General features: G+C 61.1%; 56 protein-coding genes and 1 pseudogene (2 of these 57 running past the window's edge). 44 read left to right on the forward strand and 13 right to left on the reverse strand.

All coding sequences use genetic code 11. From position 1 onward, the window contains the following. Positions 1-507 carry the end of a trimethylamine methyltransferase family protein gene (locus tag ROG8370_RS00825; RefSeq protein ID WP_085825188.1) on the forward strand. It extends 1,047 nt beyond the left edge of the window, so only the last 507 of its 1,554 coding nucleotides appear in the window; the start codon falls outside the window, past its left edge; its stop codon occupies positions 505-507. On the opposite strand, the gene ROG8370_RS00830 is transcribed toward ROG8370_RS00825, so the two are convergent. After that, positions 504-803, reverse strand: coding sequence for a DUF6477 family protein (locus tag ROG8370_RS00830; RefSeq protein WP_085825189.1), 300 nt, complete (start codon positions 801-803; stop codon positions 504-506). The genes ROG8370_RS00825 and ROG8370_RS00830 overlap by 4 nt on opposite strands. A 241-nt stretch (positions 804-1,044) precedes the next feature. Here ROG8370_RS00830 and ROG8370_RS00835 point away from each other — a divergent pair, with 241 nt between their 5' ends. Continuing rightward, positions 1,045-2,160, forward strand: coding sequence for a DUF6456 domain-containing protein (locus ROG8370_RS00835; RefSeq protein WP_085825190.1), 1,116 nt, complete (start codon positions 1,045-1,047; stop codon positions 2,158-2,160). Here ROG8370_RS00835 and ROG8370_RS00840 read toward each other — a convergent pair. After that, positions 2,157-2,882, reverse strand: coding sequence for a VIT1/CCC1 transporter family protein (locus tag ROG8370_RS00840; protein WP_085825270.1), 726 nt, complete (start codon positions 2,880-2,882; stop codon positions 2,157-2,159). The genes ROG8370_RS00835 and ROG8370_RS00840 overlap by 4 nt on opposite strands. 152 nt (positions 2,883-3,034) lie before the next feature. On the opposite strand from ROG8370_RS00840, the gene ROG8370_RS00845 reads away from it, so the two are divergent. Both ROG8370_RS00845 and lipA read left to right on the forward strand, forming a co-directional pair. After that, a complete protein-coding gene (locus ROG8370_RS00845; RefSeq protein WP_085825191.1) occupies positions 3,035-3,961 on the forward strand; it encodes a hydrogen peroxide-inducible genes activator in 927 nt (308 codons plus the stop codon). Between the two features lie 199 nt (positions 3,962-4,160). Next, positions 4,161-5,108, forward strand: coding sequence for a lipoyl synthase (lipA, locus tag ROG8370_RS00850; RefSeq protein WP_085825192.1), 948 nt, complete (start codon positions 4,161-4,163; stop codon positions 5,106-5,108). A gap of 86 nt (positions 5,109-5,194) precedes the next feature. Here the strand turns inward: lipA and mepK are convergent, their stop codons facing one another. Next, on the reverse strand, positions 5,195-5,767 hold the full coding sequence (mepK, locus tag ROG8370_RS00855) for a peptidoglycan L,D-endopeptidase MepK (RefSeq protein ID WP_085825193.1): 573 nt from the start codon (positions 5,765-5,767) through the stop codon (positions 5,195-5,197). A 329-nt stretch (positions 5,768-6,096) separates the two neighbouring features. Here mepK and ROG8370_RS00860 point away from each other — a divergent pair, with 329 nt between their 5' ends. Genes ROG8370_RS00860 through ROG8370_RS00880 form a run of 5 tightly spaced genes read left to right on the forward strand, consistent with a single transcriptional unit; the run spans position 6,097 to position 10,725 of the window. Then, the gene (locus tag ROG8370_RS00860) at positions 6,097-7,710 is read left to right on the forward strand and encodes a L,D-transpeptidase family protein (RefSeq protein ID WP_085825194.1); all 1,614 of its coding nucleotides are present in this window, start codon (positions 6,097-6,099) and stop codon (positions 7,708-7,710) included. A gap of 27 nt (positions 7,711-7,737) precedes the next feature. After that, positions 7,738-8,829 carry a UDP-3-O-(3-hydroxymyristoyl)glucosamine N-acyltransferase gene (lpxD, locus tag ROG8370_RS00865; RefSeq protein ID WP_085825195.1) on the forward strand — a complete coding sequence of 364 codons (1,092 nt, stop codon included), beginning with the start codon at positions 7,738-7,740 and terminating at the stop codon, positions 8,827-8,829. Positions 8,830-8,871: 42 nt separating this feature from the next. Then, positions 8,872-9,129 (forward strand): acyl carrier protein, encoded by a 258-nt coding sequence (locus ROG8370_RS00870; protein ID WP_085825196.1) that lies wholly within the window; start codon positions 8,872-8,874, stop codon positions 9,127-9,129. After that, positions 9,126-10,337: a beta-ketoacyl-[acyl-carrier-protein] synthase family protein gene (locus ROG8370_RS00875; protein ID WP_085825197.1), complete on the forward strand. Its 1,212-nt coding sequence runs from the start codon at positions 9,126-9,128 to the stop codon at positions 10,335-10,337. The genes ROG8370_RS00870 and ROG8370_RS00875 overlap by 4 nt, the downstream gene beginning before the upstream one ends. A gap of 16 nt (positions 10,338-10,353) precedes the next feature. Then, positions 10,354-10,725, forward strand: coding sequence for a cupin domain-containing protein (locus ROG8370_RS00880; protein ID WP_085825198.1), 372 nt, complete (start codon positions 10,354-10,356; stop codon positions 10,723-10,725). Here ROG8370_RS00880 and ROG8370_RS00885 read toward each other — a convergent pair. Together ROG8370_RS00885 and ROG8370_RS00890 are read right to left on the reverse strand one after the other, a co-directional pair. Then, positions 10,722-11,426, reverse strand: coding sequence for a DUF3047 domain-containing protein (locus ROG8370_RS00885; RefSeq protein WP_085825199.1), 705 nt, complete (start codon positions 11,424-11,426; stop codon positions 10,722-10,724). The genes ROG8370_RS00880 and ROG8370_RS00885 overlap by 4 nt on opposite strands. A 200-nt stretch (positions 11,427-11,626) precedes the next feature. Then, complete coding sequence (locus ROG8370_RS00890; RefSeq protein ID WP_370738318.1) at positions 11,627-12,304, reverse strand: invasion associated locus B family protein; 678 nt, start codon at positions 12,302-12,304, stop codon at positions 11,627-11,629. A gap of 461 nt (positions 12,305-12,765) precedes the next feature. On the opposite strand from ROG8370_RS00890, the gene ROG8370_RS00895 reads away from it, so the two are divergent. Next, positions 12,766-14,334 carry a helicase HerA-like domain-containing protein gene (locus ROG8370_RS00895; RefSeq protein ID WP_139838006.1) on the forward strand — a complete coding sequence of 523 codons (1,569 nt, stop codon included), beginning with the start codon at positions 12,766-12,768 and terminating at the stop codon, positions 14,332-14,334. A 1-nt stretch (position 14,335) separates the two neighbouring features. On the opposite strand, the gene ROG8370_RS00900 is transcribed toward ROG8370_RS00895, so the two are convergent. Continuing rightward, positions 14,336-15,307 (reverse strand): phosphotransferase family protein, encoded by a 972-nt coding sequence (locus ROG8370_RS00900; RefSeq protein WP_085825201.1) that lies wholly within the window; start codon positions 15,305-15,307, stop codon positions 14,336-14,338. Positions 15,308-15,409: 102 nt separating this feature from the next. Between ROG8370_RS00900 and ROG8370_RS00905 the strand changes: the two genes are divergently transcribed. The 4 genes and pseudogenes from ROG8370_RS00905 (at position 15,410) to ROG8370_RS00920 (ending at position 19,627) form a co-directional block, all read left to right on the forward strand. Continuing rightward, complete coding sequence (locus ROG8370_RS00905; RefSeq protein ID WP_085825202.1) at positions 15,410-15,652, forward strand: exodeoxyribonuclease VII small subunit; 243 nt, start codon at positions 15,410-15,412, stop codon at positions 15,650-15,652. Between the two features lie 5 nt (positions 15,653-15,657). Next, a complete protein-coding gene (locus ROG8370_RS00910; protein WP_085825203.1) occupies positions 15,658-16,524 on the forward strand; it encodes a polyprenyl synthetase family protein in 867 nt (288 codons plus the stop codon). A 26-nt stretch (positions 16,525-16,550) separates the two neighbouring features. After that, on the forward strand, positions 16,551-18,479 hold the full coding sequence (dxs, locus tag ROG8370_RS00915; RefSeq protein ID WP_085825204.1) for a 1-deoxy-D-xylulose-5-phosphate synthase: 1,929 nt from the start codon (positions 16,551-16,553) through the stop codon (positions 18,477-18,479). Between the two features lie 56 nt (positions 18,480-18,535). Beyond that, positions 18,536-19,627, forward strand: a pseudogene (locus tag ROG8370_RS00920) (PQQ-dependent sugar dehydrogenase). A 78-nt stretch (positions 19,628-19,705) separates the two neighbouring features. Here ROG8370_RS00920 and ROG8370_RS00925 read toward each other — a convergent pair. Further along, on the reverse strand, positions 19,706-20,725 hold the full coding sequence (locus ROG8370_RS00925; RefSeq protein ID WP_085825205.1) for a GlxA family transcriptional regulator: 1,020 nt from the start codon (positions 20,723-20,725) through the stop codon (positions 19,706-19,708). 171 nt (positions 20,726-20,896) lie between these two features. Between ROG8370_RS00925 and ROG8370_RS00930 the strand changes: the two genes are divergently transcribed. After that, positions 20,897-22,267: a class II 3-deoxy-7-phosphoheptulonate synthase gene (locus tag ROG8370_RS00930; RefSeq protein WP_085825206.1), complete on the forward strand. Its 1,371-nt coding sequence runs from the start codon at positions 20,897-20,899 to the stop codon at positions 22,265-22,267. Positions 22,268-22,368: 101 nt separating this feature from the next. Here ROG8370_RS00930 and ROG8370_RS00935 read toward each other — a convergent pair whose 3' ends face one another. Further along, positions 22,369-23,028: a PAS domain-containing protein gene (locus ROG8370_RS00935; RefSeq protein ID WP_085825207.1), complete on the reverse strand. Its 660-nt coding sequence runs from the start codon at positions 23,026-23,028 to the stop codon at positions 22,369-22,371. A gap of 237 nt (positions 23,029-23,265) precedes the next feature. Between ROG8370_RS00935 and ROG8370_RS00940 the strand changes: the two genes are divergently transcribed. The 10 genes from ROG8370_RS00940 (at position 23,266) to phoB (ending at position 32,653) form a co-directional block, all read left to right on the forward strand. Next, positions 23,266-24,156 (forward strand): YicC/YloC family endoribonuclease, encoded by an 891-nt coding sequence (locus ROG8370_RS00940; RefSeq protein WP_170925148.1) that lies wholly within the window; start codon positions 23,266-23,268, stop codon positions 24,154-24,156. A 102-nt stretch (positions 24,157-24,258) separates the two neighbouring features. Then, entirely contained in the window at positions 24,259-24,900 is a 642-nt protein-coding gene (gene gmk / locus ROG8370_RS00945) for a guanylate kinase (protein ID WP_085825209.1), read from the forward strand. Beyond that, positions 24,897-25,424, forward strand: a complete 528-nt coding sequence (locus tag ROG8370_RS00950; RefSeq protein WP_085825210.1) for a gamma carbonic anhydrase family protein — start codon at positions 24,897-24,899, stop codon at positions 25,422-25,424. Before gmk ends, ROG8370_RS00950 begins: the two co-directional genes overlap by 4 nt. Before the next feature lie 5 nt (positions 25,425-25,429). Continuing rightward, positions 25,430-26,479 (forward strand): sensor histidine kinase, encoded by a 1,050-nt coding sequence (locus tag ROG8370_RS00955; protein WP_085825211.1) that lies wholly within the window; start codon positions 25,430-25,432, stop codon positions 26,477-26,479. A 156-nt stretch (positions 26,480-26,635) separates the two neighbouring features. Next, positions 26,636-27,688: a substrate-binding domain-containing protein gene (locus tag ROG8370_RS00960; RefSeq protein WP_085825212.1), complete on the forward strand. Its 1,053-nt coding sequence runs from the start codon at positions 26,636-26,638 to the stop codon at positions 27,686-27,688. A gap of 69 nt (positions 27,689-27,757) precedes the next feature. Continuing rightward, the gene (pstC, locus tag ROG8370_RS00965) at positions 27,758-29,131 is read left to right on the forward strand and encodes a phosphate ABC transporter permease subunit PstC (RefSeq protein WP_085825213.1); all 1,374 of its coding nucleotides are present in this window, start codon (positions 27,758-27,760) and stop codon (positions 29,129-29,131) included. A 10-nt stretch (positions 29,132-29,141) separates the two neighbouring features. Beyond that, the gene (gene pstA, locus ROG8370_RS00970) at positions 29,142-30,404 is read left to right on the forward strand and encodes a phosphate ABC transporter permease PstA (RefSeq protein WP_085825214.1); all 1,263 of its coding nucleotides are present in this window, start codon (positions 29,142-29,144) and stop codon (positions 30,402-30,404) included. 14 nt (positions 30,405-30,418) lie between these two features. Further along, the gene (gene pstB, locus ROG8370_RS00975; protein WP_085825272.1) at positions 30,419-31,216 is read left to right on the forward strand and encodes a phosphate ABC transporter ATP-binding protein PstB; all 798 of its coding nucleotides are present in this window, start codon (positions 30,419-30,421) and stop codon (positions 31,214-31,216) included. Positions 31,217-31,227: 11 nt separating this feature from the next. Continuing rightward, positions 31,228-31,947: a phosphate signaling complex protein PhoU gene (gene phoU, locus ROG8370_RS00980; RefSeq protein WP_085825215.1), complete on the forward strand. Its 720-nt coding sequence runs from the start codon at positions 31,228-31,230 to the stop codon at positions 31,945-31,947. A gap of 16 nt (positions 31,948-31,963) precedes the next feature. Then, positions 31,964-32,653 carry a phosphate regulon transcriptional regulator PhoB gene (phoB, locus tag ROG8370_RS00985; RefSeq protein ID WP_085825216.1) on the forward strand — a complete coding sequence of 230 codons (690 nt, stop codon included), beginning with the start codon at positions 31,964-31,966 and terminating at the stop codon, positions 32,651-32,653. Positions 32,654-32,662: 9 nt separating this feature from the next. Here phoB and ROG8370_RS00990 read toward each other — a convergent pair whose 3' ends face one another. After that, positions 32,663-33,574, reverse strand: coding sequence for a LysR substrate-binding domain-containing protein (locus ROG8370_RS00990; protein WP_085825217.1), 912 nt, complete (start codon positions 33,572-33,574; stop codon positions 32,663-32,665). Between the two features lie 106 nt (positions 33,575-33,680). Here ROG8370_RS00990 and ROG8370_RS00995 point away from each other — a divergent pair, with 106 nt between their 5' ends. The 6 genes from ROG8370_RS00995 (at position 33,681) to ROG8370_RS01020 (ending at position 41,368) form a co-directional block, all read left to right on the forward strand. Continuing rightward, complete coding sequence (locus ROG8370_RS00995; RefSeq protein WP_085825218.1) at positions 33,681-34,904, forward strand: acyl-CoA dehydrogenase; 1,224 nt, start codon at positions 33,681-33,683, stop codon at positions 34,902-34,904. 39 nt (positions 34,905-34,943) lie between these two features. After that, positions 34,944-37,130, forward strand: a complete 2,187-nt coding sequence (locus tag ROG8370_RS01000) for a dehydrogenase E1 component subunit alpha/beta (protein WP_085825219.1) — start codon at positions 34,944-34,946, stop codon at positions 37,128-37,130. Then, a complete protein-coding gene (locus tag ROG8370_RS01005) occupies positions 37,127-38,386 on the forward strand; it encodes an NAD(P)/FAD-dependent oxidoreductase (protein WP_085825220.1) in 1,260 nt (419 codons plus the stop codon). Before ROG8370_RS01000 ends, ROG8370_RS01005 begins: the two co-directional genes overlap by 4 nt. Before the next feature lie 97 nt (positions 38,387-38,483). Continuing rightward, positions 38,484-39,887: an MATE family efflux transporter gene (locus tag ROG8370_RS01010; protein ID WP_085825221.1), complete on the forward strand. Its 1,404-nt coding sequence runs from the start codon at positions 38,484-38,486 to the stop codon at positions 39,885-39,887. Between the two features lie 285 nt (positions 39,888-40,172). Beyond that, positions 40,173-40,616 carry a type II 3-dehydroquinate dehydratase gene (gene aroQ / locus ROG8370_RS01015; protein ID WP_085825222.1) on the forward strand — a complete coding sequence of 148 codons (444 nt, stop codon included), beginning with the start codon at positions 40,173-40,175 and terminating at the stop codon, positions 40,614-40,616. Further along, entirely contained in the window at positions 40,613-41,368 is a 756-nt protein-coding gene (locus tag ROG8370_RS01020) for a LuxR family transcriptional regulator (RefSeq protein WP_085825223.1), read from the forward strand. Before aroQ ends, ROG8370_RS01020 begins: the two co-directional genes overlap by 4 nt. A 366-nt stretch (positions 41,369-41,734) precedes the next feature. Here ROG8370_RS01020 and tsf read toward each other — a convergent pair whose 3' ends face one another. Both tsf and rpsB read right to left on the reverse strand, forming a co-directional pair. Next, the gene (tsf, locus tag ROG8370_RS01025; RefSeq protein ID WP_085825224.1) at positions 41,735-42,607 is read right to left on the reverse strand and encodes a translation elongation factor Ts; all 873 of its coding nucleotides are present in this window, start codon (positions 42,605-42,607) and stop codon (positions 41,735-41,737) included. Positions 42,608-42,682: 75 nt separating this feature from the next. Next, positions 42,683-43,471, reverse strand: coding sequence for a 30S ribosomal protein S2 (gene rpsB / locus ROG8370_RS01030; protein WP_085825225.1), 789 nt, complete (start codon positions 43,469-43,471; stop codon positions 42,683-42,685). 259 nt (positions 43,472-43,730) lie between these two features. Here rpsB and ROG8370_RS01035 point away from each other — a divergent pair, with 259 nt between their 5' ends. Then, positions 43,731-44,429 (forward strand): DUF502 domain-containing protein, encoded by a 699-nt coding sequence (locus tag ROG8370_RS01035; protein ID WP_085825226.1) that lies wholly within the window; start codon positions 43,731-43,733, stop codon positions 44,427-44,429. 68 nt (positions 44,430-44,497) lie between these two features. Here the strand turns inward: ROG8370_RS01035 and ROG8370_RS01040 are convergent, their stop codons facing one another. Beyond that, a complete protein-coding gene (locus ROG8370_RS01040) occupies positions 44,498-45,271 on the reverse strand; it encodes a 3-hydroxybutyrate dehydrogenase (protein WP_085825273.1) in 774 nt (257 codons plus the stop codon). 300 nt (positions 45,272-45,571) lie between these two features. Here ROG8370_RS01040 and ROG8370_RS01045 point away from each other — a divergent pair, with 300 nt between their 5' ends. The 12 genes from ROG8370_RS01045 to ROG8370_RS01100 all read left to right on the forward strand — a co-directional run bounded on the left by ROG8370_RS01045 (position 45,572) and on the right by ROG8370_RS01100 (position 55,631). After that, positions 45,572-47,398, forward strand: a complete 1,827-nt coding sequence (locus ROG8370_RS01045) for an extracellular solute-binding protein (protein ID WP_085825227.1) — start codon at positions 45,572-45,574, stop codon at positions 47,396-47,398. Between the two features lie 33 nt (positions 47,399-47,431). After that, positions 47,432-47,545, forward strand: coding sequence for an entericidin EcnA/B family protein (locus tag ROG8370_RS01050; protein ID WP_139838007.1), 114 nt, complete (start codon positions 47,432-47,434; stop codon positions 47,543-47,545). Between the two features lie 148 nt (positions 47,546-47,693). Continuing rightward, entirely contained in the window at positions 47,694-48,731 is a 1,038-nt protein-coding gene (gene alr, locus ROG8370_RS01055; RefSeq protein WP_085825228.1) for an alanine racemase, read from the forward strand. An 8-nt stretch (positions 48,732-48,739) separates the two neighbouring features. Then, positions 48,740-49,513, forward strand: coding sequence for an MlaE family ABC transporter permease (locus ROG8370_RS01060; protein WP_085825275.1), 774 nt, complete (start codon positions 48,740-48,742; stop codon positions 49,511-49,513). Beyond that, complete coding sequence (locus tag ROG8370_RS01065; protein ID WP_085825229.1) at positions 49,510-50,256, forward strand: ABC transporter ATP-binding protein; 747 nt, start codon at positions 49,510-49,512, stop codon at positions 50,254-50,256. Before ROG8370_RS01060 ends, ROG8370_RS01065 begins: the two co-directional genes overlap by 4 nt. Further along, positions 50,253-50,753: a paraquat-inducible protein A gene (locus ROG8370_RS01070; RefSeq protein ID WP_085825230.1), complete on the forward strand. Its 501-nt coding sequence runs from the start codon at positions 50,253-50,255 to the stop codon at positions 50,751-50,753. Before ROG8370_RS01065 ends, ROG8370_RS01070 begins: the two co-directional genes overlap by 4 nt. 195 nt (positions 50,754-50,948) lie before the next feature. Then, a complete protein-coding gene (locus ROG8370_RS20730; protein WP_212580033.1) occupies positions 50,949-51,140 on the forward strand; it encodes a hypothetical protein in 192 nt (63 codons plus the stop codon). Positions 51,141-51,224: 84 nt separating this feature from the next. Beyond that, positions 51,225-52,589 (forward strand): DNA repair protein RadA, encoded by a 1,365-nt coding sequence (gene radA / locus ROG8370_RS01080; RefSeq protein ID WP_085825231.1) that lies wholly within the window; start codon positions 51,225-51,227, stop codon positions 52,587-52,589. 26 nt (positions 52,590-52,615) lie between these two features. Further along, a complete protein-coding gene (locus tag ROG8370_RS01085; RefSeq protein WP_085825232.1) occupies positions 52,616-53,176 on the forward strand; it encodes a CvpA family protein in 561 nt (186 codons plus the stop codon). 8 nt (positions 53,177-53,184) lie between these two features. Next, a complete protein-coding gene (locus ROG8370_RS01090; RefSeq protein WP_085825233.1) occupies positions 53,185-53,631 on the forward strand; it encodes a DMT family transporter in 447 nt (148 codons plus the stop codon). Between the two features lie 126 nt (positions 53,632-53,757). Next, positions 53,758-55,212 carry an amidophosphoribosyltransferase gene (purF, locus tag ROG8370_RS01095; RefSeq protein ID WP_139838012.1) on the forward strand — a complete coding sequence of 485 codons (1,455 nt, stop codon included), beginning with the start codon at positions 53,758-53,760 and terminating at the stop codon, positions 55,210-55,212. A gap of 155 nt (positions 55,213-55,367) precedes the next feature. Beyond that, positions 55,368-55,631: a type II secretion system protein N gene (locus tag ROG8370_RS01100; RefSeq protein WP_085825276.1), complete on the forward strand. Its 264-nt coding sequence runs from the start codon at positions 55,368-55,370 to the stop codon at positions 55,629-55,631. Here the strand turns inward: ROG8370_RS01100 and ROG8370_RS01105 are convergent. Then, a protein-coding gene (locus ROG8370_RS01105) for a GNAT family N-acetyltransferase (protein WP_085825235.1) crosses the window boundary here: on the reverse strand, positions 55,612-55,702 show its 3' portion. Its footprint extends 440 nt past the window's final position; 91 of the gene's 531 nt are visible here — the last part of the coding sequence; its start codon lies off the right edge, out of view — the gene reads right to left on this strand; it ends in the stop codon at positions 55,612-55,614. The two genes, ROG8370_RS01100 and ROG8370_RS01105, sit on opposite strands and share 20 nt — an antisense overlap.

Here is a 55,702-nt window from a genome sequence, read left to right on the forward strand (position 1 = left end):
GGCTCGTTCAACGGCTCGAAAATGCCGGATGCACAGGCTGCCTATGAAACCTCCAACAGCCTGAATGTCGGGCTGCTGGCGGGCGTCAACTTCATGTTGCATGCCTGTGGCTGGCTTGAGGGCGGGCTTGTGTCCAGCTTTGAAAAATTCGTCATGGATGCCGATCAGCTTGGCACGCTGCACCACATCGCGCGCGGCATCGAGATTGATGAAAACGCCCAGGCGATGGATGCAATCCGCGAAGTTGGCCCCGGTGGTCACTACCTTGGGTGCGCCCATACCCAGGCGAACTTCAAGAACGCCTTCTGGCGCAGTGACCTGTTTGACTACAAACCCTTCGAGACATGGTCCGAAGAGGGCGAACGCGACACGATGGTTCTGGCCAATGCGCGGGTCAAGAAACTGCTCGGGGATTATCAGCAACCGCCGCTCGATCCGGCGATTACCGAAGCTCTGGAGGCCTTTGTGGCCACCAGAAAAGAATCAATGCCCGACGCGTTTAGCTAACTCACGCTTTCAAGGCGGGTGGCGCGCAACAGGCGCGCTTCGCCCATCATCGCGATCAGAACATCCACATGGCGCGCGGCAGAATATCCTGCCGCGCGCTGTTTTCTGTCACGCTCAAGCTCTGCTTCGACCTCGACAAGCTGAACAAGCGCCTGACCACTGCGCGGCAGGGCGCCATAGCCAAGATGACGGCGCAGATGCGGCGCGCGGCGATACTCACTAGCCCCGATTCTTGCGGCCCGGATCAAAAGGGGCGGGCGGCGCAGGCGGTCAAGCGTGGTCAGAATATCGTTCATGTGGCAGACTCCCTAAGGTTGAATTCACCCTTAGTGACACGACATGACCTACTGTTGCGTCTTGCCCCAAGACTCCGCGCGGAGGACTTTGAGATTGTTTACGATTTATAAACAATGGTTGAATTTCTGGAAACAATTAACGAACCGGTAATCTTTTGCACGTTTAAGTTGTGGATAAATCTGTGGATAAATCCCGGGCGGTTACCCGGGCAGGTCGTGACTGACGAATAGGGGTAAGAACATGCGCGAGGGATGTGCACCAAAACCAAGATTGCAACAGGTCCCGACCTGGGTGCCTGAGGCGGCATTGCACTATCTTGCGCATACAGAAACAGGCACCCCGATCTCGGCTCTTGCGCGGCGGGCGGGGCGTCATGCCTCGACCGTATTGCGCCAGATACGGATGTTCGAAACCCGTCGCGACGATTTATTGGTCGATGAGGCGCTGCGCCGACTCGGCCAACAGGTTCTGCACTTAAAGGCTGCCGGTTCTCCTGCCAAGGAGGCCAAAATGACAAGCCATATCAGGGATTTGCCCGAAGACGACACCGCGCTGAGCGAGGCCCGCCTCAAATCCGAAGCGCGCCGTGTTCTGCGCCGACTCTGCGAGGCCGGAGCGGTTCTGGCGGTCTCGGTGGGGATGGATAAGGCCGTGGTGGTGCGCGACACCGGCACCGGTCAACCCTCGCGCACGGCGGTGGTTGATCGCGAGGTCGCCGAGGCGATGGCGCTCAAGCATTGGATCACCTGCGAGAGCCCCGGGCGAATCGCGCGCTATCATGTCACCGCCGCCGGGCGCACGGCGCTTGGCACGATGCTGGCCGAGGCGGAAAATCAGGCCTCCGGCTTTGGTGAGGCAAAGGGTGACCCCGAAATCGACGAGGCGCATGACGGCGCCGGACAGGCCAGCAAGCGGATGCGCTATGGGCTGAGTGAAACGCCGCTTATTGCCTTGGCGCGGCGGCGCGACAAGGACGGAAGCCCGTTCCTGAGCGATGATCTTGTGCGCGCAGGAGAGCGGCTGCGCGAGGATTTCGAGCTATCGCATATGGCGCCGCGCACGACTCAGAATTGGGACCGTTTCCTGACCTTCGTCGATGATCAGGGCGGCGGCCCGACCCCCTCGGGCTATGGCGCGGATGCGGCGCGCGCGCGCGTCGCCAGTGCGCTGCGCGACCTTGGGCCGGGGCTTGGCGATGTGGTGTTGCGCTGTTGTTGCTACCTGGAGGGGCTGGAACGGGCCGAAAAGAGGATGGGGTGGTCGGCGCGCTCGGGTAAAATCGTTCTGCGGATCGCCTTGCAGCGGCTCAAACGCCATTACGCCAGCCTTGGCGATGCCGGCGGGATGATCGGTTAACCGCCGACCAGGGCACCGACCACAAACGCCACAAGGGCGCAGACCGTGCCCACAAGCACGGTCTCGCCGAGGGTGCGCAACAGGCGCTCGCCGGTCGCGCTCCACCGCAACAGCCCCAGCAGGACAAGCGCCACCAGTGTCGCCGCAACCGACCATCGCGTGGTTTGTGCGGTGGCGTCGGCCAAAAGATAGGGCACCAGCGGCACAACCCCAAAGGTGACAAAGGCCGAGAACGTGAAAAGCCCGTTCAAGATGGGGCTTTCCACCTCGGGATCGCGCAGGCCCATCTTGTAGTTCAAAATGAGCTCGCTCATCGCTCCGGGGTGGCGCGACAGGATCGTGGCCGTGGTCTCTGCCTCGCTCTGCGACAGGCCCCGCGCCCTTAGAATTTCGGTAATCACGGTGGTCTGGCCATCGGGATTTTGCACCATGGCGCGCAAGCTCGCGGCGTGGCGCGAGCGGTAAAGATCATGCTGCGCGCGCAGCGACAGGAATTCGCCCAAGCCCATGCTCACCGCATCGGCAAAAAGATTGGCCAGCCCGAACACCAGAACCGCCAGCCCGCCGATCTGGGCCACGCCCTCGGCCTGCGCCCCGGCAAAGCCCGCCACGATCGCGAATGTGGTGACAATGCCGTCGGTGCCGCCAAAAACGATCTGCTTGAGATATTCCTGCGTGCGCCCAAGGGTCTGGCCGTCGCGCCCCTCTGCCTGCCTGTCCATGATCACGTCTTAGCCTGTGTTAACCGGAATCGGCCAAGCATAGGCCGCCGCTCGCGGCCCGCAAGCGGCAAGACTGCGACATCGGCGCGGGCAGGGGGCGGAGTGCGATAATCCAGACTTGCAGATTCGCGTGAGTTGCATAACTTCAGCATATGAATATCACCCTGCGCCAACTCAGCTATTTCAAAGCCCTCTCCGAGCAGCGCAATTTCGGCCGCGCCGCCGAGGTAGTGAGCATTTCGCAACCCGCCCTTTCCGTGCAAATCCGCGAGATGGAGGCGGCGCTTGGGGAAAAGCTTGTCGAGCGGCGCGCGCGCGATGTGGTGCTGACGCCCTTTGGCCGCCTGATTCTCACCCATGCCACGCGGGTTATGGGCGAAATGCAGGCCCTGACCGAAGCCGCCCGCTGGCAAGGCGGGCTGACGGGGCGGCTGTCGCTCGGGATCATCCCGACGATTGCGCCCTACATCCTGCCCGCCGCGCTTGAGGCGCTGCGCAGTCGCGACATCTCGCTTGATGTGCAGGTGCGCGAGGCCAAGACAGATCAGCTTATCCAGGAGGTGCAGACCGGCCAGCTTGACGCCGGGATCGTCGCCCTTCCGGTGGCGGCCGAGGGGCTCACCGAATGGCCCTTGTTCGAGGATCGGTTTTTGCTGGCGGGCACCGAGGCGCGGCTTGCAGCCCTTGGTCCCGCCGCCGAAACCCTGCGCCCTGCAGCGCTTGATCAGAGCCCGCTTCTGCTGTTGGAGGATGGCCATTGCCTGACCGACCAGGCGCTGGAGGTCTGCGGGCGCGGACGTGGACATGCCCAGATTGACATGGGGGCCTCATCATTGGCCACGCTGTCGCGGCTGGTCGAGGCCGGGTTCGGCCTTACCTTGATGCCGGAAATAGCGGCCAGTATCGAACAAAGGGCGGCCCCCGGCATGCATCTGCGGCGGTTTTGCGCCCCCGAACCGGCCCGCCAGATTGCCCTTGTGCGGCGGCAAAGCTCGCAGAATGAGGCGTGGTTTGCCAAGCTTGCCGAGGTCTTGCAATCGGTGGGTCAATCGCTGATCGACACGGCGCGCGCGGTCTGAAAACCTTGGCCGGTCCCTGGCAAAACGCGGCCCGCACCCAATCGGGCACGGGCCGGTAACACTTGAAACACTCGGTAAGTGCGATGGACACTCTTTACGCATATGCGACCACCGGGTAACGGCTTTGCATTACTGGCACTTCCCATCGCTATGTTTTATAGTAGGTGAGTGTTACCAAACCATTCGCGGGGAAAATTTCGTGCGTGATCTCAAGATACCCGGACAACGCCACCCCGAAAAGGCGCATCGTCCGGACAATGTTCAGCCCAAAAAGCCGGATTGGATTCGCGTCAAGGCGCCAACCAGCAAGGGCTATTTCGAAACCCACAGGATCATGCGCGAGCACAAGCTCGTCACGGTCTGCGAAGAGGCCGGATGTCCCAATGCGGGCGAATGCTGGAGTCAGGGCCACGCCACCATGATGATCATGGGCGAGGTCTGTACCCGCGCCTGTAGTTTTTGCAACATAGCCACCGGCAAGCCGCCCGAAGATCTTGATGCCTTCGAGCCGGGCCGCGTCGCCGATGCGGTGCAGAAACTTGGCCTCAAGCATGTGGTCGTGACCAGCGTCGATCGCGACGACATCAAGGATGGCGGGGCCGAGCATTTTGCCCAGACCATCCGCGCCATCCGCCATCGCAGCCCCGGCACCACGATCGAAATACTGACGCCGGATTTCCTGCATTGCGACCCCGAGGTTCTAGAGGTCGTGGTCAAGGCCAAGCCGGATGTGTTCAACCACAACCTTGAAACCGTGCCCGGCCTTTACCCCGAGGTGCGCGCCGGTGCGCGCTATTTCCATAGTCTGCGCCTGTTGCAGCGGGTCAAGGATATCGACCCGAGCATGTTCACCAAATCCGGAATCATGGTCGGCCTTGGCGAAGATCGCCAGGCGGTGCATCAGGTGATGGATGACATGCGCGCGGCGGGAATCGATTTTCTGACCATCGGGCAATACCTGCAACCGACGCCGAAACACCATGCGGTGGATCGTTTCGTGCACCCGGACGAATTTGCCGCCTATGAGCGCGCGGCTTATGGCAAGGGGTTCCTGATGGTGTCGGCCTCGCCGCTGACCCGTTCAAGCTATCATGCGGGCGATGATTTTGCCCGGCTTCAGGCGGCGCGCAACGCCAAGTTCGCCTGACTTCGACAGCACATCCAGAAACAACAAAGGCCGGTCTGATGTGACCGGCCTTTTGCTTATTGTCGATGCGTGAGGGCGCGAGGGGCCTACCGGCCCCAGCTGCGCACCGGGCCGCAATCCATATGGACGAAATTGCTGCTGGAATAGCGCCCGACGCCACCGCCGCCACAGGCAAGGCCCGCGCGATAAATCTGGCTGACAGAGCGGCTTCCAAGGCGCAGATCAGCGGCCTGGCCGATCATGTGGCGCGAATTCTTGGCCACCCCGCGCGAGCGGCTGCGCAGCATGGCGTTGGTCTTGGGGCTGCGATATCCGCTGAGCAGGGTATAGGGCTCGCTTGCGTCCAGAAGATTGTGACTTGCGGCGAGGATATCAATCGTGCGGGTGTCGATATCCTTGACGCCATCGGTGCGCCAGTCGCGCATGAACATCGAGATTTCACGGACCGCTTCGGGGATATATTCGCCCTCGATCCAATAGATCGTATCCATCTTTTCCCCGGTGCGCGGCGATGTCATGCGGATGCGGCGTACATCGCCAGCACCTCGCAGAAAGCCTGCTGCATTGGAAAAGGTCGGTGCGGCCACAAGGGCGGTTGCTGCGAATGCGCCCAATACCCCGCGCCGCGTCATGCTCTGAGAGCTCATAAGCTTCGTCATTGTGTTAAACGCCTGTCCCGTCGCCTACCTAAAGTGCCACTGTTCCGTGGCTTTGCCGTATCATCCCCAGATGTGCAGACTTTATTGCACATGAAGAATCATCCACCAAGTCCTGATTTGGCGACCGGCGCCGGCATCAAGGGTTTTCGGCAAGTTTTCGCGCAAATTTTCGGCGCTGTGTCCGAATTGCGCAAGCCAAGCTGTATTTTGGCCGCAGTCACGACCCTGCGCATAAAGTTGACAGCAAAGTGTTAGGAAAAAATTGAGAGGCCCTTAAGTGGAGGGTTATAATATCAAGATTGTGTAACGCGCGACTTAAGGGGAATTCTATGACGTTGGCGAAGACGCGCCGTGATTTTGGCCTGCTGATGGCAGCAGCCGCTGTAACCTTGACCACTGTATTTACCAGCCATCCCGCCGTGGCACAGGTCATCGCCTTCCGCCAAGCTCTGGCGGAAACCGTGGCAAGCGACCGGGATCTTGCGGCATTTTACCGCGAGACCGGCTTTGCTCCGATCTGGACCGGCGATGGCGCCGAGGATCGCGCCCGGCGCAAGGCGCTTGTGCGCACGTTGAGCGAGGTTGACCTGCATGGCTTGCCGGTTGCGCGCTATGATCTGTCCGGCCTAATGGAGCAGATGGGCGCCGCGCGCTCAAGCCGCGATCTGGGTCTGATCGAAGGCGAGCTGAGCCGCACCTTCCTGCGGCTTGCGCGCGACATGCAAAGCGGTGTTCTGGTGCCCTCAAAGGTAGATGATGGCATCAAGCGCGAGGTGCTTTATGTCGATCCGATCACCAATCTGACCGGTCTTACAACCACAGAGCCGCGCGCGTTCTTCCGCACGCTTGCGCCGCAGGGCAATGAATACGCCCGCCTGATGAAGGAAAAGCTGCGGCTTGAGCATCTGATGGCGCAGGGCGGATGGGGCGCGACCGTGCCCGCGAGCGCCCTCAAGCCCGGCGAGGCGGGGGCGGCGGTTGTGGCGCTGCGCAATCGGTTGATCACTATGGGATATTTGCCGCGCAGCGCGAGCCAGACCTATAACGCCGCCCTTCAATCCGCCGTGCAGGCCTTTCAGGGCGATCACGGGCTCGAACAGGACGGTGTGGCCGGGGCAAGCACGATTGCCGCGCTCAATGTGCCGGTGGAACAGCGCCTGAAATCCGTGATCGTCGCGATGGAGCGGGAACGCTGGCTGACACCCGAGCGGGGCAAGCGGCATATTCTGGTCAATCTCACCGATTTCAGCGCCCGCATCATGGACAATGACCACCTCACCTTCGAGACACGCGCGGTGGTCGGCAAGAACGAAAGCGACCGGCGCAGCCCCGAGTTTTCTGACATGATGGAGCATATGGTGATCAACCCCACCTGGCATGTGCCACGCTCGATCGCCGTCAACGAATACCTGCCGCAGATGAAGCGCAATCCCAACGCCGCCTCGCATTTGCGCCTCTATGACAGCCGGGGGCGTGAGGTCAGCCGTGGCGCGGTAAATTTTGGCGCCTATAACGCGCGCAACTTCCCGTTTGCGATCAAACAGCCGCCCTCGACACGCAATGCGCTTGGGCTGGTCAAGTTCATTTTCCCCAATAAATACAACATCTACCTGCATGATACGCCGCAAAAGGCGCTATTTGGCCGGGAAAGACGCGACTTCAGCCATGGCTGCATTCGCCTTCAGCAGCCGTTTGACTTTGCCTATACGCTTTTGGCCAGGCAGGAAGATGATCCCAAGGCCTATTTTCACTCGGTCCTGAACACCGGGCGCGAGTCAATTGTGCCGCTCAAGACCCAGGTGCCGGTGCATATCATCTATCGCACCGCCTTTACCAAGGCACAGGGCCGCACCCAGTATCGCGGTGATGTCTATGGGCGGGACGCCAGAATTTGGGACGCGCTGGAAAAGGCAGGGGTTTCACTGGGCGCGGTTCAGGGCTAAATACTCCTTCAAGCGAAGGGGATATTCATGGCCTATACCATTCAACAGATTGCAGCGGCGCTTGGGGCAGAGGCCTTTGGCGCCGTTGACTTGGAGATCGACGGCGTGGCAGAGCCCGCCGAGGCAACTGCGCGCCACCTGGCGCTTGCGATGAAGCCGGAATATTCCGATGCCCTGGGGCAGGGGGACGCCCTCGCCGCCGTGATCTGGGAGGGCGCCGACTGGCAGGCGCTTGGTCTTCGCGCGGCGATTGTCGCACCGCGCCCGCGCTATGTGATGTCGGGCCTTACCGCGCTGCTTGATCCCGGTCAGGGCTGGGGCACGGGCATCCACCCTTCGGCGGTGATTGATCCCGAGGCCGAGCTTGCCGAGGGCGTGAGTGTCGGCCCGCTGGCGGTGATCGGTAAGGGCGCGAAGATCGGCAAGGATTCGATCATCGGGCCGCAGAGCTATGTCGGCAATGACGCGGAAATCGGCTCAGGCGCCTATCTGCGCGAGGGTGTGCGGATCGGGGCGCGCGTCGTGATCGGCGCGCGCTTTATCGCACAGCCCGGCGTGGTGGTCGGTGGCGACGGGTTTTCCTTTGTGACGCCCGAAACCTCGACCGTTGAATCGGCCCGCGCCACGCTTGGCGATCAGGGCGAGGCCGACGCGCAGAGCTGGACCCGCATCCATAGCCTTGGCAGCGTCACGATCGGCGATGATGTCGAGATCGGCGCCAACAGCACGATTGATCGCGGTACCATCCGCGACACCAGAATCGGCAATGGTAGCAAGATCGACAACCTCGTGATGATCGGCCACAACGTGATCGTCGGCAATGATTGCCTGCTTTGCGGGCATGTCGGCATTGCCGGTTCGACGCGGATTGGCAACAACGTGGTGCTGGCCGGCAAGACCGGCGTCAGCGACAATATTTTTATCGGTGACAATGTGATCACCGGCGGCGGCACGATCGTACTGGCCAATATTCCGGCGGGTCGGGTGATGCTTGGCTATCCGGCGATGAAGATGGAAACCACGATGGAGGTTTTCAAAGGCTTCCGGCGGTTGCGGCGTTTGTTCGATGATGTTTCAGAGCTTAAGAAAACTGTTTCAAAGCCGCCCCATAATACCTAAATCCCGGATCAGGCACCGGTTCAGAGCGGAAAGACATAAGCCATGAGCATCAAAGATCGCGTTATCGCCATCATCGCCGAACAGGCGGTTCTGGAACCCTCCGATATTGGCCTTGAAAACACGCTTGAGGATCTTGGCATCGACAGCCTTGGCCTTGTCGAAAGCATTTTCGCCATCGAGGAAGAATTCGACATAACCGTGCCCTTCAACGCCAATGAACCAAGCGAAAGCGATTTCGACATCTCATCGGTCAGCACGATCATCGCGGGCATCGAGCGGCTGGTGAAAGAGCGCGCGTGAAACGCGTTGTCATCACCGGCGCGGGCACGATCAACGCGCTTGGCGCCACGGTGCCGCAAACCCTGGAGGCGATGCGCGAAGGCCGCTGCGGCATTTCAGAGCTTGAGTTTCGCGATGTCGAGCGCCTGTCGATCCGCATCGGCGGGCAGGTCAAGAATTACGACCCCGAGAGCCGCTTTAACCGCCAGCAGCTTGCGCTGTTTGACCGCTTTACCCAGTTCACCATGATCGCCGCGCGCGAGGCGATTGCGCAGGCCGGCCTGACATTTTCGGGCGAACTGGCGGCGCGCGCCGGGGTGATCCTTGGCAATTCGGGGGGCGGCATGACCACGCTCGACGAGAATTACCGCTCGGTCTACGAGGACGGCAAGAACCGGGTGCATCCCTTCGTGGTGCCCAAGCTGATGAACAACGCCGCCGCCAGCCACCTGTCGATGGAATATAACCTCAAGGGGCCAAGTTTTACCGTCTCGACGGCCTGTGCCTCGTCCAATCACGCCATGGCGCAGGCGTTTCAGATGGTGCACGGCGGCATCACCCCGGTGATGGTCACCGGCGGGTCGGAATCGATGCTCTGCTTTGGCGGGGTCAAGGCCTGGGAAGGGCTGCGCGTCATGAGCCGTGACGCCTGTCGCCCGTTTTCGGCCAATCGCAACGGCATGGTACAGGGCGAGGGCGCGGCGATCTTTGTCTTCGAGGAATACGAGCACGCGCGCAAACGCGGCGCCGAAATCCTGGCCGAAGTGGCGGGGTTTGCCATGACGTCGGATGCCTCGGACATCGTCATGCCCTCGAAACAGGGGGCGGCGCGCGCCATTCAAGGCGCGTTGAAAGATGCGCGGATCAACCGCGACGAGGTCGGTTATATCAACGCCCATGGCACCGGCACCGCCGCCAATGACAAGACCGAAAGCGCCGCAGTGGCGGATGTCTTCGGGGCGCATGCCGACAAGCTTATGATTTCCTCGACGAAATCCATGCATGCCCATCTTATCGGCGGCACTGGCGCGGTCGAATTGCTGGCCTGTATCATGGCGCTGCGCGACGGGATCATCGCACCGACCATCGGTTATGAAGAGCCAGACCCGGAATGCGCGCTTGACGTGGTGCCCAATGTCGCGCGCGAGGCGAGGGTCGATGTGGCACTCAGCAATGCCTTTGCCTTTGGCGGGCTGAACGCGGTTCTGGCCCTGCGCCGGTTCACCTAGGGCAGAGGGACACGTTATGCAGATCTATCGGCCCGGCGATGACGTAGGCGCGCTGGAGGACTGGCCGTTTGACAATCCGGCGAGCGATTATCGCATCCTTGAGGGCGCGCCGCGTGCCTCTGGCCGGATTGATGCAGGCGGGCCGGGACATGACACCCGGCTTGGCATCTGGCGTTGCACGGTGGGCACGTTTGAATGCACCGAGCAGGGCGACGAGCTTATGACGATCCTTGCCGGGGCGTGCCGCGTGACGGATCACGCCAGCGGCGAGACGCGGGTGCTTGGGGTGAATGACACGATGGTCATGCGCAACGGCGCGCGGGTCACCTGGCAGATCACCGAGGAGGTGACCAAGGTGTTTTTCGGTCACAAACCCGGCGGGTTCTAATTCTGGCCGGTGTCCGCCGAGAGGGTGATATCGCTGAACATCCCGTCACTTTTGCCGCCCGTGTTGTCGCTGTCGCAAAACACACCCATCACCGTGAGCGTTGGCGTGCCGGTGCCTCCAATGTCGCGATAAAGTCGGCGCAGGTCGAGAGATTGCGCATGCCACGCATTAAGATTGACGTTCAACCCATTGGCAACATATTGATAAAATGATCCGATGACCTTGTAATCGCCCGGCTTATACTTGCGATTGCTCCAGATGATCTCACCGCCGCGTGTCTCGCCCGCCTCATTGGCAAAGCGCAGATAAAGCCGCAGCGGATGATCGTCGCCATGCTCTGTGGCCTCATCGACATCGCTCTCGATCGGCTGCGTCACCTTCCAGCGCCAGCTTAGCATCGGAAGATCGGCAAGGGCGATTGAGGTGTCGCGCGCAAGGATCGAGGCGGCCTTGTCGGTGGAACAGCGCAGCACCGGCGTCGCATCCTCCTTGGTCATCTCGTACTCGGTCGCCGGGATGCGAAAGAACGTCCGATGCACCCAGCCCTCTGGCAGGGTGTCGGTGTTTAGCCCCTCCAAGAGATGAACCGTTTTGCCGTTGGCCAAAAGCGGCGCGGCGGTGTCAAAGGCATCCGGGGGCGTCGTCCAATAGGTGGCCCCGCCAAAGAGGATCACCCCAAGAGCCAGCACTGTTTTCTTCATGGGGCATCCCTTTTGCAAACACGCGACCTGCGCCAGGGTGACCCTACCGCGTCAGGCTCGCAAGGGCGGCATGGCGGAATGCGCCATGCCTCACCGGGTTGTGATCGCGTCCGGGTCAACGCCATGAAAAAAGGCCACCAGAGCTGCATCCGGTGGCCTTTTCAAAGCTGTTTTAAAAGGGCGCCTGGCCCTGGATGGGCTTATTGCTGAAGCACCGAGGCGTTGTCAAAGGCCGCCGTAAAGCCCTTGAGCGAAACGGAAATATTGACCGTCTGGTCGGGTGCCTGTGCCGGCACGATTGCCAGCGTCGCCTTGACGCCGCGCTTGAGCGCATCAACATCCGCCTGTGCAAGGCCGATCCGCGCGAAACAGCCGCCCATGGTGCAGAACGAATAGGCATAGCTTTTGGCTTTGCCACCGTCGATCGCAATCTTGATTTCCTCGTTCAAGAGGGTGCCAAGCGGCACGGCAATCGTTGCGCCCGCCACGACCGGAGCGCCCTTGGGAAGGCGGTAAAGGCTGAACTCGGCAACCGGATTTCCGGCCTCTTCCGTCAGAAGCTGGTACATCTGGCAGAGGTCTTCCTCGGTCCCGGTGCGAAAGCACTTCATCTGCCAGTCGCCATAGGTCGCCTTGATATAGGACGGGTCCTCCTGGACCTCGCGGCCCGTATCCAGACCTTCGGCGGCAGCGGCGGCCCCTTCGGCGGGGGCCTCTGCCGGAGTTTCGGCGGCCTGTGCGTCTGTCGCCGGTGCTTCGGCTGCCTGCGCTTCAGCGGCCGGGGCGGCTTCGGCTTCGGTCGTTGCCTCTTGCGCACTCAGCGATGTCCCCATTGCCAGAATGGCGATCAGTGAAAGGTTCGAAAGAATTCTAGGCATCATTTCCCCATTAAAAACTATTCTGTTTTATGCGCAGTATCATGGCGCGGACCAAGAGTCAGGATCAAATCGCAGGAATTCAGGCGCGCTCTGGCAGGTTTCCGCTAGCGTTTTTCACAGTCGCGGCGAGAGGGTCAAACATCGGGCCAAGCATCAGGGGAGCACACCAAATGTGGAGAGCTCAAAAAAGAAAGAGGCCTTGCGGCCTCTTTCCTGTCTCTCCCCGTCGGACTGGCCGACTTAGTTATTGAAGCGGACGCTAGGACAGATGGCCGCACCCGTCAACAGTGGAGTTCGCGAATTGGCGAAAAAAGGCCGCACCCGAAGGCGCGGCCAGTCTGACAGGGAGGAAGTCACCCGGAACCAGAGGACAATCGGGTCCGGGAATGAATTCACACTGGCACGAAAACCTTAACTTTGTATGTTCAGCCCGTGACCATTTTGGGACGAGGGGTATCAGGGTGCAGAAAACGCTATTCGTGGGCGGCGGCGGGCCGGACTATTCAGAGCCGCAGGATCTGCTGCTGAAATACGGCAACCGGCACGGGCTTATCGCGGGGGCCACTGGCACCGGCAAGACCGTCACCCTGCAGATCCTCGCCGAAGGGTTTTCCGATGCCGGGGTTCCGGTGATCCTGTCGGATATCAAGGGTGATGTCTCGGGCATGGCGGTGGCCGGCGATCCGGTGGGCAAGCTTCACGTTCCGTTCACAGAACGGGCCGAAAAGATCGGCTTTGTCGATTTCCGCTATGACAGCTATCCGGTGATCTTCTGGGATCTCTTCGGCGAACAGGGCCACCCGGTGCGCACTACCATGTCAGAGATGGGGCCGCTTTTGCTGTCGCGGCTGATGGGGCTTTCGGATGCGCAGGAGGGGGTGTTGAACATCGCCTTTCGCGTGGCCGATGAGGAGGGCATGCCGCTTCTGGATATGAAAGACCTTCAGGCGCTGCTGACCTGGGTCGGACAGAACGCCGATGATCTGTCGCTGCGCTATGGCAATGTCGGCGCCTCGTCGGTCGGGGCGATTCAGCGCTCGCTTCTGGTGCTTGAAAATCAGGGCGGGACGCATTTCTTTGGCGAACCGGCGCTCGCGCTGGAAGACCTGATGCGGGTCACGCCCGATGGGCGCGGTTATATCAACATCCTTGCCGCGGATAAATTGATCGCTTCGCCAAGGCTTTACGCGACCTTCCTGCTCTGGCTTCTGAGCGAGCTGTTCGAGACCCTGCCCGAGGTGGGGGATGTCGAGAAACCCAAGCTGGTGTTCTTCTTTGACGAGGCGCATTTGCTCTTTGATGACGCCCCCAAGGCGCTTGTCGACAAGGTGGAACAGGTGGCGCGGCTGATCCGCTCCAAGGGGGTGGGGATCTATTTCATCACCCAGAACCCCGACGATGTGCCCGAGGATATCCTTGGCCAGCTTGGCAACCGCTTTCAGCATGCCCTGCGCGCCTTTACCGCGCGCGATCAAAAGGCGCTCAAGCGGGCGGCGGAAACCTATCGCCCCAATCTGCGCTTTGACACGGTCGAGGCCATTCGCGATGTCGGCGTCGGCGAGGCGGTGACCTCAATGTTGCAAAACAAGGGCGTGCCGGGCGTGGTGGAACGCACCCTGATCCGCCCCCCCGCAACCCAGCTTGGGCCTTGTGATGCGGCCACCCGGCGACGGGTGATCGAGACATCGCCGGTGATGGGCAAATATGAAACCGTATTTGATCGCCACTCGGCACACGAGATGTTGCTGGCCCGCGCCGAGGCCGCCGCGAAAGAGGCGGAAGAGGCCGAGGCCCGCGAGGCCGCCGACGAGGAACGCGAGGCGCAGGCCGCCGAAAAAGAGCGCGAGTTCAAGGCGGCGCGGCGCCATTCCGGCGGTAAAAGCGAAAGCCGCTCAAGCCGGTCGCGCAAATCCACTTCGTCTGGGGGCTTTGGCAAGGCGCTGACCGATGTGGTGCTCAAAGAGCTCAAGGGCACAACCGGGCGCCGCCTTGTGCGCGGCATCCTCGGCAGCCTGTTCAAGGGGCGGTAACTCAGGCGCGGCGCGCGGCGATCAGATCGTCGCGCAGCGCCGCATACATCTCTTCGGCGCGCGTGATCCGGCCCTTTTTCAGGCTTTTGCTCTCGACCCGGATCAGCGCCTCGCAGCCGATGAAAAACGGCAGCCAAAGCCCGCGCTCGACACTGGTCAGTGCAAAGGCCTCTGCGAAGGCCGCAAGACCCTGTTGATCAACACCAAGGCGGCGCGCGCCCGACGGGATCATGCCCCGCCGTCCCATATGGACCAGAAAGCGCGCGATATCCTTGCAGATCGGCATGCGGGCAGAGCCGCCGATATCAATGCCCGTCAAACGATCCTCGTTTGAAATCAGGTTGTTGGGGTGGAAATCCCCATGACAGATGGCCACCCGCCATTCCTGCGTGGCAAGTGCGGCTTCCATCCGGCGCAGCTCGTCCAGAATCTCGGCCTCGATCTTGCGCAGGCTGGCAAAGGGCTGGGTTGCTGCTGCCCGTTCGGTGCGCGCCAGCCATCCCGCCGCATTGCCCCCCCGCCAGCTTTCGCTGCCTTCGGTATAGTGGCGCAACCATTCGGCGGCGGGTCGAAGATGCTGGGCGCGCTCACTGGGATCGCTTTGCCAGAAATGCTCCAGCAAGGGCGTGCCACTGACATGCTCGATCACCAAAAGACCATGCTCTGGCACATGCAAAAGCGGCTCGGCGACGCGATAGGCCCCGCTGTTCATAAAGGGCCATATCCGCGTCATCTCGCGCCACTCGCGCGTTGTCATATCGCCCTGATCGGGGTCAAACATGCGAAACACCGCGCTGCGACCGTCAAGCGCTCCGGTCATGATCGCGCGCTTTCCCGGCATGACACGCAGCACCTCGCTCACCTCTGCACCAGCGAGATCGGGACAGGCGGCGCGCGCGGCCTCGAAGCGCTGTTGCACGGCATAAAGCGTTTCGGGATCGGGCAGCGGGGCAGGGGGTGGATGGTCGTTCATGCCGCCACTGTCCCGCAGCCGCAAAGGGCCGTCAACCGAATTGCACCCCCGCGCCGACACGGCTATGGTGCTGCGTGAAAAACAAGCAACAGGATGCCCGCAATGCCCGATACTCCCGTATCAGAAATGTCGTTTGAACAGGCGATGAAAGAACTGGAACAGGTAGTCGGGCGGCTGGAGCGTGGCGATGTGGCGCTTGAGGAATCGATCGCGCTTTACGGGCGCGGCGCAGAGCTCAAGAAGCGCTGCGAGGCCAAGTTGAAAGAGGCCGAGGAAAAAGTCGCAGCGATCACGCTTGACGGCGATGGTCAGCCGACCGGCACCACCCCGGTCGAGGGCCTTTGAAGGCGATGAAAACCGGGCTTTCCCAGGATGCAGCCCGCATTCAGGCGCATTTTGACACCGTTCTGACCGCGTTCGGCACCGGCGCCGTGGCGCAAGGCATGGGGTATGCCACGCGCGGCGGCAAACGGATTCGCGGCTTTCTGGTGTTGGAAACCGCGCGCCTGCACGATGTTGACGGCGCGCGCGCGCTCTGGCCCGCCTGCGGCATCGAGGCGCTGCATGCCTATAGCCTTGTGCATGATGACCTGCCGGCGATGGATGACGATGATCTGCGCCGCGGTCAGCCGACGGTGCATGTGAAATGGGACGAGGCGACGGCGGTTCTTGTCGGCGATGCGCTGCAATCGCTGGCCTTCGAGCTTGTCACTCACCCCGAGGGCGCAGAGCGCGCCGATATCCGCGCCGACCTTGCGCTTAGCCTTGCGCGTGCGGCTGGTGGTCAGGGGATGGTGCTTGGCCAGGCTCTTGATATTGCGGCAGAAACTGCACCAATCCCGCTCACGCTTGAGGAGATCACCACCCTGCAGGCGGGCAAGACCGGCGCGCTTATAACCTGGGCCGCCACCGCTGGCGCGCGCATGGGCGCGGGCGATCTTGAGCCGCTGACGCGCTATTCAAAGGCGCTTGGGCTGGCCTTTCAAATCCAGGACGATGTGATTGATGTGACCGGCGATGCCGCCACGGTGGGCAAGGCAGTGGGCAAGGATGCCGCCGCCGGCAAGGCCACCTTTGTGTCGCTTCTCGGGCTTGATGGCGCACGCGCCGAGGCACGCTCGCTTGTTGACGCGGCCTGTGATGCGCTATCTTGCTATGGTGACAAGGCCGACACCTTGCAGCAGCTTGCGCGCTTCGTTATCTCGCGCCAGACTTGATCTTTACCCCGCCAGGAGGGGCCGCAATGCCGAACCGCCCAGACACACCGCTGCTTGATCAGGTCGCCACGCCGGCCGATCTCAAGCGGTTCTCCGATGCCCAGCTGACGCAGGTTGCGCATGAGTTGCGCAGCGAGACGATTTCGGCGGTCTCGGAAACCGGCGGCCATCTTGGCGCGGGGCTTGGCGTGGTCGAGTTGACCGTGGCGCTGCATGCGGTGTTTGATGCGCCGCGCGACAAGATCATCTGGGACGTCAGCCACCAGTGTTACCCCCACAAGATCCTGACCGGGCGGCGCGACCGCATCCGCACCATTCGCCAAAAGGACGGGCTGAGCGGTTTCACCAAGCGCAGCGAGAGCCCCTATGACCCGTTTGGCGCCGCCCATAGCTCGACCTCGATCAGTGCTGCGCTCGGCTTTGCCGTGGCGCGCGATCTTGGCGGCAATTGCCCCACCGGGCATGGCGACGCGATTGCCGTGATCGGCGATGGCGCGATGAGTGCGGGCATGGCGTTTGAGGCGATGAACAATGCCGGCCACCTCAAAAAGCGGCTGATTGTCATTCTCAACGACAACGAAATGTCGATTGCCCCGCCGGTTGGCGCGCTGTCGTCCTACCTCTCGCGGATGTATGCCGGCGAGCCGTTTCAGGAATTCAAGGCCGCAGCCAAGGGCGCGGTATCGCTTTTGCCGCCGCCGTTTCAGGAAGGCGCGCGCCGTGCCAAGGAGATGCTCAAGGGGCTTGCCGTGGGCGGCACCTTGTTTGAGGAGCTTGGCTTTTCCTATGTCGGCCCGATTGACGGTCATGACATGCAACAGCTTTTGCCGGTCCTGCGCACGGTGCGCCAACGCGCCACCGGGCCGATCCTCATTCACGTGCTGACCAAAAAGGGCAAGGGCTATGGCCCGGCGGAATCGGCGCGCGACGGGGGGCACGCAACGGCCAAATTCGACGTTCTGACCGGCAAGCAGGCCAAGGCGCCCTCGAATGCGCCAAGCTATACCCGCGTCTTTGCCGACGCTCTCTTGGCCGAGGCGGCGCGCGACGACAAGATTTGCGCGGTGACGGCGGCGATGCCCGATGGCACCGGTCTTGATCTCTTCGCAAGCCGTCATCCCTCGCGCTGTTTCGACGTTGGCATCGCCGAACAGCACGCGGTGACCTTTTGTGCCGGGCTTGCGGCGGGCGGGCTCAAGCCGTTTTGCGCGCTTTACTCGACGTTCCTGCAACGCGGCTATGATCAGGTCGTGCATGATGTGGCAATCCAACGCCTGCCGGTGCGCTTTGCGATTGATCGCGCAGGGTTGGTCGGGGCTGATGGCGCGACCCATGCGGGCGCGTTTGACACCGCCTTTCTGGCCAACCTGCCGGGCATCGTGGTGATGGCCGCCTCTGACGAGGCCGAGCTTGTGCATATGGTCGCCACCGCCGCCGCGCATGACGAAGGGCCGATTGCATTCCGCTATCCGCGCGGCGAAGGCATGGGCGTCGAGATGCCCGAACGCGGCGAGGTGCTTGAGATCGGCAAAGGCCGGATGATCGCAGAAGGCAGCCGCGTCGCGATCCTGTCCTTTGGCACCCGCCTTGGCGAGGTTCTAAAGGCCGCCGAGGCCCTGCGCGCGCGCGGCATCACGCCCACAATCGCCGACGCGCGCTTTGCCAAGCCGCTGGACGAGGCGATGATCCTTGATCTGGTCGCCAATCACGAGGCGCTGATCACCATCGAAGAAGGCGCCATCGGCGGCTTTGGCAGCCATGTCGCACAGTTACTGGCCGAGCATGGTGTTTTTGATCAGGGCTTCAAGTTCCGTTCCATGGTGCTGCCGGATATCTTCATTGATCAGGCAAGCCCGGCGGATATGTATGCGGTTGCCGGTCTTGGCGCTGCAGAGATTGAGGCCAAGGTGCTTGATGTGCTGGATATCGCCCAAATCGGTGGAAAACGCGCCTGACGCTCCCATATCAAGGGAACCTGATGGTAACATGAGGCCCCGATGGAGGCGAACCGATGATCCGTTTCACCGCATTTATTCTGGCTCTCGGCCTTGCGTTTGGCCCGGCACAGGCCATGGACAGCAGCGCCGGACCCCTCACCGTCACGCGCATGGCGGATCGGCTTGACGAACCTTGGTCTCTCGGGTTTCTGCCGGAGGGCGGCGTGCTGATCACCGAACGCGGGGGGCGGCTTTTGCGGGTGGACGAGACCGGGCGGCAGGCGATCAAAGGCGTGCCCAAGGTGGCGACACGCGGGCAGGGCGGCTTGCTTGACGTTCTCGTGCCGCGCGATTTCGCCCAATCCCGACAGCTCTAATTCACCTACGCCAAATCGCAACCGGGCGGCGAGGGCACGGCGATTGCCCATGCCCGCCTTGCCCCCGGCGCGGATCGCCTGACGGATTGGACCGTGATTTTCGAGCTGACACCGGGCTCATCCGGCGGGCGCCACTTCGGAAGCTGCCTTGTCGAAGCGCGCGACGGCTTGCTTTATGCCAGCATCGGCGAGCGCGGTGATCGCCCCTCTGCGCAGGACCTTTCGCGCGAGAACGGCAGCATCATCCGGATCGCCCGCGACGGCAGCATCCCCGCCGACAACCCCTTCGCCAAAACCCCCGGTGCGCAGCCTGAAATCTGGTCTTACGGCCATCGCAACCCGCAGGGCGCGGCGCTTGATCTGGATGGCGCCCTCTGGGCGGTCGAGCACGGCGCGCGCGGCGGCGACGAGGTAAACCGGATCAAGCCCGGCGCGAATTACGGCTGGCCGGTGATTTCCTATGGCCGCCACTACTCGGGTCTCAAGATCGGCGAAGGCACGGCCAAACCCGGCATGGAGCAACCCGCGCATTACTGGGATCCCTCAATCGCGCCCTCCGGCTTGATGATCTATTCCGTGGCGCTCTGGCCCGAATGGCGCGGGGATTTCTTTGTAGGAAGCCTCAAGTTCGGCTATATCTCGCGCCTCTCAGGCACGCCGCTCAGCGAAGTTGAACAGCTCAAATCCGCAGAGACCAAACGCGTTCGCGACATCCGCGAGGCCCCCGATGGCAGCATCTGGTTTCTCAGTGTCGCAGATGGCGCGGCCTATCGGATCAGCCCCAAATAGGACCAAATCCACCTGTTTCTTCTTGCTTTAAATATCCCGGGGGTGTGGGGGCTGGCCCCCGCAAATGACAGACCGCCTTCAGACTGAAAGCCGCGAGGCCTGAGCGCCGCGTTCGCGGTAAGGGGTGGTGTTGTAATGCGCCCGGTAGCATTTCGAAAAATGCGAGGGCGAGGCAAAGCCACAGGCAAGTGCCACGTTGATCACCGTCATATCGGTCTGCATCAACAGGTTGCGCGCCTTTTGCAGGCGCAGCTCCATGTAATAGCGCTTTGGACTGCGGCTTAGATAGCGGCGAAACAGGCGCTCAAGCTGGCGGGTCGACATGCCGACCTCTTTGGCCAGAACCGAGGGGCTGATCGGCTCTTCGATATTGCTCTCCATCATCTGGATAACCTGGCTTAGCTTGGGATGACGCACGCCGATCCGGGTCGGCACCGACAGGCGCTGTGTGTCCTGATCGGTGCGGATCGAGGAATAGATCAGCTGATCGGCCACCGCATTGGCAAGCTTTTCACCGTGATCATCGGCGATGATATTGAGCATCAGGTCAATCGAAGAGGTGCCCCCCGCCGTGGTCATCCGGTTGCCATCCACCACGAAGACCGATTTGGTCAGGTTCACATCCTCGAACTCTTCGAGAAAGCTGTCGTGATTCTCCCAATGGATCGTGGCGCGCTTGCCATCCAGAAGACCGGCCTTGGCCAGAACATAGGCCGCCGTGCACAGCCCGCCTATCTTGATGCCGCGCCGCGCTTCGCGCCGGACCCAGTTCAGGATACGCTTGGTCGCGGCGGCCTGGACATCCATGCCGCTGCACAACATCACGACATCTTCCCGGTTCAGTTCTGAAAGCGGGAAATCCACATGAAAGCGCGCCCCGGCCGAACATTGCACCGTATCACCGTTCTCGCCGATATCGTCCGTATCACCAGAAATCGCCCAGTCATAAAGCTTGGCCCCTGACATCCGGTTGGCAATGCGCAGACATTCGACCGCCGACGCAAAGCTGAGCAACGAGAAATTATCCAACAACACAAAAACAAAGCGCTTTGCCGTTTTGGGCGCGCTGACTTCGATTTTGGCGGTGTTGGATTTCATGGTCTTCGAATCCCTACGAAACTAGGCTGTTAATCGGGTCTGTCACGAAAACAGCGTTATTGACAAGACATACGGGCGCGAATTGCATGAATTCCTGCAATACCTATATGGTCACTTGGGGGTCGCCTTAGTATAGACGAAACCTAGAATTCGACAAAGCGGAGAAAGACAATGACGCAATGGCACAAATCGGACTGGCGCGCGAAACCGCGGATACAGATGCCAGATTATACCGATGCCGCCGCACTTTCGGCGGCTGAGGCCCGGCTGACGCAGTACCCTCCGCTGGTTTTTGCAGGCGAGGCGCGCCGTCTCAAACAGCAATTGGGCGCGGCTTCGCGCGGCGAGGCGTTCCTGCTTCAGGGCGGCGATTGCGCCGAGAGCTTTGAACAGTTCAGCGCCGATGCGATCCGCGACACCTTCAAGGTGATGCTGCAAATGGCGATGGTTCTGACCTATGGCGCCAAGGTGCCAGTGGTCAAGGTTGGCCGTATGGCCGGGCAATTTGCCAAGCCGCGCTCGGCTCCGACCGAAGTGGTGAACGGTGTCGAGTTGCCAAGCTATCGCGGCGATATCATCAACGATCTGGCCTTCACGCCGGAATCGCGCATTCCCAATCCTGAAAAGATGTTGCAGGCCTATACTCAGGCGGCGGCGACGCTCAACCTGTTGCGCGCCTTTTCGACGGGCGGCTATGCGGATGTGCATCAGGTGCACGCCTGGACCCTTGGATTTACCGAATCCGAGAAGGCCGCCAAGTATCGCGAAATGGCCAATCACATCAGTGATGCGCTTGATTTCATGAAGGCTGCCGGGATTGACAGTGATCGCGCACATACGCTCAAGACCGTCGATTTCTATACCAGCCACGAATCGCTTCTGCTGGAATATGAAGAGGCGCTGACGCGGCTTGATTCGACCTCGGGCAAATGGCTTGCGGGCTCTGGTCACATGCTCTGGATCGGGGATCGCACCCGCCAGCCGGACGGCGCGCATGTGGAATTCCTGAGCGGTGTTCTGAACCCGATTGGCCTTAAATGCGGGCCGACCATGACCAGCGAAGACCTCAAACTGCTTCTGGCCAAGCTCAACCCGAGCAACGAGGCCGGGCGTCTGACCCTGATCGCGCGGTTTGGGGCGGGCAAGGTGGCCGACAACCTGCCGCGTCTGATCAAGACCGTCGAGGAAGAGGGCGCCAATGTGCTCTGGGTATGTGATCCTATGCATGGCAACACGATCAAATCGGCCACCGGATATAAAACCCGGCCGTTTGAATCGGTTCTGCGCGAGGTCCGCGAATTCTTTGGCATCCACAAGGCCGAGGGCACTATTCCCGGCGGTGTGCATTTCGAGATGACCGGTCAGGACGTGACCGAATGCACCGGCGGCATGCGTGCGCTGAGCGACGAAAACCTGAGCGATCGTTATCACACCGCCTGCGATCCGCGCCTGAATGCAAGTCAATCGCTTGAGCTGGCGTTTCTGGTCGCCGAAGAGCTTTCGGCGCTGCGGGTTGAGCGCCAGCAAGCCGAAGCAGGTTAAGAACGCAGTGCAACACCCTGTTTTACATTAAAAAAGGCGGCGCAATGATCATCCCTGCGCCGCCTTTTCCCGTTTGATCCTTGGGTTGGAGGGCCCCCGGATTACTTGACCACCCGAAGGTAGTCGCGCGCCGAACGATGGATCGGCTTTTCAGAAGGCGCACGCGGGCCATCATCCAGACCACCGGGCAGGGCGCGCATGCCGTTGGAGTCGATCCCGGCAACAAGCGGCTCCACATGGCTGTTCACGATCTCGAAGCGGCGCGAGGCGCGGCCAATCTGGCCCTTGCTGACAAAACAGCCGAGCGCGCGCGACACATCGCCCAGATCGCTGCGCAGCGGCAGCATGATCAGAGTGCCGGTCAGTTCCGGGCGCCCGACACCGGCCTTGCTGCGAAGATCAAGGCGGATGGCCGCCGGGCGATCAAACACATCGACCAGTTTAAGCGCGAAGTCATCGCGGTCGGCAGGGGTGATGAAGCTGCTGAGTGGCATGCCGCGCACTTCCATGCCCATGAGATCGCTCAGATGCATGCCCGCGATCCGCAGACGTGTGACACCCGGCGCGATCCGCTCGGCGATAAAGGCGTTGGACAACAGCGGCTCGATCCGGCGCGGGTCGATATCCGACCGGCGCGGCACATCATGGCCCTTGCGCATGCTGTTCCAATAGGCGCGGAAGTCACGCATATGTTCGGCCTGCCGGTCGATTGCACTGCCGGGGCGCGGGGTGACCACTGAACTGATTACGTCGTCCTGCATCTTTCAAAACCTTCTCTGAATGTCATTGTCCGTCTTGTGCGACGGTCACCGGTTTGCCTTAATTCGCATATGACCCACCGTACTGTGACTTTAATTTGACACATTTGTGCCCCGATTTGTCTAAAAATCGTCGCGATTGGTTAACTTCCCCGAAAGGGTTTGGCTCTGCCGGGCGCTTGCCAGCCGCCGGAGCAGTGGCTAGGACAGGGCAGCACCCAATCAAGGAGCCCCCTGCCGATGCTATATTCCATGACCGCCTTTGCCGCCGCCAAAGGAGAGCTTGAGGGCCAAAGCTGGAGCTGTGAAGTGCGCAGTGTGAATAGCAAGGGCCTTGATCTGCGCCTGCGGGTGCCCGATTGGATCGAAGGGCTTGAGGCGGGCCTGCGCGCGCGTCTGAGCAAGGCCGTGACGCGCGGCAATGTCTCGTTGACCCTGCGTGTGCAGAGCGAAGACCGGGGCGGGGCTCTGACCCTTAACGAGGCGGCTCTTGAAGATGTGCTGACGGCGATGGCCGGGATCGAGGCCCGCGCGATGGATCGTGGCCTATCGCTGGCGCCCGCCAATGCAGCCGATATTGTCGGGCTGCGCAATGTGCTTGAAAACGGCGGCAGCGCGCAGGACAGTGGCGCGCTGTGCAAGGTGCTTCTGGCGGATTTCGAGGGCGTGCTGGAGAGCTTTCTTGACATGCGCCGCGCCGAAGGGGCCGCCCTCGCGCAGGTTCTCGGCGCGCAGCTTGACGAGATAGAGGCGCTGACCAAAGAGGCGGCAGAGGTTGCCGTGGCGCGCAAGGACGAGGTTGAGCAGAGCTTTCGCACAGCCCTTGCGCGGGTGATGGAGGCGGCCAGCGGTGCCGATGAGGGCCGAGTCGCGCAAGAGCTTGCGATCATGGCCGTCAAGCTTGACGTGACCGAAGAGATCGACCGCCTGCACGCCCATGTCGGCGCCGCGCGCGACCTGCTGGCTCAGGGCTCGCCGATGGGGCGCAAGCTTGATTTTCTAAGCCAAGAATTCAACCGCGAGGCCAATACGCTTTGCTCCAAGGCGCAGAACACCGGGTTGACGCGCATTGGTTTGGGGCTCAAAACCGTGGTCGACCAGATGCGCGAACAGGTGCAGAATGTGGAATGACCGCCAGCCGCTGTGACCCGTGGGGGCGGTGGATTTGAGTATTTGGGGAACGATGAAAGTCAGAGTGTGATCTCTGTCACGCCAAAGCGGAAAGAGAGTGCAATGAGTGATCGCCGGGGCCTTTTGATTATCCTGTCCTCGCCGTCGGGCGCGGGCAAGTCGACGTTGTCGCGTCGGCTTCGGGCATGGGATCCGACGATTGCGTTTTCGGTCTCGGCCACCACGCGCACGCCGCGAGAAGGCGAGGTTGAGGGGCAGGATTACTTTTTCCTGAGCCAGGATCAGTTCAAGCGCGATGTAGCGGCGGGCGAGATGCTTGAGCATGCACATGTGTTCGGCAATTTCTATGGCTCGCCCAAGGGCGCGGTGCAAAATGCCATCGAGAGCGGGCGCGATGTGTTGTTTGACATCGACTGGCAAGGCGCGCAGCAAATCCGCAATTCGGCGCTTGGCGCGCATACGCTGTCGATCTTTTTGCTGCCGCCCTCGATCGGAGAGTTGCACCGCCGCCTTGAAACGCGGGGGCAGGACAGCGCCGAGGTGATTGCCAAGCGGATGGAGAAAAGCTGGGACGAGATCAGCCATTGGGATGGCTATGATTTCGTGTTGATCAATGACGATCTGGACGTTACCGAGCAAAAGCTGATCACCATTATCGAGGCCACCCGTCTGCGGCGCAGCCAGCAGCCGGGGCTGACCGATCATGTGCGCCAGTTGCAAACCGAGTTTGAGGAGACGAGATGACCCTTTATACGCTTGACGGCCATGCGCCGCAGACCCCCGAAGATGGTGATTTCTGGGTCGCTCCGGATGCCAATGTGATCGGCAATGTCGTGCTTGAGAGCGCGACTTCGGTCTGGTTTGGCGTCACTTTGCGCGGCGACAACGAGGTGATCCATATCGGCGCGGGCAGCAATGTGCAGGAAAACACCATCATGCACACCGACAAGGGCTATCCGCTGAGCATCGGGGCCGGGTGCACGATCGGGCATAAGGCGATGCTGCATGGCTGCACCATCGGCGAGAATTCCCTGATCGGGATGGGCGCGACGGTTCTGAATGGGGCCAAGATCGGCAGGAACTGTCTTATCGGGGCAGGGGCCTTGATCACCGAGGGCAAGGAAATCCCCGATGGCAGCCTTGTGATGGGCGCGCCGGGCAAGGTGATCCGCACGCTGGACGAGGCGGCGATCAATGGTCTCAAGGCCAGTGCCTTGCATTATCAGGACAACATGCGCCGTTTTCGCGCCGGGCTTGTGGCGCTTTGAGCGAGATGCCGGAACAGGGGATTGCCTCGGTTCTGGCGGCGCTTCCGCTGGCGGCAGTTTTGGTGGCCGAGGATGCGCTGATCCTTGGCGCCAATGCCCTGGCCTCTGAGCTTTTGGGGCGCGCGATTGAAGGGCGTCATTTCATGACCGCCCTGCGCCAGCCCGAGGTGATCGACGCCATCGAGGCCACGCTGGCCGATCATCAACCCCGCACCGCCACCTATCAGCAAAGCGATGCCGGGCGCGACAACAGCTTTGCGGTGAGCCTTGGCTTTATCGACATCCCGCCCACGCGCGGTGTGCTGGTGTGTTTCGAGGACACCTCGGAGAAACAGCAGGCAAGCCAAATGCGGCGCGATTTCGTCGCCAATGTCAGCCACGAGTTGCGCACGCCGCTGACCGCGCTGATGGGGTTTATCGAAACCCTTCAGGGGCCTGCGCGGCGCGACGACGTCGCAATCGACCGCTTTCTCGGGATCATGCAATCCGAGGCCGCACGGATGGAGCGGCTGGTGCGCGATCTTCTGTCGCTGAGCCGGGTCGAAAGCGAAGAGCGGGTGCGCGTCAAGGAGCCGGTCGACCTTGGCCGGATCATCGGCTCGGTTCTGCATACGCTGCGCCCCTTGGCCGGGGAAAGCGGATGTGAGATCGTGTTTGATCCGCCCGAGGGCGTGCTGGTGCCCGGCAATTCCGATCAGTTGCAGCAGGTGTTCACAAACCTGATCGAGAACGCCATCAAATATGGCGGCAAGGGCAATGCGATCACCATCACGCTTGACGCGGCGGCGCCCGAAACAAGCCTGCGGGTGCCTGCGGTGATCGCGCGGGTCGCCGATCAGGGGCCGGGAATTGATCCGCTGCATATTCCGCGCCTGACCGAACGGTTCTATCGCGTCGATACGCACCGCTCGCGCGAGATGGGCGGCACCGGGCTTGGCCTTGCCATTGTGAAACACATCATCAATCGCCACCGCGGGCGGCTCCGAATCCAGTCGGTGCCGGGGCAGGGCAGCGAATTTGCCGTGATTCTGCCCCGCTGGAGCGCGCCGGAGTAAGGCGTTTCCCGCCTTGAGCGGACAAAAAATTACCAAAATGGCAGCTGTCATAAAACCGTTACGAAAACGTAACAAAAGCGTAGTCGGAACGCCCTAGCACTGGGCCAGAGGTCGCCAATACGGGCGCCCCCGCACAACCGAACTCAGGAGCAATCCATGTCGCTTTTCAAACTCACCGTTTCCACTCTGGCGCTGTCTGCCATGGCTGTTGGCGCCGCACAGGCGCGTGACGAGATCCGCATTGTCGGCTCGTCCACCGTGTTTCCCTATACCCAGGCTGCGGCCGAGCAATTTGCCAATGTGACCGGCGCGCCCTCGCCGATCGTCGAAGCAACCGGCACCGGCGGCGGCATGAAGATTTTCTGCGCGGGCATCGGCGAAGCGCACCCCGACCTGACCGGTGCCTCGCGCGCCATGAAGGCCTCGGAGTACAAGCTTTGCCAGGACAACGGCGTGACCGATATCACCGAGGCGATGATCGGCTATGACGGCCTGTCAATTGCCATTTCGCGCGATGCGACAAACGACTGGGATCTGAGCCTTGAGCAGGTGTTTCTTTCGCTTGCCGCAGAAATCCCCGGCGATGGCGGCTGGATCGCCAACCCCAACAAGACCTGGGCCGACGTTGATGCAAGCCTGCCGAGCGTTGATATCCTGGCCTATGGCCCGCCGCCCACTTCGGGCACCCGCGACGCCTTTGTCGAGCTGGCGATGCACGCCGGTTGCGAGACCACCCCGCTTATGAAAGCCCTGAAAGAGGCCGACAAGGCCGCGTTCAAGGCCACCCTCAAGGACAAATGCTCGCGCATGCGTCAGGACGGGCCGTTTGTTGAAGCGGGCGAGAACGACAACCTGATCGTGCAGCGCCTGAATGCAGACGAGCATGCCATGGGCATCTTTGGCTATTCGTTCCTTTACGAGAACATGGATACGCTCAAACCCGTCAAGATCGCGGGCGTCGCGCCGAGCGCCGAAACCATCGGTGATTTCTCCTACCCGATCTCCCGCCCGCTCTACTTTTACACAAAGAACGCGCATCGCGGCGTGATCCCGAACTTTCAGGAGTTCATCGAGGAATACATGTCGGATGACGCGATGGAGCCGGGTGGCTATCTGAGCGAGCGTGGCATGGTGGCCCTTCCCGACGATCTGCGCGCGGCAACGCAAGACGCGGTGATCGACGGCGAGAACATGGCGCCGAAAGAGTAAGCGCCAGCAAGACCGCCGCCCGGCCATGTGTCGGGCGGCATCCCTCTGATTTCAAACCGCGAGACTGCCATGACCACATCCGCCTTTGCCTGCCTTCTGGTGTTCTCCCTGATCGGTTATGTCTGGAACCGTCAGGCCGCCACCGCGATCCGCAAAGACGGGGCGCGGTTGCATTCATTGGTCGGCTTTCACGGCGCCTATTCACTTTTGGTGGTGCTGGTTCCGGCGCTTGTTGTCATACTGCTCTGGCTCTTGCTTCAGGGGCCGGTGATTGACGCGCTGCTGAAATCCGGCCTCACCAGCCGTCTTGACGGGCTTGGCACCGGCGAGGTGCAGCTTATCGTGGCCGAGATCAAATCCATCGCGCGCGGGGTTGTCTTTGGCACGCCCGAGCCGTGGAAGGTCGACGCCGCCCAGCATTTGGTGACCCTACAAATGCGCGCCGGTCAGCTCCTCTTGGTGGTGGTCGCGGCGATGTCGCTGGCGCTTGTGGTGGTCAGCCGTCGCAAGGTCAGCGCCGAGTTCCGCGCCCGCCACGGGGTCGAGCGGATCATTTCTGGGCTGATGATCTTTTGCTCGGTGGTGGCGGTTTTCGTGACCATCGGGATTGTCGCCTCGCTGATGTTCGAGACGTCCAAGTTCTTCGCCAAAGTGTCTTTCGTCGAGTTCCTCTTTGGCACCAATTGGGAACCGCAGATTCCGCTGCGTGAAGATCAGGTTGCCGCCGAGGGCGCGTTCGGCTGGTTGCCGGTGATGTTGGGGACGCTGGTGATCACGGTGATCGCGCTTGTGATTGCCGTTCCCGTCGGCCTCATGTCGGCGATCTACCTCAATGAATTCGCGCCGCGCAAGTTTCGCGCCGTGGCCAAGCCGCTTTTGGAAATCCTCGCCGGGGTGCCAACGGTGGTTTACGGCTTTTTCGCCATCCTTGTCGTCGCCCCCGCGATCCGCAATTTCGGCCAGTCGCTTGGGCTTGATGTCTCGCCCAACACCGCACTGGCGGCGGGCGGGGTGATGGGGGTCATGCTGATCCCGTTCATTTCGTCCTTTGCCGATGATGCGCTCTCGGCGGTGCCGCAGAGTTTGCGCGACGGCGCCCTTGGCCTTGGGGCGACACGGGCCGAGATGATGACCGGCGTGCTTTTCCCGGCCGCCATTCCCGGCATTGTCGGCGGTGTACTGCTTGCCGTGAGCCGTGCCATTGGCGAGACGATGATCGTGGTCATGGCCGCCGGCTTGATCGCCAAGATGACGATGAACCCGCTCGATAGCGTGACCACCGTCACCGTTCAGATCGTGACCCTGCTGATTGGCGACACCTCGTTTGACAACCCCAAGACACTGGCCGCCTTTGCCCTTGGGATGATGCTTTTCATCGTCACGCTGATCATCAATATTTTCGCCCTGCGCATCGTGCGCAAGTACCGCGAAGCTTATGACTAAGGAGCCCGCGATGACCGATCTTTCATCCCAGAGCGCACGCAGCCATCTCAACCGGCGCAACCGTCATCAGACGATGATCAAGGGCTTTGGCATGGCCGCCATCGGCTTTGCCGCGCTGATGCTGTTCATTCTGGTCTCGTCGCTGGTCAGCTCTGGCTATAAGGCGTTTACCCAGACCCATGTCACGGTCGAGGTCTTTGTAGACCCGGCCGAGATCAAGCCCGAGCGCCTGCCGCGTGGCGGGTTTGACGATGTGCTTTTGGCCAGCCTCAAGACCTATTTCCCGGAGGTCAGCGGGCGGGCCGATGAAAAGGCGCTTGAGGGGATATTTTCAAACGGTGCGCAATTTACGCTTCGCGACCGGATCGTCGCCGACCCAAGCCTGATCGGGCAGAGCATTACCATTACGGTGCCCACCTCTGATCCCTTCGATCAGCTGGCCAAGGATCTGGTCAAGCGCGACACCCCCGAGGCACAGCGCCGCGTCAGCGACCGTGAAATCGGCTGGTTCGACACGCTGGATAAGGCCGGGGCGATTTCAGAGCCCCTGAACTGGGGATTGATCAGCAATACCGATAGCCGCTTTCCCGAATTGGCCGGCCTCAAGGGCGCGCTCATGGGAAGCTTCTGGGCGCTTCTGGTCTGTTTCGTGATCTCGTTTCCGCTTGGCATCGGCGCGGCGATTTACCTTGAGGAATTCGCGCCGCGCAACCGGCTGAGCGATTTCATCGAGGTCAATATCAACAACCTCGCGGCGGTGCCCTCTGTCGTCTTCGGCCTCTTGGCCCTGGCGGTGTTCATCGGCTGGATGGGCATGCCGCGCTCGGCGCCGCTTGTGGGCGGGATGACGCTGGCGCTCATGACGCTGCCGACGATCATCATCGCGACTCGCGCCGCTCTCAAGGCGGTGCCGCCCTCGATCCGCGAGGCGGCCCTTGGGGTTGGGGCGTCAAAGCATCAGGTGGTGTTTGGCCATGTGCTGCCGCTGGCGATGCCCGGCATCCTTACCGGCACCATCATCGGCCTTGCACAAGCGCTTGGCGAAACCGCGCCGCTTTTGCTGATCGGGATGAACGCCTTTATCACCTCGGCGCCAGATTCGCCGCTCGATAGCGCCACCGCCTTGCCGACCCAGATATTTATCTGGGCCGACAGCCCCGAACGCGGCTTTGTAAGCCGCACCTCCGCCGCCATTCTGGTGTTGTTGACCTTTCTCATCACCATGAACGCCATCGCCATTTATCTGCGCAGCAAGTTCGAGCGAAAATGGTAAAGAAGGACAGACAGATGTTTGATACGCAAACGCCGGAGAAGACCGTGACCAGTGACACCCTCAAATTTACCGCCCGCGATGTGCATGTGTATTATGATGACGCCGAGGCGATCAAAGGCGTCGATGTGGATATTCTCGACAAGACCGTGACCGCCTTTATCGGGCCGTCAGGCTGTGGCAAATCCACCTTCCTGCGCTGTCTCAACCGGATGAATGACACCATTCCGATCTGTCGCGTGACCGGCGATATCCGGCTGGATGGTCAGGACATCTATGACCGCGCGATCGACCCGGTGCAATTGCGCGCCAAGGTCGGCATGGTGTTTCAAAAACCCAATCCGTTCCCCAAGTCGATCTATGACAATGTCGCCTATGGGCCGCGCATTCACGGGCTTGCCAACACCCGCGCCGATCTTGATGTGATCGTTGAGAAATCGCTGCGCCGGGCCGCGCTTTGGGACGAGGCCAAGGACCGGCTCGATTCGCCCGGCACCGGCCTTTCGGGTGGCCAGCAACAGCGGCTTTGCATTGCCCGCGCCGTGGCCACCGCCCCCGAAGTTCTGTTGATGGACGAGCCCTGTTCGGCGCTTGATCCGATTGCCACCGCTCAGGTTGAGGAGCTTATCGACGAGCTGCGTCAGGACTATTCCGTGGTCATCGTCACCCACTCGATGCAACAGGCCGCCCGCGTCAGCCAGAGAACCGCGTTTTTCCACCTTGGCCATCTGGTCGAGTTCGGCGAGACCAGCCATATTTTCACCAATCCCAGCGATGAGCGCACCGAAAGCTACATCACCGGGCGCATCGGTTAAGGACAAAATCCATGTCAAATCAACATATTGCCTCGGCTTTTGACCGCGATCTTGAAACCATTCAGGCCCGGATCATGAAGATGGGTGGGCTGGTGGAACGCGCCATCAGCGACGCCGCCCGCTCGCTTGAAACCCGCGACGAAGAGCTTGCCGAAGAGGTGCGCGGCCGCGACAAGGCGATCGACATCCTCGAAGAAGAGATCAACGAAGAGGCGGCCCGCGTCATCGCCCTGCGCGCGCCCACGGCGGGCGATTTGCGGCTTGTGCTATCGGTGATCAAGATTTCGGCCAACCTTGAGCGGATCGGTGATTATGCCAAGAACATGGCCAAGCGCACCTCGATCCTGGCCCAGATGTCGCCGGTCAACGGCTCGCCCGCGGCGCTGCGCCGGATGGCCCGCGAGGTCGAAGCGATGCTCAAGGATGTGCTTGACGCCTATATCCAACGCGACATCAACCTTGCCCATGAGGTGATGCAGCGCGATCAGGACGTCGATCAGATGTACAACGCGATTTTCCGCGAATTCCTGACCTTCATGATGGAAGACCCGCGCAATATCACCGCCTGCATGCACCTGCATTTCATCGCCAAGAACACCGAGCGGATGGGCGATCACGTCACCTCGATTGCCGAGCAGGTGATTTACCTCGTGTCCGGCGCGATGCCCGACGATCCGCGCCCCAAGGGCGATCAGACCTCGACCAACCCGTCGATTGCACCGACATCCTGAACAGGGAGCCCGCGCCATGGCCACCGATCAGCCCACCGTTCTATTGGTCGAAGACGAACCCGCGCAACGCGAGGTTCTGAGCTATAACCTTGAGGCGGACGGGTTTCGCGTGCTCACCGCCAACAACGGTGAAGAGGCGCTCTTGATCGTCGCCGAAACCCCGCCGGATATCATCGTGCTCGACTGGATGATGCCGAATGTGTCGGGGATCGAGGTTTGTCGTCAACTCAAGACCCGCTCGGAAACCCGCGCCATTCCGATCATCATGCTGTCGGCGCGCTCTGAAGAAGTTGATCTTGTGCGTGGCCTTGAAACCGGCGCCGATGATTACATGGTCAAACCCTATTCGGTGGTCGAGCTTTTGGCACGGGTGCGCGCGCAACTTCGCCGGACACGCCCCGCGACGGTGGGCGAACGGCTTGAATACCAGGATATCGTGCTGGATGCGGAAACTCACCGGGTGACGCGCGCCGATCACGCACTCAAATTGGGGCCGACCGAATTTCGCCTTTTGTCGACCTTCATGGAAAAGCCGGGGCGGGTCTGGTCGCGCGATCAGCTTCTGGATCGGGTCTGGGGGCGAGATATCTATGTCGATACCCGCACCGTTGACGTGCATATTGGGCGGCTGCGCAAGGCGCTTTGCCAATTTGGCGGCGACGATCCGCTGCGCACGGTGCGCGGCGCGGGCTACGCCCTTGGCTAGGCGATTGGCCTATCGGGGCAGGGGGTCTTCATCCTCGGCCTGACCGGCGAGCCAATCGCGAAACTTTTGCAACGCCGGATCGCGCGCGTTGCGCAGGGGCCAGACAAGGTAATAGGCCCCCGGCGTCTGCGCCGCGCCGCCCCAGGCACAGACCAGCCGCCCCGTTGCCAGATCCTGTTCGGCCAGATAATCGGGCAAGAGCGCCACGCCAAGGCCATGCAATGCCGCCTGGGTAATGGTTGAGAATTGGTCATAGATCGTGCCGGTGACCTGCAGGTTTGTCACCCCATGCGCCGCCAGCCAGGCCGCCCAGGCTTGTGGGCGGGTCTCGATATGCAAAAGCGGTAGGGTCAAAAGATCAGCGGCCCCGGTGATGGGCGCCCGCCCGGCCAGAAACTCCGGCGTGCAGACCGGTAAAACAGCCTCGGTCTTGAGCCGCAGCGCCTGTGTTCCGGGCCAATCGGCGTTTCCAAAATGTATAGCGGCATCAAAGGGTTCGCTGGTAAAGTTAAACGGCTTTAGCCGGGTCGAGAGGTTGATCGTCACCTCCGGGTGCAGGCGCGCGAAATCCGCCAGACGCGGCACCAGCCACCGCATGCCAAAGGTCGGCAGAATCGCGAGGGTCAGGCTTCCGCCGACCGGGTTGACCGTGAGTTTGAGCGATGCCTGGGTGATTTGCTGCAAGGCGCCACGGATTTTATCGGCATAATCCGCCGCCTCGGGCGTCAAGGCAAGGCTGCGCCCCTCACGGATGACAAGCGTCACGCCAAGCTGTTCTTCCAATGTTTTCAATTGCCTGCTGACCGCACTTTGAGTTTGCGCCAACTCTTGGGCGACCGCTGTTGCACTGCCAAGGCGATCAAGTGCCTCAAGCGCGCGCAGCGAGGCGATAGACGGCAGGAAGCGGCGCGAGAGGCTCATACTTGCGGTTTACTCATGGGTTCATGTGCAAATATCGTTATTATATCCGTTTTGACCAGTGTATTCTGCCTGCAACCTGCAAAAAAAAGCTCATAAGGATATCCCCATGAACGCCAACACGCCTGTTCTGCGCGCCAAGGATGCACCGGACCTCAACAGCTTTGACTGGGCCGACCCGTTCCGCCTTGCCGATCAGCTGAGCGAAGAAGAGCGCATGATCGCCGAAAGCGCGCGCAGCTTTGCCCAAGAAACGTTGCAACCACGGGTGATTGACGCCTATCGCGAAGAGCGGGTCGACCCCGGAATTTTCCGCGAAATGGGCGATATGGGCCTTTTGGGCACGACCATCCCCGAAGAATACGGCGGCCTTGGCGCGAACTATGTCACCTATGGCCTTGTTGCACGTGAAATCGAGCGGGTCGATTCCGGCTATCGCAGCATGATGAGCGTTCAATCGAGCCTTGTGATGTATCCGATCTATGCCTACGGCAGCGAAGAACAGCGCCGTAAGTATCTGCCTGGATTGGCAAAAGGCGAGTTGATCGGCTGTTTCGGCCTGACCGAACCCGACGCCGGATCTGACCCTGCGGGCATGAAAACCCGCGCCGAAAAGACCGCGACCGGATACCGTATCACCGGCACAAAGATGTGGATTTCCAACAGCCCGATCGCCGATGTGTTCGTCATCTGGGCGAAATCAGAGGCGCATGACGGCAAAATTCGCGGCTTTGTCCTTGAAAAAGGCATGACGGGGCTGAGCGCGCCGAAAGTGGGCGGAAAGCTATCGTTGCGCGCCTCGGTCACGGGCGAGATCGTGATGGAGGGTGTTGAGATCGGCGAAGAGGCTCTTTTGCCGAATGTTCAAGGGCTTAAAGGGCCCTTTGGATGTTTGAACCGGGCGCGTTACGGCATCGCCTGGGGCGTGATGGGCGCGGCCGAATTCTGTTGGCAGGCGTCGCGGCAATACGGGCTTGATCGGCGCCAATTCAACCGGCCGTTGGCGCAAACCCAGCTGTTCCAGCTCAAGCTCGCCAATATGCAGACCGAAATCACCCTTGGCCTTCAGGCCGCCTTGCGGGTCGGTCGTTTGATGGACGAGGCCAACGCCGCGCCCGAGATGATCTCGATGATCAAGCGCAACAACTGCGGCAAGGCGCTTGAGATCGCGCGTCACGCGCGGGACATGCACGGCGGCAACGGGATTTCCGAAGAATTCCAGGTGATCCGGCACATGGTCAACCTCGAAACCGTGAACACCTACGAGGGCACGCATGACGTTCATGCACTCATCCTCGGACGGGCGCAAACCGGCTTGCAGGCGTTCTTTTAAGCATGCACAGTCGGCGAAAACCTTTGGCATAGGGCTTGCATGGATCGCGCAGAAATCGTTCACGAAAATTTCCTGAGACGCGTTGGCGCGGGCGATCTGCCCGCGCTTTCTGTGCTCACGGCGAAACAGGCCGGGCTTGATCATGCGGCGCTGTTAACCTTGTTTCGCGCGCAGGTCATCAGCCGCCAGCTTGACCGCGTCGCGCGCCGCCTTCAGGCCGAGGGGCAGGGGTTTTATACCATCGGATCAAGCGGGCATGAGGGCGTCGCGGCGGTGGCAAGCGCGCTGCGCCCCACCGATCCGGCGTTTCTGCATTACCGCGACGGCGCGTTTCAGGTGGCGCGCGCCCAGCAGGTGCCGGGACAAGACCCGATTTGGGACATGCTGCTGAGTTTCACCGCCTCGGTCGAAGACCCGATCAGCGGCGGGCGCCACAAGGTTCTGGGCAGCAAAGCCCTCAGCATTCCGCCGCAAACCTCGACCATCGCCAGCCATCTGCCCAAGGCGGTCGGCGCGGCCTATTCCATCGGGTTGATGCGCCGCTCACCGCCGCCCATGCCGGAATATGCGCCCGATGCGATTGCGTTTTGCAGCTTTGGCGACGCCTCGATGAACCATTCCACGGCGCAAGGTGCGCTGAATTGCGCCGGTTGGACAAGCTGGCAGGGCGCGCCGCTGCCTTTGCTTTTTCTGTGCGAAGACAATGGCATAGGGATCTCCGTTAAATCTCCAGAAGGCTGGGTTTCGGCGGTGCTTCAATCGCGCCCCGGTCTGCGGTATTTTTCCTGCAACGGGTTTGATCCGGTCGAGACATATGCAACCGCCCGCGAGGCCGCTGACTGGGTGCGCCACCTGCGCAAACCGGCGATCCTGCATATGTCCTGCGTGCGGCTTTATGGGCATGCAGGGCCGGATGTCGAGGCCGCCTATCGCCCGATGGCCGAGATCGAGGCCGGTGAGGCGCATGATCCGCTGCTCTATTCGGCGGCGCGGCTGATCGCTGAAGGGGTGGCTACGAAAACGGATATTCTTGAGCTTTATCAGTCTGTTTTCGATGAAACCTCATCCAAGGGTCAAGAGGCTGTCAAGCGCCCCAAGCTGAGCAGCGCCGCAGATGTCATGACCTCAATCATCCCGCCCAAGCGAGAGGTGGCGCGCGTCAATGGCCCCGACCCGGACGCGCGTGCCGCATCGTTCGGCCCCTCGGACATGCGCGCGCTTGAGGCGCCGCAGCCGATGAACAAGCTGATCAACCTCGGCCTGAGTGACCTTATGCTGCATTTTCCCGAAATTGTCATGGCGGGCGAAGATATTGGCCGCAAAGGCGGGGTTTACGGCATCACCAAGGGGTTGCAGTCCCGCTTTGGCGCGCATCGGATGATCGACAGTCTGCTCGACGAGCAAAGCATTCTCGGCCTGTCGCTTGGGCTGGCGCAGAACGGCTATATACCGATGCCGGAAATTCAGTTTCTGGCCTATCTGCACAATGCAGAGGATCAGTTGCGCGGCGAGGCGGCGACGCTTTCGTTTTTCTCGAACGGTCAATTCACCAACCCGATGGTGCTTCGGATCGCGGGGCTTGGCTATCAAAAGGGCTTTGGCGGGCATTTCCATAACGACAATTCCCTGGCGGTTCTGCGCGACATTCCCGGCATAATTATTGGTTGTCCTTCAAATGGTTATGATGCGGTCCTCATGTATCGTGAGGCGATCCGGCTGGCCCGCGAAGAGGCCCGCGTCGTGGTGATGATCGAGCCGATCGCGCTTTATCCGATGCGCGATCTGCAGGAGGCGGGTGATTGCGGCTGGATGCGGAGCTATCCGGGACCAGAGGCACGCGCGCCGCTCGGGCAGGTTGGCATCACCGGCACTGGCACCGACCTTGCCATCGTGACCTATGGCAATGGCTGTTACCTGAGCCATCAGGCGATGGCAGAGTTGGGCGAGGGGGTGCGGGTCATTGATCTGCGCTGGATCGCGCCGCTGGCGGAAGAGGCGCTTCTCAAGGCGGTTGAGGGCTGTGACCGCATTCTCATCGTTGATGAATGTCGCCGCACCGGCGGCCAGGCCGAGGCACTTGCCACGCTTTTTGGCGAACGCCTTGACGTGCCCGTGGCGCGCGAGGTGGCCCAAGACAGCTTTATCGCCACCGGCCCGGCATATGGCGTCACGATGCCGTCAAAGGCCTCGATCGTCGCCGCCGCAGAGCGGATGTTGCGCCGATGACCGGGCTTGGCAATCTTTGGCGACAGAGCGCCAGGGAAAGCTTTGAGGCGCCGGGATTTCAGGGCGATCTTGCCGTTGACCTTGTAATTATTGGCGCCGGATTTACCGGCCTTTCGGCGGCGCTTGCGGCCGCGGGGCAGGGCGCCACGGTGGCCGTGCTTGAGGCCAACACCGTCGGCCACGGCGGATCGGGGCGAAACGTGGGGCTGGTCAATGCCGGTCTGTGGCTGCCGCCCGATGACGTGTGCCGCGCTCTAGGCGAGGCGGCAGGAGAGCACCTCAATACCGTTCTGGGCGGCGCGCCGGATGTGGTGTTTGATCTGGTCACGCGCCACGCGATTGACTGCGAACCAAGGCGCGCGGGCACCTTGCATCTGGCGCATGCCCCGAAGGGCGAGGCCCAACTCAAGGCGCGCCTGGCGCAGATGCAGGCGCGCGGCGCGCCGGTGCAATACCTTGCGGCGGATGAGGTGGCCAAACGCACCGCGAGCGCGGCTTTTGGCGGCGCACTATTTGATGCGCGTGCGGGTACGATTCAGCCATTGGCCTATGCGCGCGGTCTTGCGCGGGCCGCCGCAGAGCAGGGCGCGCGGATTTACGAGCAGAGCCCCGTCACCGGCGCCGCGCGGCACGGTGGTCAATGGGTGGTAACAAGCCGCTCTGGCAAGATCCGGGCGCGCCGACTTTTGGTGGCAACCAATGCCTATCACCAGCCGCTGGCGCATATGTCGATGCCATCTGTGCCGGTGGTGCAGTATTTTCAGCTGGCCACCAAGCCGCTTGCCGCGAACCTTGGCGGTGATATTCTGGCGGGCGGCGAGGGGGCTTGGGACACCGGGCTTATCATGACCTCGATCCGGCGCGACGAAGCCGGGCGCGTCATCATCGGCGGCATGGGAAGCGAGGCCGCGACCCATACCAATTGGGCCGAACGCAAGCTGGCAAGGCTCTTTCCCCGGCTTGCCGGCTTCGAGATCGAGCACGCCTGGAGCGGCAAGATCGCCATGACCCAAGATCATCTGCCCCGCATTTTGCGGCTTGGGCGTGAGGGGCTTGCAATTTTTGGCTATTCGGGGCGCGGCATCGGGCCGGGCACGGTGTTTGGTCGCGCGGCGGCTCTGGCCTTGCTGTCTGACGATGAAAGCGGGCTGCCAGTGCCGGGCGTTGATATGTACGCCGAAAGGTTCTGCACCCTGAAGGCGCTGTTTTACGAAACCGGCGCGCGGCTTGTCCACTTGGGGGCCGCACGCAGCTAGCCATTGGCGCACAGTCACTGTTTGTTGACCCAAGTCCCATTGCGTCGGGGCGCCACGGCTGTATGTGCACCCTCCAGACCAGATTTCGGAGCAGGACATGGCCCTTCAGGATACCGGTGCGAGTTTCACCCAAGGCAGCCTCATGCGGCATGTCTCGGTCATGTCGTTCACCTCAAGCATCGGCTTGATGGCGATCTTCGCGGTCGACCTTCTGGATATCGTGTTCATTTCGATGCTGGGGCGCGATGAACTGGCGGCGGCGGCGGGCTATGCCAGCACGATCATGTTCTTTTTCAGCGCCGTGAACATCGGTCTGTCAATCACCGCCGGCGCCCTTGTCGGGCGGGCCACCGGCGCCGACGAGCCGCTTGACGCCCGCGAGTACGCCAGCAGCGTGGCCGTCATTTCGGTGGTGGTGGGCATTCTCCTTCCGCTCGTGGCCCTGCCCAATATCGCGGCTTTGCTGGCCCTTGTCGGAGCGACAGGACAGGTGGCGGAGCTGGCGGCAGGCTATCTCTGGATCATCCTTCCCACGACCATGGTGTCGGGCCTGTCGATGGTCGCGGTGGCGGTTTTGCGCGCCTATGGCGACGCGCGCGGGGCGATGTATCCCGCGCTTTTGGGCGGCGGCGTGAACGCAGTGCTCGACCCGCTTTTGATCTTTACGCTTGGCATGGGCCTTAACGGGGCGGCCATGGCCACCGTGGCGGCTAGGGTCGCGACAATGGCGATGGCCATGGGGTTTGCGGTATTCCGATATCGTGCCTTTTCGGTGCCGCGCCCGCAATGCGTGGCCCGCGACTTCCGCGAGGCGGCCGGGATTGCCTTGCCCGCGGTGCTTGGAACCGTTGCGACGCCCGTGGGCACGGCGATTGTCACCCGCGAGATGGCGAAATACGGACATGACGCGGTCGCCGGTCTGGCGGTGATCAACCGGATGGTCCCGGTGGTGTTTTCGGTGGTTCTTGCGCTGTCAGGGGCAATCGGGCCGATTTTCGGTCAGAATTTTGGGGCAGGGCGTCTGGACCGGGTGCAGGAAACGTTTTTTGAAGGGCTTAAGTTCCTGGCGATTTACGTGCTGGTGATGTCGGCGCTTTTGTTCGTGTTGCGCGCCCCGATTGCCGGGCTTTTCGACGCCACCGGCACCATGCGCTCGCTATTATATCTCTATTGCGGACCGCTCGCGCTTGCATCGTTTTTCAACGGGGCGATTTTTGTCTCGAACGCGTCGTTCAACAACCTTGGGCATCCGGGCTATTCGACCGGCGTGAACTGGGCGCGCCAGACGCTTGGGACCTTGCCCTTTGTGCTGGCGTTCGGGGCCATTTGGGGCGCGCATGGCGTGCTCATCGGTCAGGCCCTCGGTGGGGCCGTTTTCGCGGCGGTTGCGATCTGGCTTGGGCTACGGGTGATTCAGGCGCCGTGCCGTGATCCGCTCAGGGGACAGTACACATGCCCAGAGATGCGCATGCAGGTCATGTCGAACCGATCTTACAGGTAAGACTATGGTCGCACCTAAGTACGCATAATCAGTATTATGTTAATAATGCAAAGGCAAACCCATCGGTTCAGATTGATAAAAAGAATATCTTTATACTAATTTTCCATACCTTACGTTCCACTCCTCATGTATTTCTGACGGGTTTGCCGACTATGATTGGACAAAATGAACCTACTCCGAACGTCAGCACATAAGCCACAGGCCAAAATGTTAACGATTTCAGTGCCTAGCGGTCTCGACAGGTTAATGTTTAGCAGTCTATGACTTGAATCTAGGAGGACTGACATGACAGCAATTCTGATCCTGAACGGCCCGAACCTCAACCTCCTTGGCACGCGCCAACCGGACGTCTACGGCCACACCACCCTTGCCGATATCGAGGCCATGTGCCGCAACAAGGCCAAGGCCCTTGGGGTTGAGCTCGGCTTTGGTCAAAGCAACCATGAGGGCGCATTGGTGGATGAGATCCACGCCGCGCGCGGCCGCTTTGACGGTATCATCCTGAATGCCGGTGCCTATACCCACACTTCGGTCGCGCTGCGCGACGCGATAAGTTCGGTCGAACTGCCGATGATCGAACTGCACCTGTCAAATGTTCATGCCCGCGAAGCGTTTCGTCACACGTCATTCCTCTCGGCCATTGCCGTCGGTGTGATCTGTGGCTTTGGCGCCAAGGGCTATGGTCTGGCGCTAGAGGCGATGGTCGGTCACCTGGAGACTGCTGGATGATCGAAGCCGGTAAGGTCAACTCACTGCTGAATGCATCAAGCATCGAAGAGCTATGGAGCATCCATACTCAGTACATGGCCGACTATGGGTTCGACAGGTTGATTTACGGCTATACCCGCTATCGCACGGCGACCTCTTTGGGCAATCCCGACGACTTTGTCATTCTGACCAATCACAGCAACGAATATACCGATGTCTTCATTGGCGAAGGTCTGTATTTTCAGGCCCCGATGGTGCGTTGGGCGCTTGAAAATGAAGGCGCCTGTTCGTGGTCGCGCCTTAGGGAAATGACCGAAGACGGCACGATGTCACCAGAGGAACAAAAGGTTTACGATTACAACCGGGCGCAGAACATTGCCGCGGGCTATTCGATTAGTTTCAAGTCGCTGTCACCGCGCACCAAGGGCGCGATTGCGCTGACCGCGCGTCCCGGTCTGAGCCAGGCCAAAGTCGATGAGATGTGGAAACGCGATGGCGACGCCATTCTGGCGCTGAACAACCTGGCGCATCTGCGCATTCTGTCCCTGCCCTATACTGCGCCGGGCCGCGGGCTGACGGCGCGCCAACGCGAGGTTCTGGGCTGGGTCGGCGATGGAAAGACCGTTCAGGACATCGCCGTCCTGATCGGACTCACCCCGGCCACCGTCGAAAAGCATTTGCGGCTGGCACGTGCGGCTTTGAATGTCGAAACGACGGCGCAAGCGGTTTTGAAAGCTGCATTTCAGAATCAAATTTTCATTCTCGAAAATTAACCCTTTTGATAACAAAAGGTTATAAAGAGGTATGGAATTCCATACTTTCATGACCCTACGTAAAATAGCATTATATCAAAGTTCCGTGAGTGGTGGCTTTATAGCCCGGGAACATGGGGGCAGTTCTACCTTTTGATTTTGGGAAAGGCTGTCCTCTCCGGTCCTACCGGATGTCGGCTGTCAGCCCATATTTTTCTGGGTTGGCGGTCGGCGCCTATAGATCGTCGTTTCATCCCCAATAGACGGCCGATCGTATCAGTGGTGTTGCCCTCACGGGCGGCACCGCTTTTTTCGTTCGCCCGTATTCAACCAGAAAGGGCGCCCCCGCGAGAGGACGCCCTTTGAAAGATCCGATGATCGCGGGGCTTAGCCCTGGGCGACCTTGGCCACTTCTGCGGCGAAATCTTCTTCTTTTTTCTCGATGCCTTCGCCTACTTCAAGGCGAATGAAGCCGGTGATCTCTGCGCCGGCTTCCTTGGCGGCGGCCGCGACGGTAAGGTCGGGGTTCATCACAAAGGCCTGGCCCAGAAGGGTCACTTCGGACATGAACTTGGCCATGCGACCGACGATCATCTTTTCGATCACCGCATCGGGCTTGCCGGATTCGCGGGCGATCTCGATCTGAACCTGCTTTTCCTTTTCGACAACCGCCGCGTCAAGCGAGGCTTCGTCCAGCGAGGCAGGGTTGGTGGCGGCGATATGCATCGCAACCTGACGACCAAAGCCCGCGTCGCCCTTCAGAGCAACCAGAACGCCGATCTTGCCCATGCCATCGGCGGCGGCATTGTGGACGTAGGACACAACCGTGTCGCCCTCAAGCGCGGCCATGCGGCGCACCGACATGTTCTCGCCGATGGTGGCGATCTTGGCGTTCACGGTATCGGCAACGCTTTTGCCACCCATGTCAGCCGCCAGAAGCGACTCAAGGTCAGCCGCGCCAAGGGCCGCCTTGGCGATCCCGGCAACCATGCCCTGAAACTCGGCGTTTTTCGCAACAAAGTCGGTTTCCGAATTCACTTCAACAGCAACCCCGCGGCCACCCTCGACCTGAACCGCAACAAGACCTTCGGCCGCGGTACGGCCCGATTTCTTGGCCGCTTTCGCGAGGCCCTTGGTGCGCAGCCAGTCAACCGCGGCTTCCATGTCGCCATCGGTTTCGGTCAGCGCTTTTTTCGCGTCCATCATGCCTGCGCCCGTCGAATCGCGCAGTTCTTTTACCATTGCAGCTGTGATCGCCATCTCGGCTCTCCTCAAATCAGTCAGGGATTGAGGGCAGGCTGTTCCCCTGCCCTCATGTCAATGTCGTGACGTCGCTCAGCCTTCGGCTGCGGCGGTCTCGGTCGGTGCGGCCTCGGCGAGCACCTCTTCCATCGGGGCCTCTTCCATGGCGCCAAGATCAACGCCGGCGGCGCCCATCTGGGCGGTCATGCCGTCAAGTGCCGCGCGGCTTACCAGATCACAGTAAAGCGCGATGGCGCGGGCCGCGTCGTCGTTGCCGGGGATGATATAGTCGATGCCGTCGGGCGAGCAGTTGGTGTCAACCACGGCCACGACCGGGATGCCAAGCTTGTTGGCTTCGGCAACGGCCAGGGCTTCTTTTTTCACGTCGATGACGAACAGAAGGTCCGGCACGCCGCCCATTTCACGGATCCCGCCAAGCGAAGCCTGAAGCTTGCCCTGGTCACGTTCCATGCCAAGACGCTCTTTCTTGGTCAGGCCTTCGGCGCCGCCTTCAAGGGCTTCGTCGATCTGCTTGAGGCGCTGGATCGATTTCGACACGGTCTGCCAGTTGGTCAGCGTGCCACCAAGCCAGCGGTGGTTCATGTAATACTGTGCGCATTTGTCAGCGGCATCGGCAACCGGTGTCGCGGCCTGACGCTTGGTGCCGACAAACAGGATGCGGCCGTTCTTGGCAACGGTTTCACGGATCACATTCAGCGCCGCGTCCAGCATCGGAACGGTTTGCGTGAGGTCCATGATGTGGATGCCATTGCGCGCGCCATAGATGAACTCGCCCATGCGGGGGTTCCAGCGTTGCGTTTGGTGGCCAAAGTGAACGCCAGCTTCAAGCAGCTGACGCATGGTGAACTCGGGAAGAGCCATGGTCGTTTCCTTTTCCGGTTTTCGCCTCGGTACGGGGTGAGAAGCGGGATGCTTCAACCGGTGGACAAACAGGGATGTCTCCCCCGTTGGCCCGCCCATACCTGCGGATTACAGTGCCGCGCGTATACCGCCCGATGCGCCAACGCGCAACCCCTGCCCCCGGTTTTTCACGTTCCCGCGCAAGCCACCGCGCATTGGACCATTGTCGCAAGGCGCCATTGCCCTTAGATACCTGCAAGGATCAGGATTTGGATAGCCGATGACCACGCCCTTTGACGAGTTGCAGACCCCCGCCAAGAAACCGCGCCGCTTTGTCGGCCTGCGCGCCAGTTTCCTGACGGGCCTTGTTGTGATTGCTCCGGTCGGACTGACGCTCTGGCTGATGTGGTCTGTGGTGGGCTGGGTCGACGGCTTCGTTCTGCCGCTTATACCGCAACATTACCAGCCCGAAAAATATATCGGCATCAATCTGCGTGGTGTCGGCCTGATCATCTTTCTGATCTTCACGGTGATTGTCGGCTGGATTGCCAAGGGGCTGATCGGGCGCTCGCTGATCGTTTTTGCCGAATCGCTGGTGAACCGCATGCCGGTGGTCCGCTCAATCTATTCGGGCGTCAAACAAATCGCCGAAACCGTCTTTGCCCAATCCGAAAGCAGCTTCGAGAAGGCCTGCCTTATCCAATACCCGCGCAAGGATATCTGGGCGATCGGCTTTATCTCGATCGAGGCCAAGGGCGAGATCAACGAAAAGGCCCAGACCGGCAGCAACCTTGTCAGCGTCTTCGTGCCGACCACGCCAAACCCGACCTCGGGCTTCCTGCTGTTCTTTCCGCGAGAGGATGTGATCGAGCTCGACATGAGCATCGAGGATGCCGCGAAACTGGTGATTTCGGCCGGCCTTGTCTACCCCGGTCAGGGCAAACCCGGTGCCGAGGCCCCCAAACCCAAGGCGTCCTGAGCCTTTCATCGTTCCATAAATACTCAAAATCCGGCGGGGGCCATCGCCCCCGCCCTTGCGATCATCGCTTAAAGCGCGGTCCAGCCGCCATCGACACTGATCGTAGTGCCGGTGATCTGCGCCGCCGCATCCGAGCACAGGAAAAGCGCCGTGCCGCCAAGCTGCTCAACGGTCGCGAACTCTTTCGAGGGCTGGCGTTCCAGCATCACCTTCTTGATCACCTCGTCGCGATCCATGTCGTATTTCTTCATGGTATCGGGGATCTGCGCCTCGACCAGCGGCGTCAGGACATAACCCGGACAGATCGCATTGGCGGTGATCGGTTCCTGCGCGGTTTCAAGGGCGACGACCTTGGTCATGCCGACGATGCCGTGCTTGGCGGCCACATAGGCCGATTTATAGGGGCTCGCCGTAAGACCATGCGCGCTTGCGATATTGATCACCCGGCCCCAGCCGACGGCGCGCATCTTTGGCAGCGCGGCGGCGGTGGTGTGAAACGCCGAATTCATGTTGATCGCGATGATCGCATTCCATTTGTCGGTCGGAAATTCGTCAATCGGCGCGACGTGCTGAATGCCGGCGTTGTTGATCAGGATGTCACAGGTGCCTGCCTGTTCGATCAGGGCGCGGCATTGCTCCGCGTCGGACATATCCGCCTTGATATAGCGCGCGGTGACGCCGTGCTCTTTGGCGATCTCTGCCGCAAGCGCGTGATCCTCGTCCGAATCGGTAAAGGAATTGAGAACGACGTTCACACCCGCACGTGCAAGCTCCTGCGCGATCCCCAAACCGATGCCGGAATTCGATCCGGTGATGACTGCTGTTTTACCTTTGACGCTCATGCCCATTCTCCCAATTCGTGTTGCAGGCGCAGCATAGGTGCTGCAGATGCGAATTGCACGAGGCTTGGCGATCACGTCCCTGAGAGGCGAAGGCGGGCTTGCTTCTGGTCAAAAAAAACGCCCGCGCGAAGCGGGCGTCAAGTTATTGAGGCAGGTTTCATACAGGCAAGAAACCTATCGAGCAGTGACACCTTTATAAGCAATCCAGCGCCGCAGTCCAAGCTAAAAGTTTGATAATGCATGAATCCAGCCTTAGGGTCCGGGCCAGAGAAACAAGGATTATTGGGGATTGTCGCCAAAATGAGATCAGATATTTTCCGCTTTGCCCGCGCCGGATTGCTCCTCTGCGCCTTGGCCGTGATGGCCGCACCGGGCGCGGCGGAGCCCGCCCATGGCATAGCTATGTATGGCGATCCCGCCCTACCACCTGATTTTGTGTCTCTCCCCTACGCCAACCCCGACGCGCCCAAGGGCGGACAGGTGGTGACCGGCAATGTCGGCGGCTTTGATTCGCTCAATCCGTTCATCCTGCGCGGCACCGCGCCGTGGCAATTGGCAAGCCTCACCCACGAGAGCCTGATGGGGCGATCGATGGACGAACCGTTCTCACTTTACGGCCTTTTGGCCGAATCGGTCGAGACCGGACCGAATCGCGACTGGGTCGAATTCACCCTGCGCGAGGGCGCGCGCTTCTCGGATGGAAGCCCGGTTACCGTCGAGGATGTGATCTGGTCCTACCGCGAACTTGGTACAAACGGGCACCCGCGCTATCGCGGCTTCTGGCAGAAGATCGCCGACATCGCCAAGACCGGCCCGCGCAGCCTGCGCCTGACCTTCAATGAAGAGGACCGCGAGTTGGCCCTTCTCGCCGGCCTGCGCCCGATTCTGCAAAAGGCCCAGTGGCAGGGCCGCGATATAAGTGAGGCGGGGATAGAGGATATCCCGCTTGGCACCGGCCCCTACGTGGTCGAGAGCTATGATATTGACCGCTCTGTCGTGCTGCGTCGCAATCCCGAGTATTGGGGCAAGAATCTGGCGTTTCGGCGCGGCACCAACAACTTTGATGAAATCCGCATCGAGTTTTACGGCGATGACACCGTGTTGAAAGAGGCGTTCAAGGCCGGGCTGATCAGTTATGTGCGCGAATTCAACGCCGATGCCTGGGCCAATCAGTATGACTTTCCCGCCCTCGAGCGCGGTGAGATCGTCAAATCAGAGGTGCCGCATCAAAAGCCCTCGGGCATGACCGGTTTCGTGATGAACACCCGGCGCGCGCCACTGGATGACTGGCGGGTGCGCGAGGCTCTGATCACGGCGTTCAACTTTGAGTATATCAACGACACCCTGACCGGCGGGCGTCAGCCGCGCATCACCTCGTATTTCTCGAACTCCGAACTGGCGATGGATCATGGGCCCGCCACCGGCCGGGTGCGCGAACTGCTCACGCCCTTCGCCGACACGCTTTTGCCCGGCGCGCTTGAGGGCTACGCGCTGCCCGTAAGCGACGGCACTGCGCGCAACCGCCGCAACATCCGCGCCGCCATGGCGCTTTTGAACGCGGCCGGCTGGACGGTTCAGGATGGTCGCCTTGCGAATGCCGAGGGCCAGCCGCTTGAATTGACGGTCTTGTTGCAACAAGACGGCTTGATCGGTCAGGCGACGGCGATGATGGATATCTATGCCCGCGCGCTTGAGCGGCTTGGCATCACCCTCACCACCCAGATGACCGACAAGGCGCAATACGCCGAGCGCGAGGCCCAGTACGACTTTGACCTCACCCTGATGCGCCGGTCTCTGTCGCTCAGCCCCGGCAACGAGCAGATGTTCTATTGGGGCTCGCAAGGCGTGAACCAACCCGGAAGCCGCAACCTCATGGGCATGGTCTCGCCCGCCGCCGAGGCGATGATCACCCATATGCTTCAGGCCAGGGACCGGGCCGAGTTTGTCGCCGCCACCCGCGCGCTTGACCGGGTGCTGACCACCGGGCGCTATGTGATCCCGATCCATCAATATAGCGTCGGGCGTATTGCCCATAAGTCACAGTTGAAATATCCAAGCGACCACCTGCCGATCTACGGGGATGGAATTGGATTTCTTCCCGAGGTATGGTGGTACGAGGCAGATTAAATAAAAACAGGCAATAAACGATAGGCAGGAGCTATGCGAAAACTGATTGCATTCGCCCTTATTTCCCTGATGGCCAGCTGTGCCACCGTGGATGGCGTGGGTCGCGACATATCCGGTGCAGCGCGCGGCGTTCAGAGCTGGTTCTGACGGCCCGGCACCTTTACCGTCCTTATTCTTTCCCTCTCTCGGGCCATTGGCACCGGGATAATTCTTTGCGCGCGCCATATCCGCCCAACTGCGGCGTAGGCGCGCGCTTTCCCCTTGACCCTCACGCCCATCCTGTCAAAACCTGCCCATGAGCACCGCAATCCTTACCATTGACCTTGATGCCATCGTCGCCAACTGGCGCGCCCTGGATGCCATGACCGAGGGCGAAACCGCCGCTGTGGTCAAGGCAGATGCCTATGGGCTTGGCCTCACGCGTGTGGCCCGCGCCCTTGCCCGCGCCGGCGCCCGCAGCTTTTTCGTCGCCGTCGCCGAAGAGGGCGCCGCCCTGCGCGAGGCCCTTGGGCCGGGGCCGACGATCTATGTGTTTTCCGGCCATATGCGCGGCGATGCCGATATGATCGGCGACATGGATCTTGTGCCGATGATCAACTCGCTTGATCAGCTGATCCGCCATGTCGAGGCCCTGCCGGATCAGCCCTTTGGCATTCAACTTGACAGCGGCATGAACCGGCTTGGCATGGAGCCCGGCGAATGGGCCGCCGTGCGCCAGATCGCCATGGCCCAAAAGCCGCGCCTGATCATGAGCCATCTCGCCTGCGCCGATGAGCCAGAGCATGCGATGAACCCGCAACAACTCGCGGCCTTCCTTGAGATGACCGACGACATCGACGTGCCGCGCAGCTTTGCCAATACCGGCGCGATCCTGCTGGATGAGGCCTATCATTTTGACCTGAGCCGTCCGGGGATCGGCGTCTATGGCGGGCGTCCCTTCGTGGATGCGCGCCCGGTGGTGACGCTTGATATTCCGGTGATTCAGTGCCGCGACCTGAGCGCGGGTGAAACCGTCGGCTATGGCAACAGCTTTACCGCCAGCCGCGACACGCGGATTGCGACCATCTCGGGGGGCTATGCCGATGGCATCATTCGCGCGATGGGCCCCAAAACCGTGCTTTGGGCCGAGGATACCCCCTGCCCCATTGCCGGGCGCATTTCGATGGATCTGATCGGCGTTGATATTACCGATCTTGGCTATGATCCGAAAACGCTTGAGCTTTTGGGGCGCCATCAGTGCATCGACACGCTGGCCGATAATGCAGGCACCATCGGCTATGAAATTCTGACATCATTGGGGGCGCGCTATATGCGGCGATATCTGGGCGGATGACGTATCTTATGTCATTCTTGGCCGCGATCGGGCGGTATGTGCTGGGCGCCTTGGCGGCCGTCGGGCGGATTGCCCTGTTTGCCACGCGCACCGTGAGCCACCTTGCGCGCCCGCCATTTTACTGGAGCGAGTTTGGCCATGCTTTGGTGCAGATCGGCTGGCTGTCGCTGCCGGTTGTGGGCATGACGGCGCTGTTCACCGGCGGCGCGCTCGCGCTTCAGATTTACGCCGGCGGCGCACGTTTCAACGCCGAAACCGTGGTGCCCTCGATTGTCGCCATCGGCCTGACGCGCGAACTCGGCCCGGTGCTTGGCGGCTTGATGGTTGCGGCACGGGTTGCGTCTAGCATCGCCGCCGAGATCGGCACCATGAAGGTGACCGAGCAGATCGACGCGCTCACCACCCTGTCGACCCATCCGATGAAATACCTCACCCTGCCCCGCGTTCTTGCGGCCACGCTTGCCGTGCCGCTTCTGGTTGGTGTTGGCGATGCCCTTGGCATCATGGGCGGCTTTCTTGTCGGCGTCGGGCGGCTTGATTTCGGCGCGGCGACCTACCTGCACAACACGATTGATTTCCTCGAAAACTGGGATGTCATTTCGGGCATGATCAAGGGCGCGGCCTTTGGCTTTATCGTGGCCTTGATGGGGTGCTATTACGGGATGAATTCGGGGCGCGGCGCACAGGGCGTCGGCAGCGCCACCAAGACCGCCGTGGTGGCCGCAAGCGTGCTTATCCTTGCGTCAAACTACCTTCTGACAGAGTTGTTTTTCTCAGCATGATAGAGCTTACCGACGTTCGCAAAGCCTTTGGCAACAATCACGTTCTGCGTGGCGTGAACCTGACCATTGAATCGGGCACCTCGATGGTGATCATCGGCGGGTCCGGCACCGGGAAATCCGTTGCCCTGAAATGCATCCTCGGTCTGATCAGCCCCGATAGCGGCACCATCACGCTGGATGGCAAGGATGTCACCACCGGCGACCGCGACGCGTTTCTGGCGCGCTTTGGCATGCTGTTTCAGGGCGGCGCCCTGTTTGACTCGCTGCCTGTCTGGCAAAACGTCGCCTTTCGCCTGTTGCGCGGCTCGCTGGCGCGCCCCAAGGACGAAGCCCGCGAAATCGCGATTGAAAAGCTGCGGCGTGTGGGCCTCAAACCCGATGTGGCCGATAAATTCCCCGCCGAATTGTCTGGTGGCATGCAAAAGCGCGTCGGCCTTGCCCGTGCCATCGCCGCCGAGCCCGAGATCATCTTTTTCGACGAGCCGACCACCGGGCTTGATCCGATCATGTCTGGCGTTATCAACGAGTTGATCCGCGAAATCGTGGTCGAGATGGGCGCCACCGCAATGACCATCACCCACGACATGACAAGCGTGCGCGCGATTGCCGACAATATCGCCATGCTGCACGACGGGGTGATCAAATGGACCGGCCCGGTTGGCCAGATGGACAATTCCGGCGATCCCTACCTTGACCAGTTCATCCACGGCCGCGCCGAGGGGCCGATCGAGGCGGTCCGGTGACAGGGCGACAAGCGGCCTTTTGGGCGCTCAAACTCGCCAACCTCGCCCTTCTTGTCCTCTTTCCAATCGCCTGGTTCGCGCCGCTTATCCGTGCCGGAATCCTGCCGTTCTTCGCGCTGGATCAAAACAGCGTCATCACCGGGTTGCAAAGCCTCTGGGAGGCGGATGTTTTCCTCGCGCTGCTGGTCACGGTGTTTGCCCTCTTCGCGCCCTATCTCAAAACCATCGGCCTTGCCCTGATCCACTTTCACCTGTTGGAGCGGCGGGTGCTGCCGGTGCTTCAGGTGCTGGGCAAGCTGGCGATGGCGGATGTGTTTCTGATCGCGCTTTACATCATCCTGTCGCGCTCTGTGGGGCTTGGCCGGATCGAGACCGCCTGGGGGCTTTACCTGTTCAGCTTTTGCGTGATCGCCTCGGTCATTATCGGCTGGATAACTGAAAAATACCGTGAAAACCGCCACATTGTTGAGCATTTGGAAACAAAGAATACTCGGTAACGTGAGCCTTTTCAGGACTTTACGCAGACTTGGACAATTCAATCCCTTGAGTTTCGGCGATTAAGCGCGCCATGGCTTGAACTTCACGTGAGCTTTGGTGGTGTAACCTATGAAAACGCAGGATAAACCGCACAAAGTGGCCTGAATGTTCTGGCGGTACTTTTGTGTTTCTGCCTGCCTGCAAACTATCGCATCATGGCGCTGGAAAACTCGCACAGGCGGATTTCGCCTGGTATGCAGGACGTGGCGCGCGCCCATGCCGCCGACAGAACCGGCGTTTTTCAGCTTTCGTCGGAATTTGACGCGGAGCGCGAACGCCTCGCCTATCTGCGCGATGGCTGCCAGAGCTGGGGGTTGAAGAGATGCGGCGCGCCGACGGTCGGGTGATCGACCTGACCCAAAAGGCGGCCGAATAGGCCAGAGCCCGCTTTCGGGTTTGACCGGGCGCGCCAGTTGGGGCATCACGCGGGCATGGCCAAATCCAATTCCTTTTCCTGCACGTCCTGTGGCGCGACGCATTCGCGCTGGTCGGGGCGCTGCGATGCCTGCGGCGAGTGGAACTCGATCATTGAAGAGGTGCCGCTGTCGACCGGGCCCAAGGGCAAGTCGCTAGGCGTCAAGCGCGGGTCCTTCCTGACGCTGACCGATCTTTCTACTGAGGAAACCCCGCCGCCGCGCACCCTCTCGGGGATTGGCGAGCTTGACCGGGTTCTGGGTGGCGGTCTTGTGCCGTCAAGCGCGGTTCTGGTGGGCGGTGATCCGGGCATCGGCAAATCGACGCTTTTGCTTCAGGCCGCGGCGCGCTTTGCCGCGGCGGGCCTCAAGACCTTTTACATCTCGGGCGAAGAGGCAAGCGCACAGGTGCGCATGCGCGCGCAACGCCTTGGCCTTGGCGAGGCGCCGGTCAAGCTGGCGGCGGCGACATCGCTGCGAGACATCCTGACCACGCTTGAATCCGAGCGCCCCGATCTTGTAATCATCGATTCCATTCAGACCGTGTGGTCCGACACCGTCGAGGCCGCCCCCGGCAGCGTCAGCCAGGTGCGCGCCGCCGCGCATGAGCTGACCAGCTTTGCCAAGCGCACCAACACCAGCGTGATCCTTGTCGGCCATGTTACCAAGGACGGCCAGATCGCCGGGCCGCGCGTGGTAGAGCACATGGTCGATTGCGTGCTTTATTTCGAAGGTGAGCGCGGGCATCAGTTCCGCATCCTGCGCAGCGTCAAGAACCGCTTTGGCCCCGCCGACGAAATCGGCGTCTTCGAGATGACCGGCGCGGGCCTTGCCGAGGTCTCCAATCCGTCGGCGCTATTCCTGTCGGGTCGCGGCACGCCAAGTCCCGGCTCGGTGGTGTTTTCCGGCATCGAGGGCACCCGGCCCCTGTTGGTCGAAATGCAGGCGCTGGTCGCCCCGACGCCGCATTCGCAACCCCGCCGCGCGGTGGTGGGGTGGGATGGCGCGCGCCTTGCAATGATCCTGGCGGTGCTTGAGGCGCGCTGTGGCATCCCGTTTGCCGGGCTTGATGTCTACCTCAATGTTGCCGGTGGTTTGAAAATCAGCGAACCGGCGGCGGATCTTGCGGTGGCCGCCGCTCTGCTAAGTGCGCGCGAAGACACGGCTCTTCCGGCCGATACGGTGGTTTTTGGCGAAATTAGTCTGTCTGGCGCGCTCAGACCGGTGGGACAGACCGAAAACAGGTTGAAAGAAGCGCAAAAACTTGGTTTCACAGCCGCGATTACCCCATCGGGTGGAAAACCGGGTGGTGACAGCGGGCTCAAACTGACGCATATGGGCGATCTGACCGCGTTTGTCGGGGACATTTTCGGCGCAGGCTAAGCGCCCAAAGGGACAGGAAGAGACGAATGGAAGGTTTCACCATCATTGATGGCGTCGTGGCGCTGTTTATCGTTTTATCGGCGATCTTGGCCTATTCGCGCGGGCTTGTCCGCGAGGCTCTGGCGATTGCCGGATGGGTCGTGGCGGGCATTCTGGCGTTTCTGTTTGCCCCGCAGTTTGAACCGCTGGTCAAGGAAGTGCCGGTCGTGGGCGATTTCATTGCCGATAGTTGCGAGCTTAGCATGATCGCCGCCTTTGCCGCCGTTTTCGCCATCGGATTGATCGTGTCGTCGCTGATCACACCGCTGTTTTCATCGCTGGTGCAACGCTCGGCGCTTGGCGGGATTGATCAGGGTCTTGGCTTTGTCTTTGGCGTGGCGCGCGGCGTTCTGTTAATCGCGATTGCCTATTTCGTCTACGAAACGGTGATCACCTCGCAATCCATCGAAATCATCGACGACAGCCGCTCGGCGCGGGTCTTTGCCAAGCTGACCGGCAAGGTTGAAGACGGCAATCCCGAACAGGCACTTGGCTGGATCACAGAGCAATATGAACAGCTTGTCGGCGCCTGCGACACACCGCAATAAGCAAGGCGATGCCGCAAAGTCCGCTTCTTGCATTGATCTTCATGGCGGTGGCCGGTGTGGCCATCGCGCTTCAGGCGCCGATCAACTCGGCGCTTGGGCGCAGCATCGACAGCTCGCTGGCGGCGGCGGCGATCTCGTTCGGCGTGGGTTTTGCCGCGCTTCTGGCGCTTGTCGCGCTTGGCGGCGAGGCCGGGGGGATTGCCCGCGTCGCCACCCTGCCCAAATGGCTGTTGCTTGGCGGCGCGCTTGGGGCGTTCTATGTCTGGGCCGCGCTCTGGAGCGTGGCGATCCTTGGCGTTCTGACCTCGATCACGGTGTTGATCCTTGGCCAGATGGTGGCCGCCCTGCTGCTTGATTACATCGGCGCCTTCGGTCTTGTGGCGCGCGATTTGTCCCCGACGCGGGTTGTTGCGGCGCTTCTTGTGGCCGGTGGGGTCATTCTGTCGCGCTATTAACTGGGCCAAACGACACGTCGCCCTACCATATTGTGTGATAGTTTCGTGACACGGCGCGCCCAAGGGCGTAAGAGAGGCCCCAAGCGAAATGACCGGATTCGGAGTTGCACCGCTTTGCCCAAACATATGCCCCCCGCGCACCCTTTTGATGATGACAAACTGAAAGAGGAATGCGGCGTTTTCGGCGTCATCGGCGTGACCGATGCCGCGAACTTTGTCGCCCTTGGCCTGCATGCCCTGCAACATCGCGGACAAGAGGCCGGCGGCATCGTCAGCCACGACGCCGAGCAAGGCTTTAACAGCGTGCGCCGCTTTGGCTATGTGCGCGACAACTTCACCCGCCACAGCCTTATGGAAACCCTGCCCGGCCCGCTGGCCATCGGGCATGTGCGCTATTCCACCGCCGGCAGCAAAGGCGCCGCGATTCGCGACGTTCAGCCGTTCTTTGGCGAGTTTTCGATGGGCGGCGCAGCGATTGCCCATAATGGCAATATAACCAACGCGAATGCCCTGCGCAAAGAGCTGATCGAGCGCGGCTCGATCTTTCAGTCCAGCTCGGACAGCGAGTGCATCATCCACCTGATGGCGCGCTCGCTTCAGCGCAATATCCCCGAGCGGATGGAAGACGCCCTGCGCCGGGTCGAAGGCGCCTTCTCGATTGTTGCCATGACACAGAGCGAGCTTATCGGTGTGCGCGACCCGCTTGGGGTGCGTCCGCTGGTCCTTGGTCAGGTCGCCGATGGCTGGGTGCTAAGTTCGGAAACCTGCGGGCTTGATATCATCGGCGCCACCTATGTGCGCGAGATCGAGCCCGGCGAGATGGTGGTGATTTCGCAAATGCACGGTGTTCAAAGCCATTATCCGTTCCGCCGCGTGCCCTCGCGCTTTTGCATCTTCGAGCATGTCTATTTCTCGCGTCCCGATTCGATCATCGGCGGGCGTTCTGTCTATGAAACCCGCCACCAGATCGGGGTCGAGTTGGCGCGCGAAGCCCCGGTTGACGCCGATCTTGTCTGCCCGGTGCCCGACAGCGGCACCCCGGCGGCGATCGGGTTCAGCCACGAGTCGGGCATTCCCTACGCCATGGGCATCATCCGCAACCAATACATGGGCCGCACCTTCATCGAGCCGACAGAGCAGATCCGCAACATGGGCGTCCGCCTTAAGCTCAACGTGAACCGCGCCCTGATCAAGGGCAAGCGGGTCATTCTGGTGGATGACAGCGTGGTGCGCGGCACGACCAGCCGGAAGATCAAGGAAATGATCCTGGATGCCGGCGCGAAAGAGGTGCATTTCCGCATCGCCAGCCCGCCGACCGCCTGGCCGTGTTTTTACGGTGTCGACACACCGCAACGCGAAAAGCTTTTGGCGGCGACCATGAGCGAGGATGAAATGCGCGACCACCTTCAGGTCGACAGTCTCAAGTTCATCTCGCTCAACGGGCTTTACCGCGCCGTGGGCGAGGCCGAGGGGCGCAATTCCAAGTGTCCGCAATATTGCGACGCCTGCTTCTCGGGCGAATACCCGGTGGCGCCAAGCGATATGATCGAACAGGGTTTTGAGCTGAAAGCCGCCGAATAAGGCCCTGATCCAAGACCTTCCAGCATGCCCCTGCGCTAAAAGTCGCGCGGGCATGCTGCGATGCGGCATGTTTCCGCCGACGCGCGTCATGCCGCCTTTCCATTCCCCCTGACCTTGACTAGATGCCCGGCCTGCGACCCAACGCCGAGGCACACATGTCAGAGACCACCCAAACCCCAGAGGCCACGCTCGCCGCCGCCACCACGCAAGATGCGCTGCCCAATGCGCGACTGTCCCTGCTTGGCACCGTGCTCAAGCCGGATATGTCGCATGCGCTTTTTCGGATCGGTAGGTCCAAGGTTGAGCGGGTGACCATCGGCGATGCGATTGACGGGGCGACCGTGACCGCGATTGGCGAAGGCGTGGTCATGCTCTCGCGCGGCGGGCACAGCGAACGCCTTAGCCTGCCGAATTCTTGATCCCAAGTGGTTTGGACATCGCAAAGTTTTCCAGGGTTACGCCCGCGCGCTGAACCCTCGCCGCCCTGTCC

This window comes from Roseovarius gaetbuli, from assembly GCF_900172365.1.
In the GTDB taxonomy this organism is placed as follows: Bacteria; Pseudomonadota; Alphaproteobacteria; order Rhodobacterales; family Rhodobacteraceae; genus Roseovarius; species Roseovarius gaetbuli.

Excerpts from the sequence above, each read along its gene's own strand:
- ROG8370_RS01090 (WP_085825233.1), top strand. The coding sequence starts at position 53,185 with ATGCCGCAAAGTCCGCTTCTTGCATTGATCTTCATGGCGGTGGCCGGT.
- ROG8370_RS00960 (WP_085825212.1), top strand. The coding sequence starts at position 26,636 with ATGTCGCTTTTCAAACTCACCGTTTCCACTCTGGCGCTGTCTGCCATG.
- ROG8370_RS01020 (WP_085825223.1), top strand. The coding sequence starts at position 40,613 with ATGATCGAAGCCGGTAAGGTCAACTCACTGCTGAATGCATCAAGCATC.
- ROG8370_RS00910 (WP_085825203.1), top strand. The coding sequence starts at position 15,658 with ATGAAAACCGGGCTTTCCCAGGATGCAGCCCGCATTCAGGCGCATTTT.
- ROG8370_RS01060 (WP_085825275.1), top strand. The coding sequence starts at position 48,740 with ATGTCATTCTTGGCCGCGATCGGGCGGTATGTGCTGGGCGCCTTGGCG.
- ROG8370_RS00835 (WP_085825190.1), top strand. The coding sequence starts at position 1,045 with ATGCGCGAGGGATGTGCACCAAAACCAAGATTGCAACAGGTCCCGACC.
- ROG8370_RS00925 (WP_085825205.1), bottom strand. The coding sequence starts at position 20,725 with ATGAAATCCAACACCGCCAAAATCGAAGTCAGCGCGCCCAAAACGGCA.
- rpsB (WP_085825225.1), bottom strand. The coding sequence starts at position 43,471 with ATGGCTCTTCCCGAGTTCACCATGCGTCAGCTGCTTGAAGCTGGCGTT.
- ROG8370_RS00840 (WP_085825270.1), bottom strand. The coding sequence starts at position 2,882 with ATGGACAGGCAGGCAGAGGGGCGCGACGGCCAGACCCTTGGGCGCACG.
- ROG8370_RS01000 (WP_085825219.1), top strand. The coding sequence starts at position 34,944 with ATGGATCGCGCAGAAATCGTTCACGAAAATTTCCTGAGACGCGTTGGC.
- ROG8370_RS01005 (WP_085825220.1), top strand. The coding sequence starts at position 37,127 with ATGACCGGGCTTGGCAATCTTTGGCGACAGAGCGCCAGGGAAAGCTTT.
- ROG8370_RS00990 (WP_085825217.1), bottom strand. The coding sequence starts at position 33,574 with ATGAGCCTCTCGCGCCGCTTCCTGCCGTCTATCGCCTCGCTGCGCGCG.
- ROG8370_RS00860 (WP_085825194.1), top strand. The coding sequence starts at position 6,097 with ATGACGTTGGCGAAGACGCGCCGTGATTTTGGCCTGCTGATGGCAGCA.
- ROG8370_RS00905 (WP_085825202.1), top strand. The coding sequence starts at position 15,410 with ATGCCCGATACTCCCGTATCAGAAATGTCGTTTGAACAGGCGATGAAA.
- ROG8370_RS00880 (WP_085825198.1), top strand. The coding sequence starts at position 10,354 with ATGCAGATCTATCGGCCCGGCGATGACGTAGGCGCGCTGGAGGACTGG.
- ROG8370_RS01010 (WP_085825221.1), top strand. The coding sequence starts at position 38,484 with ATGGCCCTTCAGGATACCGGTGCGAGTTTCACCCAAGGCAGCCTCATG.
- ROG8370_RS00890 (WP_370738318.1), bottom strand. The coding sequence starts at position 12,304 with ATGCCTAGAATTCTTTCGAACCTTTCACTGATCGCCATTCTGGCAATG.
- ROG8370_RS01045 (WP_085825227.1), top strand. The coding sequence starts at position 45,572 with ATGAGATCAGATATTTTCCGCTTTGCCCGCGCCGGATTGCTCCTCTGC.
- pstB (WP_085825272.1), top strand. The coding sequence starts at position 30,419 with ATGTTTGATACGCAAACGCCGGAGAAGACCGTGACCAGTGACACCCTC.
- purF (WP_139838012.1), top strand. The coding sequence starts at position 53,758 with ATGCCCCCCGCGCACCCTTTTGATGATGACAAACTGAAAGAGGAATGC.
- ROG8370_RS00930 (WP_085825206.1), top strand. The coding sequence starts at position 20,897 with ATGACGCAATGGCACAAATCGGACTGGCGCGCGAAACCGCGGATACAG.
- gmk (WP_085825209.1), top strand. The coding sequence starts at position 24,259 with ATGAGTGATCGCCGGGGCCTTTTGATTATCCTGTCCTCGCCGTCGGGC.
- alr (WP_085825228.1), top strand. The coding sequence starts at position 47,694 with ATGAGCACCGCAATCCTTACCATTGACCTTGATGCCATCGTCGCCAAC.
- mepK (WP_085825193.1), bottom strand. The coding sequence starts at position 5,767 with ATGACGAAGCTTATGAGCTCTCAGAGCATGACGCGGCGCGGGGTATTG.
- tsf (WP_085825224.1), bottom strand. The coding sequence starts at position 42,607 with ATGGCGATCACAGCTGCAATGGTAAAAGAACTGCGCGATTCGACGGGC.
- ROG8370_RS20730 (WP_212580033.1), top strand. The coding sequence starts at position 50,949 with ATGGCGCTGGAAAACTCGCACAGGCGGATTTCGCCTGGTATGCAGGAC.
- ROG8370_RS00950 (WP_085825210.1), top strand. The coding sequence starts at position 24,897 with ATGACCCTTTATACGCTTGACGGCCATGCGCCGCAGACCCCCGAAGAT.
- ROG8370_RS00900 (WP_085825201.1), bottom strand. The coding sequence starts at position 15,307 with ATGAACGACCATCCACCCCCTGCCCCGCTGCCCGATCCCGAAACGCTT.
- pstA (WP_085825214.1), top strand. The coding sequence starts at position 29,142 with ATGACCGATCTTTCATCCCAGAGCGCACGCAGCCATCTCAACCGGCGC.
- phoB (WP_085825216.1), top strand. The coding sequence starts at position 31,964 with ATGGCCACCGATCAGCCCACCGTTCTATTGGTCGAAGACGAACCCGCG.
- ROG8370_RS00845 (WP_085825191.1), top strand. The coding sequence starts at position 3,035 with ATGAATATCACCCTGCGCCAACTCAGCTATTTCAAAGCCCTCTCCGAG.
- dxs (WP_085825204.1), top strand. The coding sequence starts at position 16,551 with ATGCCGAACCGCCCAGACACACCGCTGCTTGATCAGGTCGCCACGCCG.
- ROG8370_RS01085 (WP_085825232.1), top strand. The coding sequence starts at position 52,616 with ATGGAAGGTTTCACCATCATTGATGGCGTCGTGGCGCTGTTTATCGTT.
- phoU (WP_085825215.1), top strand. The coding sequence starts at position 31,228 with ATGTCAAATCAACATATTGCCTCGGCTTTTGACCGCGATCTTGAAACC.
- ROG8370_RS00995 (WP_085825218.1), top strand. The coding sequence starts at position 33,681 with ATGAACGCCAACACGCCTGTTCTGCGCGCCAAGGATGCACCGGACCTC.
- ROG8370_RS01065 (WP_085825229.1), top strand. The coding sequence starts at position 49,510 with ATGATAGAGCTTACCGACGTTCGCAAAGCCTTTGGCAACAATCACGTT.
- radA (WP_085825231.1), top strand. The coding sequence starts at position 51,225 with ATGGCCAAATCCAATTCCTTTTCCTGCACGTCCTGTGGCGCGACGCAT.
- pstC (WP_085825213.1), top strand. The coding sequence starts at position 27,758 with ATGACCACATCCGCCTTTGCCTGCCTTCTGGTGTTCTCCCTGATCGGT.
- ROG8370_RS00955 (WP_085825211.1), top strand. The coding sequence starts at position 25,430 with ATGCCGGAACAGGGGATTGCCTCGGTTCTGGCGGCGCTTCCGCTGGCG.
- ROG8370_RS00830 (WP_085825189.1), bottom strand. The coding sequence starts at position 803 with ATGAACGATATTCTGACCACGCTTGACCGCCTGCGCCGCCCGCCCCTT.
- lpxD (WP_085825195.1), top strand. The coding sequence starts at position 7,738 with ATGGCCTATACCATTCAACAGATTGCAGCGGCGCTTGGGGCAGAGGCC.
- ROG8370_RS01035 (WP_085825226.1), top strand. The coding sequence starts at position 43,731 with ATGACCACGCCCTTTGACGAGTTGCAGACCCCCGCCAAGAAACCGCGC.
- ROG8370_RS00940 (WP_170925148.1), top strand. The coding sequence starts at position 23,266 with ATGCTATATTCCATGACCGCCTTTGCCGCCGCCAAAGGAGAGCTTGAG.
- ROG8370_RS01050 (WP_139838007.1), top strand. The coding sequence starts at position 47,432 with ATGCGAAAACTGATTGCATTCGCCCTTATTTCCCTGATGGCCAGCTGT.
- ROG8370_RS00870 (WP_085825196.1), top strand. The coding sequence starts at position 8,872 with ATGAGCATCAAAGATCGCGTTATCGCCATCATCGCCGAACAGGCGGTT.
- ROG8370_RS00935 (WP_085825207.1), bottom strand. The coding sequence starts at position 23,028 with ATGCAGGACGACGTAATCAGTTCAGTGGTCACCCCGCGCCCCGGCAGT.
- ROG8370_RS01100 (WP_085825276.1), top strand. The coding sequence starts at position 55,368 with ATGTCAGAGACCACCCAAACCCCAGAGGCCACGCTCGCCGCCGCCACC.
- ROG8370_RS01040 (WP_085825273.1), bottom strand. The coding sequence starts at position 45,271 with ATGAGCGTCAAAGGTAAAACAGCAGTCATCACCGGATCGAATTCCGGC.
- aroQ (WP_085825222.1), top strand. The coding sequence starts at position 40,173 with ATGACAGCAATTCTGATCCTGAACGGCCCGAACCTCAACCTCCTTGGC.
- ROG8370_RS00885 (WP_085825199.1), bottom strand. The coding sequence starts at position 11,426 with ATGAAGAAAACAGTGCTGGCTCTTGGGGTGATCCTCTTTGGCGGGGCC.